The following is a 57671-nucleotide window of genomic DNA, read 5'->3' on the forward strand; positions in this document are numbered from 1 at the left end:
GGGCAGACGGCTCGTGGCGCGGGGGCGTGGCGAACCGGCTGCCCGACGAGGCTGCCGATGACAAGGGTGGGGGAGATGGTTCGTACAGTGGTGGTGCACGACGAGGAACTGCTGCGTTCGGCGCTGGTGCAACTGCTGAGATCCGACCACACGCTGGAGGTCTCGTCCCTGTGCCCCGACGCCGACGTGCCCGCCCGCGAGGAGTTGCCGGCGGACGTGTGCGTCGTGGACGGCGAGTACCTGCACGCGCCGGGTGACGTGGGCGGCGCGCGCCTGCGGGACCGGTACGGAGACCGGCTGGTCGTCCTGACGACCGCCAGGCGGCCGGGGGTGCTCCGTCGGGCGTTCGACGGGGGCGCGCTGGGGCTGGTCGACAAGAACGCACCGGCGCACCGGCTGCTCAAGGCGGTGCACACGGTCGCGAAGGGGGAGCGCTTCCTGGACGAGACCCTCACCGTGGCCCTGTTGAAGGGCGCGGAGATGCCCCTGACCACCCGGGAACTGAGCGTGCTGTCGCTGGCTTCCCAGGGGGCGCCGATCGCCGAGATCGCGGCGCGGCTGCACCTGTCCCGGGGAACGGTCCGCAACTACATGGCCACGGCGATCCGGAAGGTGGGCGCCCGCAACCGGGTGGACGCGATACGCATAGTGCAGAGCGGCGGCTGGACGTGAGGGAGCCGTACGGCCCGGTGACCGCTTCTCGCACGTCGGGCGGTGGTCACGGCGGTCCCGACGGCCCCGCGTGCCAGTGGCCCGTGAGGTCGCGGTAGAGAGGCGACCGGCCCAGCAGCTCGTCGTGCGTGCCGCACACCGCCTCCACGCCGTCCAGGACGAGCACCCGGTCGGCCCGGACCGCCGACGACAGACGGTGCGCCACCACCACCAGGGTTCCCGGCCGCCGTGCCAGGACCTCCTCCGCGTGGGCCTCGGACGCGGGGTCGAGGTGGCAGGTGGCCTCGTCGAGCAGCAGCAGGGGCGCGGGCGACAGATACGCGCGGGCCAGCGCGACGAGCTGTCGCTCCCCGTGGGTCAGTTCGGCGGGCCGCACCGGAGCGTCGAGCCCCCCGAGGCGCTCGACCAGCGGCCGCAGACCGAGCGCCCCGACGGCCGCGTCGAGATCCGCCCGGCACGCGTCCGGGCGCAGATACGCGAGGTTGTCGCCGACGGTGCCGGAGAAGACGTAGGCCTCCTGTGGGACCAGGACCCGCAGGGCGGCGAGTTCGGCCGCGGCGCGCCCGGTCACCGTACGCCCGGCCACCCGTACCTCACCGCCGCTCGGCGCGAGCGTCCCCGCGACCAGGCGGGTGAGCGTCGACTTGCCGATGCCGCTCGGTCCCACGACGGCTAGGTGCTCCCCCGGGGCGACGCTCAGGTCGAGGGAGTCGAGAACCGGCTCCGACCGGGCGCCGTAGGACAGGGTGACGGAGCGCAGTTCGAACGCGGCGACCGGCCGGCCGGACGCCCGGCCCTCGCCGCCGTCCGGCGGACGGGCTCCGGCGGGGTGGCCGGCGTCCCCTGCGGCCGGGCACGCGGGTGTCGGCCGACGGCGGTCCGTGGCCGACGGTGCCGGGGTCGGTGGTGCCGGGGCACGGGTCGTCGCAGCCGGGGCCGGGGCGGAGGCGGAGACTGACGCCGCTGGGACCGTAGTCGCGGTCGCCGGGGCCGGGTTCGCGGGTGCCGGGGCCGTCGGCGTGAGGACCGGGACCGCCGGGGCCGAGGCCGCGGGGGGCGCCGCCGGGGCCGGGCCGAGGATGCGGTCGAGGACGACGAGCAGCCGGGCTCCCGCCGCCCCCAGCGCGGTCATCAGCGTGTGCAGGGCCGGCAGCAGGGACTGGACGAGGTAGGTGAAGGCGCCCAGCAGCGCGCCCGCCGTGACCCCTCGCCCGCGCAGCCACGGCACGGCCACCAGCAGGGCCAGCACGGGCAGGTGGCCGGCGACACCGAGCGCCGCCGTGCGCACCGCCGCCCAGCCGGCCAGGAGCCGGGCGGCAGCGGCGGCGGCGACGACCAGTTCCGCGCCCCGCCGCTCCTCCTCGGGCCCGGTCCCGCAGGCCGTGAGGTCCCGCAGCGCCGCCCGGGACCGTGCCGCGTGGTGGCCCAGTGCCTCATCGGCCGCCAGGGCGCGCCGCTGCGCCGCCGCCATGGGCCGCAGCGTCGCCAGGAACAGCGCCAGACCGCCCGCCAGCGGCGGCAGGACGACCACGAGCAGGGCCGGGTGCAGGGACAGCAGGCCGAGCAGTGCTCCGGCCGCGGTGAAGACGAAGGACCGCAGGGTGAGGACGAGCCCGGCGAAGCTGTCCCGGGCGATCTCGACCTGGTTCGTCAGCCGGGAGACGGTCGCGCGGTCCGTCCCGCCGGGCCCGCCCGTGGCCGCCCGGGCCATGGACCGGTCGACCGCGTGCCGCACCAGGCCGTCGCGCAGCGGCTCGGTCAGTCCGGCGAGCTGTGCGAACACGCCCCGGACGACCGGAGCGCCGGAGAGTACGGCGACCGAGGCGACCGCGAGCCACAGCAGCCCCCGGCGGGTGTCCTCGGCGAGGAACGCGTCGACGGCGTGGGCGACCCCGTAGCCGACCAGGAACGCCTGCCCCGACTCGGCCAGCGACCAGAGCGCGAGCCGCGCCAGGACTCCTCGTCGGCGGCCCAGGAAGCGACGGGCCGACGGCGCGACGCGGCGCAGCGTCCCGGACCCGTCGGCCCGGGAGCCGTCGTCCTCGCGGCCCGGTGCGCCTGCGGGTCCGGCCGGCTTCACGGCCGTACCCCCTCGGGCTCGGGCCGGGCGGAGCGTTCGCCCGGCGCCGCGGCTTCGGGGCCGCCGGCTCCGAAGACCGCCCGGTAGCCGGGCTCGTCCCACAGTTCCCGGTGCGTCCCGACGGCCCGCACGCGCCCGTCCTCCAGCCAGAGCACCAGGTCCGCCCGGTCCGCGACCGACTGGCGGTGGGCGACCACCAGACGGGTGCCGGGCCGCACCGAGCGGCGCAGGGCCCGGTTCACCTCGTGCTCCGTGGCGGTGTCCAGACTGGAGGTCGCGTCGTCCATGACCAGCAGCCGTCCGGCGTGCGCGAACGCCCGTGCCAGCCCGAGACGCTGGTGCTCCCCGCCCGAGAGCGGCGCCGAGGGCAACGGGGTGTCGTACCCCTGCGGCAGCCGGCGTACGAACCCGTCGGCGCCCGCGGCACGCGCCGCCTGCCGTACCTGCTCGGGCGACGGCTGCCGCGCCCCGGCGGCGACCGCCTCGGCGACCGTGCCCTCGCCCAGCGCCGGGCGCTCGAAGGCGAAGGTGACCTCGGCGCGCAGTTCCTGGCGGGTCAGCCGGTCGAGACGGACACCGTCCAGCAGCACCTCCCCCTCGTCGGGGTCGGTCAGCCGGCCCGCCACGGCGGCCAGGACGGACTTCCCCGATCCGCTGCGGCCGACCACCGCGACCGTGCTGCCCCCCGGCAGCCGCACTCCGTCGGCGCGCAGCACCTCCCTGCCGTCGCGCACCACGCGCACCCCGCGCAGTTCGAGCTCGCCCGGGCCGTGCGGGGGCAGCCGGCGCGTCCCGTGGGGCAACGCGGTCAGTCCTTCCAGCTCCAGGGTGCGGCGCCGGGCCTCACGGCCCCGTACGACCGCGCCCAGCAGTGACGCGGTCCCGCCGACACCGGCCGCCAGCTGCGCGTACCGGACGGCGGCGAGCATGTCACCCACGCTCAGGTCGCCGGACGCCAGGCGCAGCCCGCCGACGGCGGTCGCGGCCAGGGTCAGCAGCGGGACCAGGACGCCGCTCCTGGCGAGGGCCCGTCCGTGCAGGGCCCACATGCGCCGCCCCTGCTCGGCGAGTTCGGTGAGCGGCGCCAGCACACGCGCGCGTTCCCGGGCGGTGGTCCCCGCGGCGACGATCGTCGCGCTGCCTTCGAGGGCCTCCAGCAGCCGGGAGGCGATCCGGGCCTGTGTGCGCTGGTAGGCGGCGACCGACGCGCCGGTGTCCTTGGCGAAGGTCCGCAGCACCATCGCGAGGGCGGGCAGTCCGGCCACCACGCACGCCGCCACCCACAGGTCGACGAAGGCCAGCGCCGCGAGTGCGCCCAGCGGGGTCACGAGCGAGGCCGCCAGCGACGCCCGGGCCGCGAACGCCCCTCCCGCGTCGGTGGCGTTCAGGGTCAGGCGGGTACCGACGTCGCCCGGCGTATGGGGGCCCGCGCGGTCGGGTACGGCGCGCAGCAGCCCGGTGAGGGCGCGGCGGCGGACGAAGGCCGTCCGGGCGGCGTTGCAGCGTCCGGTGAACAGCGAGGTCAGTGAGTCGAACAGCAGCTCGCCGAGGAGCAGTGCGGCGCTCAGGGCCAGCCACTGCCCGGCGTCGCCGTCCCGCAGCAGCAGATCCAGCGTCCGGCCGAGGACGACGGGCTGGGCCACCGCCGTGAGGGCCGCCGCGACCGAGCACGACAGCACCAGTACTTCGAGCGCGCGTCCCGGCTTCCCGCCGTCGGGCGCGTCCCGCGCCGCGGGCTCCCGCCGCCACCGGGAGCGTGTCGTCCCCACCAGCCAAGACCCTTTCGTCCGCCCCGCCGTGCCGGGCACCGGCCGCGTGCCCGGTGGACCGTACGGCCGGGATGTGCGTGCGCGCAGGCGTCGGCGCCCCGGGAGATCCCGGGGCGCCGGCACCGGGCGGCGTGGCTCACCACGGCGCCGCGGCGGTCAACTTTTGCGTCAGTTACAGGTCGTGACGCTCAGGCTGCTGTCGCCGCAGAGCAGCAGGCTCGCGCGGCTCCCGGTCTCGACGTCCCCCATGGCCTCTTCCTTCGGGGTCTCCATCGACTGCAGGTCGAAAAGGTTCATGACATCTTCCTTTCGTACGGCAACGGATGTGCTTCGGTCACGACCCCTGACGGGGCCGAGTCTGAGGGCCGCTGTTCGCGGACAGCGGCGGCAGGAAGGGCAGGGAGGCGGGCGCGTCGCCGAGTACGGAGGCGACGGCCAGCAGGCATCCGGCCGTTCCGGTGGAGAGGTCCATGGACAGGCGCATCATCTGCTCGCCGGGGAAGGCGAGCCGGTCGCGGTAGGACATGGCGTGCCAGGCCAGCGCGTCGAGCTGCCGTCCGACGGCCTCCGGTCCGGTGCCGGGCACCGTGGCCGTGGTGCGGCCGAGGTACAGCACCATGCCGGCCACGCCCCGGTAGAGCCCCGGCTGGGCGTAGAACATGGCCTGCGCCGCGGCGACGATCTCTTCCCTCGCCCGGGCGAACTCCTCGTCCTCCCGGTGCGCCAGATAGTCGTCGAGCACCATGCCGATGCCCACGCTGCCCGCGCCCAGGTAGGGCATGGTGCGCCAGCCCTCGTCCACCTGCAGCGCGCCGCCCGCGCCCCGGACGCAGCGGTCGAGGTCCTGACGCAGCGCGTCGCGGGCCCGGTCGAGCAGGGCGGGGTCCCCGGTGCGTTCGTGGAGGCGCAGGAAGAGCAGCGCGCGTCCTGCGGCACCGTACAGCAGCCCCGCGCGGGCGCGGCCGGAGCCCTCGCCCCCGGCCGGTGTGCCGTCGGCGGTGAGGTCGGCGCAGCGCAGGGCCGCCGCGTGCAGCGCGCTCTCCCCGGTGGTCGCGGCCAGCGAGGCGAGGGCCAGGCCCAGTCCCGCCGTGCCGCTGTGCAGGTCGGTGCCCAGGTGGTCGAGGGGCTGGTCGAGGAGCAGTTCGGCGAGGTCGAGGGCACGGTCGCGGTGGCCGAGGTGCTCCAGGGTCCACGCGATGCCGGCGAGGCCGTCGTGGAAACCGTGCGGCATGCCGGAGGGTGGTTGCTTGGTCCGCTCCAGGAGCCACTGCTCCCCGTCCTCGTCCCTTCCCGCGCCGCTCTCGGCCAGGGCGTACAGGACGCCCGCCGCGCCGTGGCCGAAGGCCAGTCCGCCGCCCGCCGTGGCGAACTGGGCGATGTCGCCGGGAAAGAGGCGGTCCGTGCGGGACGGCGTCGCGGCGGCGCGGATCGCCTCGGCCATCGAGTCGCGGCTGCGTGGCCAGTCGTGCGGCCGGACCGGCGCCACCGGACCGGCGGGCCGCTGTGCCGCGGGGGCGCCGTCGGGGCCGGCCGTGATCTCGTCGACCGCCGCGTCGAGGAAGGCCCGGTCCACGGGGAACCGCTCGGCTGTCACGTCGGCGAGGTGGGCCGCCTTGCGCCGGTCGAGCGCCAGCAGGCTGGTGAGCGGGAGGAACAGCGCGAGCCGCAGGCACGCCAGCGCGTACCGGTCCACCGCGACGCCCCGCCGGTCGGACGGCGCCACGAACCCGGGGTTCGCGACGGTCTGCCGGCCGGGTTCGTCGACGTGGTGCGCGGCCTCGAAGTCCAGCAGCGCGACGCTGTCGTCGTCGCGGATCATGATGTTGAACAGGTGCAGGTCGTTGAAGACCACGCCCCGGGCGTGGACGTCCGCGACGGCGCGTTCCACCCGTGCGTGGACGTCCAGGGCCCAGGCGGTGTACTCGGCCAGTCTCCGCTCGTCCGGGTCGGCCTCGATGAGCGGGTGACGGCGGGCGAAGAAGGTGTTGAGCGGCTTGCCGTCGATGTACTCCAGCACGAGGAAGTGGTGGTCCCCGAGGGTGAGGTGGTCGAGGACCTCGGGTGTGCAGTCGAGGCCCGACAGCAGTTCCAGGGCCCGGCGTTCGCGGTGCAGCCGGGCCACGGCGTCGGCGCCGTCGGCCGCCAGTCCGGCGTGCGGACGGGCCTCCTTGAGGACGACCTGCTCACCGGTGCGGGTGTCGCGGGCGAGGTAGACGCCGCCGCCGTTGGAGAAGTGCAGGGCCGACTCGATGGTGTAGGGCAGACCGGTCACGGTCACCGCGGCGCGGGCGTCGAGATGCGGACGCAGGAAGGCGGGCGGGCTCACCCAGTCCGGCGTCCGGAAGGCCGGGCCGCGCAGGTCGGGCACCAGCACACCGTCGGGGCCGGTCACGGCCGGTCGCAGCTCGCCGTTCGCGTCGTAGCAGTTGCGGCGGGTGAAACCGCCGTACCGGACGTGCACGGGGCCCTCGCCGATCCGCAGGTCGCTCAGGATGTGCGGCCCGGGCTCGCCGGCCAGCAGGCCGGACAGTTCACCCACCAGCCGCTCGAACCGCTCCTCGTCCGCCGGGTACACGGTGATGAACTTGCCGCTGCCAGCCCGGTCCGCGTACTTGGCGTTGCGCTGGTGCAGCAGGTAGCGGCTGGGCACGAACTTGAAGGCCGTGCCGTGGTCGACGCAGTACCGCCACACGCGGTCGAGCACCGACTCCGCGTTGTCGAGGCAGGCGGAGACGTGGATCTTCCACCCCTGGTCGGGCAGGTCGGCGTCGAGGGGACGCAGGGCGAGCCAGTCCCCGCTCTCGTTGCGCTGCCACCCCTCCGGTACGGGCCTGGAGGCCGCCGCGTACCGGGTGCGCCCGGCGCCGCCGCGGGCAGACGTGCGGTGGGGGGCGTCGTAGAAGTACGGATCCGCGTCGCAGTACACGGCGTAGCCCTTGTTCACGCCTACTCCCTCCCACCGGTCGCTGACAGACACGACGGTGTCACGCGGCCCACCGCCCCGCACAGTTGCCGCTGTCACCTCTCCGACGTGCGGAACGCACGGGTAACTTCAGGAGGGGGCGGCCGGGCGGGGGCGCTCGCGTCGGAGGGACGTCGCCTCGCCCGGGCGGGGCGTCCCGCCCGGGGGCGGTACTGAGAGGCGGCGTCTGGCCGGTGAGGGGGCGTCTCGCCGTCGGCGGCGTCGGCCGGTGAGGCGATCCGTTCGTGCCGGCCCCTCTGCCTGGGCGGACGGAGGGACGTCGGCCCGGCGGACGACGGGGCGAGTCCGGTGGGAGGGCCGCGCCGCTGTCGCGGCGGATCACTCGGGGGCCGGGACCACCCTCAGGTGGGCGGCGCCGAGGCGGGGGCGCGCGGGGCGGGGCGGGGTGCGGCGCGGCTCGCGCAGGACCAGGGTCAGCCTGGTGTAGCCCAGTTCCTCCAGCACCCTCGGGCTCTCGACCACGACCCGGCACTCGGTGGCGCCCCAGCGCGGATCGGGATGGTGCAACGGCCGCACCGCACCGTCGTGTTCGACGGCCTCGGCGCCGACGGCGCGCATCCAGTGCGGCAGGCCCTGGCGGTAGGCGGCCTCCATGATCGGGTCCTGGGCGATGTCGCGGCGGACGGCCTGCAGGGCGTGGTCGTGGCCGTACCGCTCCAGGGTGGCGGCGAAGTGCGCCAGCATGGGCAGGCACCAGCTCGACTCGTGCTCCCCGAGGACCTCGGACGCGTCCGGGTGGAAGAGGACGAACCTGAGGAAGTTGTCGCCCGGCATGGCCGTGGGGTGCGGTCCCACCCCCCGGAAGAGCGTCCGGAAGGCGCCGTTGGTCAGCACCACGTCCCAGCGGTGGTCGACGACGAGGGACGGGAAGGCGACGGCTTCCGTGAGTGCGGTGTAGTCCTGGAGATACGCCCGGGCGTCAGGGGTCGCGGGGGCGGGCCGCGGCGCCGGCCGCTTCCCTCCTGCCTGAAATGCCATCGGGAGGTCACCCCTCTTGCCTATGCGGCCTTCTCGCGGCGTCCCGATCCTGGTGCCCCGGTGCGAGTCGTGTCAACTATCGTGGCATTTCATGCCTGTTGACGGCTGAAATTGGCCACAGTTGTGGCGAGACCTGGATGTGAGTTCGAGCGGCAGGCTACTCTCCGGGAGTTCACGGCAACCGCTTGTGCAAAGCCTGTGAGGCCTGTGAGAGACGTAGGAGAGCTGTCGGTGACGGGTGGCTTCGAGGATCCGGGTGCCATGCCGACGGCCGTGCTGTCCGCCCTCGTCGCCCGTGTCACCGCCCTCGCGGACCGGCTCGGCGTACCGCAGGCCGAAGTCTTCGACGTCGGCCGCCTGTCCGCCGCCTCCGGCGTCCCCGAGTCCGTGGTGGGCGCCCTGCTGAGCGGACGCCCGGCGGGCGAACCCGACGTGCAGGCCCGGTTCGTGCAGCGCCTCGACCTACTGCGCCGCACCCGGCTGAAGCCCAACGGCCGCAAGTACACCCAGCAGGAGATCGCCGACGGAGCCGGCATGTCCCGGCAGCAGGCGGGCGCCCTCATCAACGGCGACCGGCGGCCCACCATGGAGCACTGCGACGCCATCCAGCGCTTCTTCCGGGTGCACGCCGGATTCCTCACCGCCGAGGACCCCGAGGCGCTCGCGGGCGCCCTGCAGCGCTCCGAGCAGGACCTGCTGCAGCAGCTCGCCGACCGGGAGCGGCAGGCGGCAGCCGCCGCCGACGACCCGCTGGAGCGGCTGCTGCAGGACCACGGTGTCCGCGGGATCGCCTGGCGGGCCGCGCAACTGCCCACCGACCAGCACCGCGACAAGGTCGCCGAGTGGCTGGACATGCTCCTGGAGAGCGTCAAACGGCCGGAGTCCTGAGCCCGGCGAAGACCCGGACGTACGCCGGAACACGCACCGCCCGCACCGCGAGCCGGCCGGTCGCCGGTGCTCGGAGAGGGGCCGCGGCAGGTCGCCGACGACCGGGTGCGGCCGGTGGACGCAGGCGACGCCACCCGCCGCTCCTGCACCGTGCGGCCCGGCACGGTCGGCCCGGACCCCGGTGCGTACGGCGTGGGGGGCCGGCCGCCAGGCGCGTGCGGGGCGCGACCCGTCCGGATTGTCAGTGGTGGACGGCAAGCTGGGAGTGTGCCGCCGCCGCGCGGGGGCGCGTGACCGCTGACGTCGTTGTGGGGAGAGCCGACCGATGACCACCGCCGTACTGACCGACCACGAGCGCACCGCCGTTCAGGCCTACCTGCGGCTCCTGCACACCGTGCGGGCCGGCTTCGACACCGCGCAGTCGCCGGCCGGCACCCCTCACCCGCCCGTCGTCCCGCCCTCCGTCCTGGCCGAGGCGGAACAGGCGCTGGAGGCCGCGGGGCTGGCCGGCAACGAGGAGGCGTTCTTCCGGCTGCTGCGCGACTGGTGTCCGCGCCCGTGACGCGGACACCGGCCCCACGGGACCGCCTGATCCGGGACCCGGGGGCCGGTCCGGCGAGCCCCGGGGCCGGCGACGCGGACGCCGGTCAGGCGTGCGGGACCGTGATCGCCGTGGCGACCAGGCCGTGTTGGGCGGTCCAGCGGCCGTCGAAGTGGGTGACGCGCCGGCCGCCCACGACGGGTCCGGGCACCAGGAGGGCCGCACGCAGGACGCCGCGGCGCGGGTCGACGGGGTCCACGGAGATCTCGATGTCGGCCTCCATGAAGTCCAGCCACTTCCCGGTGAGGGGGAACCACGCCTTGTAGACCGACTCCTTGGCGCTGAACAGCAGCCGCTCCCAGTGGATGCCGGGCCGCTCCCACGCCAGCCGGCGCAACCGCTGCGCCTCGCCGGGCAGGGACACGGCGGACAGCACGCCGTCCGGGAGCGGCCCGTCGGGTTCGGCGTCGATTCCCACAGAGGCCAGGTCGGCGGCGCGGACCAGGGCGGCGGCGCAGTAGCCGTCGCAGTGGGTCATGCTGCCGGCCACCCCGGCCGGCCACTGCGGCGCTCCGCGCTCGCCGTTCAGCACGGGCTGCGGGGGTACGCCGAGTTTCTCCATGGCCCGGCGGGCGCAGGACCGCACGACGGTGAACTCCCGGCGGCGCTTGGCGACCGCCCGCGCCACGAGCGCCTCCTCCTCCGGGTAGAGAGGCAGGTGTCCGGCGTCGTCGTCACCGTGGGCCTCCACGGTGACCACCGTGGCGGGCAGCAGCTCCTCGATCACCGGGTGGTCTCCTCTCGTGGCGGCGACGGCAGGATGCGGCGCAACTGTCCCGGCTGCCCGGACCGCTTGCGCCATTCGCGGGGATAGCCCACCGAGACCTCTTCGAAGCGGACGCCCTCGTGCCAGGTGGTCCGCGGGATGTGCAGGTGCCCGTAGACCATGGTGTCGACCCGGAACCTGCGGTGCCAGTCGGCGGTCAGGCGGGTGCCGCACCACATGGCGAACTCGGGGTACCACAGGACGTCGGTGGGGTGGCGGTCCAGCGGGTAGTGGTTGACGAGGATCGTCGGCAGGCCGGCGGGGAGCTCGGCGAGCCTGCGCTCGGTCTCGGCGACCCGCGCCCGGCACCATTCCTCGCGGCTCGGGTACGGGTCGGGGTGCAGCAGGAACTCGTCGTTGCACACCACACCCGTGCCGTGGGCGTACGCCAGCCCCTCTGTCGCGGTCGCGCATCCGGGGGGCAGGAACGAGTAGTCGTAGAGCAGGAACAGCGGTGCCACCACCACCGGGCCGCCGGCCCCCTCCCACACGGGGTACGGGTCCTCGGGCGTCGTCACGCCCAGCTCGCGGCACATGGCGACGAGGTGCTCGTAGCGGGCGACGCCACGCAGGGCGACGGAGTCCTTGGGGTGCGTCCACAGTTCGTGGTTCCCGGGGACCCAGACGACCCGGCGGAAGCGGTCCGCGAGGGTACTGAGCGCCCAGCGCACGTCGGCCACGGTCTCCGCCACGTCGCCGGCCACCAGGAGCCAGTCGTCGTCGGACTCGGGGCGCATCTTCTCCACCAGCTCGCGGTTCTCCGCGTAGCCGATGTGCAGGTCGCTGATGGCCCACAGCTGTCCCGGGCCACCTGCCGTCGACGTCATCCCCACCCCTTTTCCGGACGCGCGTTCCCGATCACGAGATCACATTCCGGGGCCGCTCACAAGGGCCGCCCGTCCCGCCGGGCCGGCACCCCGCGCCCGCACCCTGACGGCGGGGGCGCCTCCGCGTGACGCGCTTTGCGCTCGGGGCCGAGGGACCCCCTATGATCGCCCCAACACCACCGCCCCGGTTCTCCCTCCGCGCAGGGCGGCTCGGTGTCCCTCCAACCCCTCTGGCCGGGCACGGCCCGCTTAGCCCTGCCCGCGAACCGTGAAAGGCGGCCTGCATGGTCTCTCCCGTACGCGTCTGGCTCAACCGCACGTACGCGGAGAACGTCTTCTTCATGGATCAGCTGCGGAGGAACCCCGCCGACCGGGCCGTCGAGATCCACGCCACCCACGGCGACCCCGACTCCCCCGTGCTGGCCGCCGCCGACACGGCCGAGCTGGAGCCGGAGGGCCTGTCCCCCGCCGGTTACACCGAATACGCCCTGGACCAGTGCGCGCGGCGCGGCATCCACGTGTTCGTGCCCCGCCTGCACCAGGCGGCGGTCGTGGCCCACCGCGCCGAGTTCGAGGCGGCGGGCACCGCGGTGCTGGCGCCGCCGCCGGAGGCGGTGGCCGTCTTCGAGGACAAGGTGGTCGCCTACGAGGCGGTCCGGGCGATCGGCGTTCCGGTGCCGCCGTGGTGGCGGGTCCGTACGGCCGACGAACTCGTGTGTGCGGTCGAGGAGTTGGAGGCGCAGGGACACCGGCCGTGCTTCAAACCGGCGTCCGGCGCGGGCGGCGTGGGCTTCCGGACGGTCACCCGGGACCCCTTCTCCCTCGCCCAGCTCGACGGTTTCCCGAGCCCCTCCGTGCCGCTGCCCCTGGTCGTGGACGCGCTGCGGACGGCGGCGGAGCCCGTGGACTGGCTGGTGATGCCGCGTCTCGAGGAGCCCGAGGTCTCCGTGGACTGCCTCACCGGGCCCGACAACCGCGTGCGGCTGGCCGTGGGACGCACGAAGAACGGCCGCCGCCGGGGGTTCACGCTCCATGAGCAGTGGCTGGCCCCGGCCCGGCGGATCGCCGAGGCGTTCGGGCTGCACCACCTGTCCAACGTGCAGTTCCGGATGTACGGCGACCGGCCCGTCCTGATGGACGTCAACACCCGCCCGGCCGGTGGCCTGCACCAGTTGGCACTGTGCGGGATCAACGCGCCGTGGGCGGCGGTCCGGCTGGCCCTCGGCGACGACCCGGGCGACCTGACACCGCCGTTCCTGGCTCAGGACTACACGGTGGTGTCCGGACCGCGTCCGCTGCGACCGGTGTCCCCGCCCCGCCGGCGCGCGGACCTGCCGGGCCTGCCGGGCCTGCCGGTCCCGGCTTCCGGGAGGTGCCCCTCGGCCGCGGCCCCCGTCGTCGGCCCGGTGGGCGCCTCCGCACCGGGCCTGCCGGCCGCCGAGGCTCCGGCGTAGAGGCGCCGCGCACGGCGGACCCGTTCGGGCCCGCCGCGTGCCCGTGCCCGCCTCGGTCCGGAGGTGCGGGCCGCCGCCCGGCCGCGCGGACACACGCGGGAGGGGGCGGACGGCGGACACGCCGCGCCGACCGGGTCCGGTCGACGGACCCGCGGGACGTGCCCGGACGGCGGACACGCCGCGTCGACCGGGCCCGGTCGACGGACACCGCCGACGACGGCCCGGACCGGCCGTCCGCGCCCGGACAGGCCCCTCGGGGCCGCCCCTGCTTCAGGCCCTACCTGAGGTACGCCAGGCCCGGGTGGACGGCCGTGTAGCCGTCGACCAGGCGGCGGGCGACGTCGACCGAGTCGACGAGGGGGTGCAGGGCGAAGGCGCGCGCCGCCGTCGCGCGGGAGCCGCTCTCGGCCGCGGCCATGACGTCCCGCTCCACCGCCTTGACCGCGCAGACCAGGCCGGTGGCGTGACCGGGCAGCGGGTCGACGGCCACCGGGTGGGCGCCGTTCGCGTCGACCAGGCACGGGACCTCGATCACGGCGTCGGCGTCGAGGACCGGCAGCGTGCCGCGGTTGCGGACGTTGAGGATCAGGGTGGCGCGCTCGTCGCGGGCGACGGCCCGCATCAACGCGAGCGCCACCTTCTCGTAGCCGCCGGAGAGGTCGTCGGCCTCGCGCTCGCCCGCACCCGCCGCCTCCCGGTTCTCGGCCATGTAGGTGGCCTCGCGTTCGGCGCGGGTACGGTCCCAGGCGGCCAGCGCCGGGGTGTGGGGGCGGCGCATCTCCTCGTAGAAACCGGCCTGCTGGTCGCGCAGGAACGCGCCCCTGGTGCGGTCGGCCTCCTGGTAGGCGCGGACGGTCTCCCGGTTGAAGTAGTAGTAGTGCAGGTACTCGTTGGGGATCGCGCCGAGGGAGCGCAGCCACTCGGGGCCGAAGAGCCGGCCCTCCTCGAAGGAGCCGAGCAGCGCCGGGTCGGCGAGCAGCCGCGGGAGTTCGTCGCGGCCGGCGACGCGCAGGCCGCGGAGCCAGCCGAGGTGGTTGAGGCCGACGTAGTCGATCCAGGCCCGTTCCGGGTCGGCGCCCAGCACGCGGGCGACGCGCCGGCCGAGGCCGACCGGCGAGTCGCAGATGCCGATGACGCGGTCGCCGAGGTGGCGGGACATGGCCTCGGTGACCAGGCCGGCCGGGTTGGTGAAGTTGATGACCCAGGCGTCCGGCGCCAGCCGGGCCACGCGGCGTGCGATGCCGGCCGCGACCGGGACGGTCCGCAGCCCGTAGGCGATGCCGCCCGCACCGACCGTCTCCTGACCGAGGACACCTTCGGCGAGCGCCACCCGCTCGTCCGCGGCCCGGCCCGCGAGACCGCCGACGCGGATCGCGCAGAACACGAAGTCGGCGCCGCGCAGCGCCTCGTCCAGGTCGGTCGTGGCGGTCACCGCGGGCGCGTCGGGGACCCCGGCCGCCTGCTCGGCCAGGACCCGGGTCACCGCCGACAGCCGCGCCCCGTCCAGGTCGTGCAGCACGACGTGCGTCACGCGTCCCTCGGCGCGGTCCCCGAGGAGCGCGCCGTACACGAGCGGCACCCGGAACCCGCCGCCGCCCAGAATCGTCAGCCTCACATCCGTACCCTTCCGCCGCCCGGCCGGACTTCCGCCCGGCGCCGATCATGGCACGCCCGCTCCCCTCCCCGCCGCCGGCCGACGGACTTCGGGCACGCGAACCGGTTCCCCTCGGGCCGCGGGGCGGGGGCGTCCGGCCCGGCGGGCGGGATTCCCCCGCGCGTCGGGGCCCCGTCGCGTCGGCTCAGCGCAACTGAGCCCGGAACCCGGCCGGCGTCTGGTCCGTGTGCTGGTGGAAGAACTTGGAGAAGTTCGCCGCGTCCGGGAAGCCGACCGCCGCGCCGACGCGGCCGATCGGCATGTCGGTGTGGGCCAGGAGGCGCTTGGCCTCCAGGACGACCCGCTTGTCGATGAATCCCTTGGGCGTCTCGCCGGTCGCGGCGCGCACCGCGCGTACGAGGGTGCGACGGGAGTAACCGAGCGCGTCGGCATAGGCGCTGACGCTGTGGTTGGTGGCGAAGCCCCGCTCCACCGCGTTCCGGAACAGGGTGAAGGCGGTGTCGCCGGGCATCTCCCCCCGGCCCTGCCGCGCCGCCTGCGCGGAGCTGACCGCGAGATGCGCGAGGCGCAGCAGGAAGGCGGACAGCGTGTGGCGCAGGACGGCGGTGTGCAGGCTGAGGGGCAGGGTGGTGGCGTCCTCGTACTCGCGGCGGAGCTGGTCGAGCGCGGCCGTCAGCCCGGCGAGCGGCGCCTCGTCGGGGCGGAGCAGGGGCGGCAGGTCGTAGCGGTAGAGACCGGCGGCCTCCACGACGGCGCGGGGCAGGAAGCCGGGTTGCATGGCCAGCACCGTTCCGCGGTACTCGCTGTCGGGCGAGAAGCGGTGGACCTGTCCGGGCCGGATCCACAGCACCTCGCCGGCCGTCGCCTCGTACTCGGCGAAGTCGATCATGTGACGGACCGGTCCGCCGGTGAAGAGCATGACGACGTGGAAGTCGATGCGGTGCACGCGGTGCAGCGGCGCGTGCGCGTGCCAGGTGCGGCCGGCGCCCAGGGGACCGACCTGCACGCCGACGCCGAGGAGGCTGAGATCGACCGGGAAGGGGAACGTATCGATCCCGTCGCCGCTTCTGCCGGTGGCGCCGCCGGCACCGTCGTGGATGTTTTCGTCCGCCATGTCCTTCTCGTGCCGTCCCACCCGTGCGCCCGGGCGCCGGGGCGTGTCCCAGTTTCACCACAGGCTGGCACACCACGACCTTCACTCCTAAAAGTCAGACTTTTAAGTTCGAACACGTCAGCCCAGTTCTTCCGCTCCGACCGAGGATTTCCTGAAGATGAGCACGCACACAGTGGACGGCACGGACCGCTTCGAATGGACCGAACTCGACCGGCGTGCCGTCGACACCGCCCGTGTCCTCGCGGCCGACGCCGTCCAGAAGGTCGGCAACGGCCACCCGGGCACGGCGATGGCCCTGGCCCCGGTCGCGTACACGCTCTTTCAGAAGGTGATGCGGCACGACCCCGCCGACCCGGAGTGGACCGGCCGTGACCGTTTCGTCCTCTCCCCCGGCCACACCTCGCTGACCCTCTACACCCAGCTCTACCTCGCCGGGTACGAGCTGGAGCTGGACGACCTCAAGGCCTTCCGCACGCACGGCTCCAAGACGCCCGGCCACCCCGAGTACGGGCACACCGCGGGGGTGGAGACCACCACCGGACCGCTGGGCCAGGGCGTCGCCAACGCGGTGGGCATGGCGATGGCGGCCCGTTACGAACGGGGCCTGTTCGACCCGGAGGCCCCTGCGGGCGAGTCCCCCTTCGACCACACCGTCTGGGCGATCGTCTCCGACGGCGACCTCCAGGAGGGCGTCTCCGCCGAGGCCTCGTCCCTGGCCGGTCACCAGCGGCTCGGCAACCTGGTCCTGCTCTACGACGACAACCACATCTCCATCGAGGGCGACACCGCGACCGCGTTCTCCGAGGACGTGCTGAAGCGGTACGAGGCCTACGGCTGGCACGTGCAGCGCGTCGCGCCCGCCGAGAGCGGCGACGTCGACGTGCACGCGCTGCACGCGGCGCTGACGGCGGCGCAGGCCGAGACCGGGCGCCCCTCCCTCGTCGCCCTGCGCACGATCATCGCCTGGCCGGCCCCGAACGCGCGGAACACCGAGGCCTCCCACGGCTCCGCCCTCGGCGCGGACGAGGTCGCCGCCACCAAGCGCGTGCTCGGCTTCGACCCCGAAAGGTCCTTCGAGGTGGCCGACGACGTCCTCGCGCACGCCCGCGGGGCCCTGGACCGGGGCGCCGAGGCGCACGCCGCCTGGGACAAGCGGATCGACCAGTGGCGGGGCGCCCAGCCGCGGCGCGCCGAGCTGTTCGACCGCGTGGTCGCCGGCCGGCTGCCCGAGGGCTGGGAGGACACCCTGCCGGTGTTCGAGACGGGCGGGTCCGTCGCCACGCGCGCGGCGTCCGGCAAGGTGCTCCAGGCGCTCGGACCGGTACTGCCCGAGCTGTGGGGCGGCTCGGCCGACCTGGCCGGCTCGAACAACACCACCATCGACGGGACCAGCTCGTTCCTCCCCGAGGGCAACCCGCTGCCGGGGGCCGACCCGTACGGCCGCACCGTCCACTTCGGCATCCGCGAGTTCTCGATGGCGGCGGAGATGAACGGCATCGCGCTGCACGGCAACACCCGCGTCTACGGCGGCACCTTCCTGGTCTTCTCCGACTACATGCGCAACGCCGTGCGCATGTCCGCCCTGATGCAGCTCCCGGTGACCTACGTGTGGACGCACGACTCCGTCGGACTCGGCGAGGACGGCCCGACCCACCAGCCGGTCGAGCACCTCGCCTCGCTGCGCGCCGTCCCGGGCCTGAACGTGGTGCGTCCGGCCGACGCCAACGAGACCGCGACCGCCTGGGCCGAGATCCTCAGGCGCCACTCGACCCGCCCGGCCCCGCACGGTCTCGCCCTCACCCGTCAGGGCGTACCGACGTACGAGCCGAACCCGGACGCCGCGCGCGGCGGGTACGTCCTGAAGGACGCCTCCACCGGCGCTCCGGACGTCGTCCTGATCGCCACCGGCTCCGAGGTGCGGCTCGCCGTGGCCGCGCGGGAGGCGCTGGAGGCCGAGGGGACCGCCACCCGGGTGGTGTCGATGCCGTCCGTGGAGTGGTTCGACGAGCAGCCGCGCGCGTACCGCGAGAGCGTGCTGCCGCCGTCCGTGCGGGCCCGGGTGGCCGTGGAGGCCGGCATCGGCCTGACCTGGCACCGGTTCGTCGGGGACGCGGGACGGATCGTCTCCCTGGAGCACTTCGGCGCCTCCGCCGACGCCACGACCCTGTTCACCGGGTTCGGTTTCACCGCCGAACACGTCGTCGCCGCCGCCAGGGACTCCCTGGCCGCCGTCCGCGGCTGAACCGGCCGGATCCCACCGCGGAAGACCGCGGGCAGACCGCGCGCAGAACCGCAAGCACCGCGAGCACCGCAAGTACCGCAAGCACCGCAGAAAGAGAAGATGATCACTGTGACCGAAGCAACCGCCACCGGGGAGGCGCTGCGGCGCCTGTCCGACGCGGGCGTCTCCATCTGGCTGGACGACCTGTCGCGGCGGCGGATCGAGTCCGGCAGCCTCGCCGAGCTGATCGGGACGAGGAACGTCGTCGGCGTCACCACCAACCCCTCGATCTTCCAGGCCGCCATCGGCTCCGGCGCGGGCTACGAGGAGCAGCTCGCCGACCTCGCGGTCCGGGGCGTCACCGTCGACGAGGCGGTCCGCATGATGACCACCGCCGACGTCCGCGCCGCCGCCGACGTACTGCGCGGGGTGTACGACGCCACCGGCGGCCGGGACGGCCGGGTCTCCATCGAGGTCGACCCGCGTCTCGCCCACGACACCGCGGCCACGATCGCCGAGGCCCGCCAGCTGGCCTGGCTGGTCGACCGCCCCAACGTGATGATCAAGATCCCGGCGACGAAGGCCGGTCTCCCGGCGATCACCGAGGTCGTCGGCGCCGGCATCAGCGTCAACGTCACGCTGATCTTCTCCCTGGAGCGCTACCGCGAGGTCATGGACGCCTACCTCGCCGGCCTGGAGAAGGCGCGGGCGGCCGGGCTCGGTCTGGCGGACATCCACTCCGTCGCCTCCTTCTTCGTCTCCCGCGTCGACAGCGAGATCGACAAGCGCCTCTCCCTGCTGGGCACGGACGAGGCCCTCGCCCTGCGGGGGAAGGCGGCGCTGGCCAACGCGCGACTGGCCTACGAGGCGTACGAGAGCGTCTTCACGGGTGACCGCTTCACCGCCCTCGCCGGGGCCCGCGCCAACGCCCAGCGTCCCCTGTGGGCGTCCACCGGGGTGAAGGACCCGGCATTCCGGGACACCCTGTACGTGGAGGAGCTGGTCGCTCCCGGCACCGTGAACACGATGCCGGAGGCCACCCTGGACGCCGCCGCGGATCACGGCGACGTGCGGGGCGACACGGTCACCGGTTCCTACGCCCAGGCCCGGGCCGACCTCGGGGCCGTGGAGCGGCTCGGCATCTCGTACGACGAGGTGGTGCAGCAGCTGGAGCAGGAGGGCGTGGCCAAGTTCGAGACGGCCTGGCAGGACCTGCTCGATGCCGTGACGAAGTCCCTCGACAGCAAGGGAGTTGACGGGGAATGAGCGAGGACCTTCCCGCTACGACGGTCCACGAGACCAAGGCGACGAAGGAGGCCAAGGAGGCCGGGGCGGCGCAGGAGGCCGCGGGGCCGCTGCACGCCCAGAAGGCCGAGGAGGCCGAGGCCGCGAAAGCACCGAAGGCGGCGAAGGCGCCCGGGGCCGCCCGGACCGCCGGGAAGGCCGGGACGGCCCGCGCCGCCAAGAACGCGAAGAAGGAGAGCGCGGCCGGGAAGACCGTCGAGCCCGTGGCACCGCTCGACTGGAGCAACCCCCTGCGCGATCCCCAGGACCGCCGCCTCCCGCGTATCGCGGGGCCGTCGGGTCTGGTCATCTTCGGCGTCACCGGCGACCTGTCCCGCCGCAAGCTGATGCCGGCCGTGTACGACCTGGCCAACCGCGGTCTGCTGCCGCCGGGCTTCTCCCTGGTCGGCTTCGCCCGCCGGGACTGGGAGAACCAGGACTTCGCCCAGGTCGTGCACGACGCCGTCAAGGAGCACGCGCGCACGCCGTTCCGCGAGGAGGTCTGGCAGCAGCTCGCCGAGGGCATGCGCTTCATCCCGGGCGACTTCGACGACGACGACGCGTTCGGACAGCTGCGCAAGGCCGTGGCGGAACTGGACACCTCCCGCGGCACCAGCGGCAACTACGCCTTCTACCTCTCGGTGCCGCCGAAGTTCTTCCCGAAGGTCGTCCAGCAGCTCAAGAAGCACGGGCTGACCGACGCCCCGGACGGCTCCTGGCGCCGCGCGGTCATCGAGAAGCCGTTCGGGCACGACCTGGACAGCGCCTGCGACCTGAACGCGCTCGTGCACGAGGTCTTCGACCCGGAGCAGGTCTTCCGCATCGACCACTACCTGGGCAAGGAGACCGTCCAGAACATCCTGGCGCTGCGCTTCGCCAACCAGATGTACGAGCCGATCTGGAACCGGTCCTACGTCGACCACGTGCAGATCACCATGGCCGAGGACATCGGCATCGGCGGCCGGGCCGGCTACTACGACGGCATCGGCGCCGCCCGCGACGTCATCCAGAACCACCTCCTCCAGCTGCTGGCCCTCACGGCCATGGAGGAGCCCGCCTCCTTCGACGCCCCGTCGCTGCTCACCGAGAAGCTGAAGGTGCTGAAGGCGGTGCGGCTGCCGGACGACCTCGGCCGGCACACCGTGCGCGGGCAGTACGCGGGCGGCTGGCAGGGCGGCGCGCAGGTGCCCGGTTACCTGGAGGAGGAGGGCATCGACCCGGCCTCCACGACCGACACCTACGCCGCGGTCAAGCTGGCGATCGACAACCGCCGCTGGGCGGGCGTGCCGTTCTACCTGCGCACCGGCAAGCGGCTCGGCCGCCGGGTGACGGAGATCGCGGTGGTCTTCCAGCGGGCTCCGCACTCCCCCTTCGACTCCACCGCCACGGAGGAGCTGGGCGAGAACGCGATCGTCATCCGGGTCCAGCCCGACGAGGGCATGACGGTGCGGTTCGGCTCCAAGGTGCCGGGCACGTCGATGGAGATCCGGGACGTGTCCATGGACTTCGCGTACGGCGAGTCCTTCACGGAGTCCAGCCCGGCGGCGTACGAACGGCTGATCCTGGACGTCCTGCTGGGCGACGCCAACCTGTTCCCGCGGCACCAGGAGGTGGAGGAGTCCTGGCGGATCCTCGACCCGGTCGAGGAGTACTGGGCCACCCACGAGCGGCCCGCACAGTACGCGTCGGGCAGCTGGGGACCGCGGGAAGCCGACGAGATGCTCGCACGAGACGGACGGAGCTGGCGCAGGCCATGAGGATCGACCTGACCGACACCACGGCAAGCAAGATCAACAAGGCACTGGTGCAGGGCCGCCGGGCCATCGGGACACCGGCCGTCGGCATGGTGCTGACGATCGTGGTCGTCACGGACGAGGAGAACGCGTACGACGCGACCAGGGCCGCCGAGGAGGCCTCGCACGAGCACCCCTCGCGCACTCTGGTCGTCATCAAACGCCATCCCCGCAACCTGCGCGACCGCACCCGCTCGCACCTCGACGCCGAGGTCCGGGTGGGCTCCGAGGCCGGCACCGGCGAGACGGTCGTCCTGCGCATGTACGGCGAGGTGTCCGAACACGCCGACTCGGTGGTGCTGCCCCTGCTGCTGCCGGACGCGCCCGTCGTCGTGTGGTGGCCGGTGGAGGCGCCGGACAACCCCGTGAAGGACCCGCTCGGCGCGCTCGCCCAGCGCCGGATCACCGACCTGTACGCGGCCGAGCGGCCGATGGAGGTCCTGGAGAACCGGGTCCGCTCCTACGCGCCCGGCGACACCGACCTCGCCTGGACCCGGCTGACGCTGTGGCGCTCCATGCTGGCCGCGGCGCTGGACCAGGCCCGGGTTCCGGTGACCTCGGCGACCGTGGAGGCCGAGGCCGACAACCCGGCGGCCGAGCTGCTGGCCCGCTGGCTGGAGGCCAGGCTCGACGTCCGGGTCGACCGGGTGGTCACCGACGGTCCGGTCGTCACGGCCGTCCGCCTGGACACCGCGAACGGCGAGATCGTCATCGACCGCCCGGAGGGCCCGCTCGCCACGATGACCCTGCCCGACCAGCCCTCGCGGTCCCTCGCACTGAAGGTCCGCTCCACCTCCGAACTCATCGCCGAGGAGCTCAGGCGCCTCGACGCGGACGAGATGTACGCCATCGCCCTGCGCGGCGCGGCCGGCAAGGAGACCCCTGTTCATGTCTGACACCCCGAAGCTCGACCGGCGGCCGGAGTGGGCCGCCCTGGTGGACCACCGCAAGGACGCGCTGGCGCGGCCCGACCTGCGCGAGCTGTTCGCCCAGGATCCCGGGCGGGCCGAGCGGTACGTCGTGCGCGTCGGCGACCTGCGCATCGACTACTCCAAGAACCTGGTCACCGACGAGACCCTGGCCCTGCTGCGGGAACTGGCCGTCGCCACCGGCGTGTCCGACCTGCGCGACGCCATGTTCCGCGGTGAGCGGATCAACATCACCGAGGACCGGGCGGTGCTGCACACCGCGCTGCGCGCTCCCCGGGACGCGGTGATCGAGGTCGACGGCGAGAACGTCGTACCCAAGGTGCACGCCGTGCTCGACAGGATGGCGGACTTCGCCGGCCGGGTCCGCTCCGGGGAGTGGACCGGGTACACCGGCAAGCGCATCCGCAACGTCGTCAACATCGGCATCGGCGGCTCCGACCTCGGTCCGGCGATGGCGTACGAGGCGCTGCGGGCCTTCACCGACCGCTCGCTGACCTTCCGTTTCGTGTCGAACGTGGACGGCGCCGACCTGCACGAGGCGGTGCGGGACCTGGACCCGGCCGAGACGCTGTTCATCGTGGCGTCCAAGACGTTCACCACGATCGAGACGATCACGAACGCGACCTCGGCCCGCTCCTGGCTGCTGGAGGCGCTCGGTGACGAGAAGGCGGTCGCCCGGCACTTCGTCGCGCTGTCGACGAACGCCGAGAAGGTCGACGGCTTCGGCATCGACACGGCCAACATGTTCGAGTTCTGGGACTGGGTCGGCGGCCGGTACTCCTACGACTCGGCGATCGGGCTCTCCCTGATGATCGCCATCGGCCCGGACCGCTTCCGGGAGATGCTCGACGGCTTCCGTATCGTCGACGAGCACTTCCGCACCGCCGAGGCGCCGGCCAACGCCCCGCTGATCCTGGGCCTGCTGGGCGTCTGGTACGGCAACTTCCTGGGCGCCCAGTCGCACGCGGTACTGCCGTACAGCCACTACCTGTCCAAGTTCACCGCATACCTCCAGCAGCTCGACATGGAGTCCAACGGCAAGTCCGTCGACCGCGAGGGGCGGCCGGTCGAGTGGCAGACCGGACCGGTCGTGTGGGGCACGCCGGGCACCAACGGGCAGCACGCCTACTACCAGTTGATCCACCAGGGCACGAAGCTGATCCCGGCCGACCTCATCGGGTTCGCCCGGCCCGTCGCCGAGCTGAGCGACGAGCTGAAGGCACAGCACGACCTGCTGATGGCCAACCTGTTCGCCCAGGGGCAGGCGCTGGCCTTCGGCAAGACCGCCGAGGAGGTCCGGGCGGAGGGCGTGCCCGAGGAGCAGGTGCCGCACCGCACCTTCCGGGGCAACCACCCCACCACCACCGTCCTGGCCACCGAGCTGACCCCCTCCGTCCTCGGCCAGCTGATCGCGCTCTACGAGCACAAGGTGTTCGTCCAGGGCGCGGTGTGGAACATCGACTCCTTCGACCAGTGGGGCGTCGAACTGGGCAAGGTGCTCGCCAAGCGCGTCGAGCCCGCCCTCACCGAGGGCGCGGACGTGCCCGGTCTCGATCCGTCCACGGCCGCGCTGGTGGCCGCCTACCGTGAACTGAAGGAAGGGCACTGACATGCAGATCGGTCTCGTTGGTCTCGGCAAGATGGGCGGCAACATGCGCGAGCGCCTGCGCAACGCCGGCCACACCGTCGTCGGGTACGACACCAACCCCGAGCGGGCCGACGTGAGCAGCCTGGTCGACCTGGTCGAGCAGTTGGAGCGGCCGCGCGCGGTCTGGGTCATGGTCCCGGCCGGTGCCGCCACCCAGCACGTCATCGACCAGCTGGCGAACCTGCTCAGGCACGGCGACACCGTCATCGACGGCGGCAACTCCCGCTGGACGGACGACGAGAAGCACGCCGAGGAGCTGGCCAAGCGCGGCATCAACTTCGTCGACGCCGGTGTCTCGGGCGGCGTGTGGGGTCTGAAGAACGGCTACGCCCTGATGGTGGGCGGCGAGAAGGAGGTCGTCGACGACCTCAGGCCCATCTTCGACGCGCTCAAGCCCGAGGGCCCCTACGGCTACGTCCACGCGGGCAAGGTCGGCGCCGGGCACTTCTCCAAGATGGTCCACAACGGCATCGAGTACGCCATGATGCAGGCCTACGCCGAGGGCTGGGAACTGCTGGAGAAGGTCGACTCCGTGGACAACGTCCGCGAGGTCTTCCGGTCCTGGCAGGAGGGCACCGTCATCCGCTCCTGGCTCCTCGACCTGGCCGTCACCGCCCTCGACGAGGACCACCACCTGGACGAGCTGCGCGGCTACGCGGAGGACTCCGGCGAGGGGCGCTGGACCGTGGAGGCCGCGATCGACAACGCGGTGCCGCTGCCGGCGATCACGGCGTCGCTGTTCGCGCGGTTCGCGTCCCGGCAGGACGACTCCCCGCAGATGAAGATGATCGCCGCGCTGCGCAACCAGTTCGGCGGCCACGCCGTGGAGGCCGCCAAGAAGTAGGCGTCCCGCACAGCGCGTTGACGTGATCGGCCGGTTCGGGTCAGAGTCCCTCCCTGATGGAGACCAACGACCTGACACCGGCCGAAGCGCGCGTCTGGCGGGCGTTCGCCACGGGCACCCACGTGGACTTCCGCGCCGCGGACGACGAGAACCCGGCCGACGGTGACACCTGGGGCCCGGAACGGACCGTACGCGCGGTCGTCCTGAGGGCGCTGCTCCTGGACGGCCCCCGGCAGGAGGGCGAGGTGGCCGCGCTCAGTCTGGCGGGCGCGCGCGTCACCGGCCTGCTGGAACTCCAGTACGCGACGGTCGACCACCCCGTGCGGCTGCGGCACTGCCACTTCGGGCAGGCGCCGCGGCTGTACGCGGCACGGCTGCGCGAGGTGAACCTGAGCGAGTCGGTGCTGCCCGGACTGATCGCGCACGCGGTCCGCGTGGAGGGCGTGCTGCGCCTGACCCGCGCCCGGTTCGGCGGGATGGTGCGGCTCGGCGGCGCCGAGGTCACCGGGAGCCTGTACCTGGAGAGCACGGACATCCGGGCGCCGGACACCGAGGGGCCGGTGCTCCAGCTGAACCAGGCCGTTCTGGGGGCCGACCTGTGGGCGCCGGGGCTGCGAGCCCGGGGCGAGGTGCGGCTCACCGGCGCACGGGTGACCGGGACGGTCAACCTCACCGGCTCGGTGCTGGACCGGCCCGACGGCACCGCCCTGCAGGCCGAGACGCTCGCGGCCGAGGCCGACGTGCTGCTGCGGCACGCCGAGGTGCGGGGCCGGCTGGAGTTCCGCGGCGCGCGGATACCGGGCCGGCTGGACCTGTCGCAGGCGCGCCTGTCCCATCCCGCGGGGACCGCGCTGCGCGCGAGCAGCTGCGTGATCGGTGAACTGTGGCTGCGCCAGTGCCCGAGGGTGGAGGGCACCCTCAACCTGCGCCGCTCCCAGGTGGAGGTGCTGTTCGTCGAGCCGGAGGCGGTCCCGGGCCGGGTCCAGCTCAACGACCTCACCTACACGTCGCTCATCCCGCACGAGCCCGCCCGACGGCGGCTGCCGATGCTGGAACAGGGCGAGGGCTACCTGCCGTTCACCTATGAGCAGTTGACCGCCTCGTACCGCCGGATCGGCGACGACGACGCCGCCCGCCGGGTCCAGCTGGCCAAGGAGCGGCGGCACCGGCGCACGCTGCCCTGGTACGCCCGCCTGTGGGGCCACCTCCAGGACGTCACCGTCGGATACGGCTTCCGTCCGCTGCGGGCGGGCGGCTGGCTGCTCTCGCTGCTCGCGATCGGCTCGGTGGCGTACGGCCTGGACCATCCGCCGCCGCTCAAGCCGGCCGAGGCCCCCGGCTTCGACCCGGTCTTCTACACCCTCGACCTGCTGCTGCCGGTGATCTCCTTCGGGCAGGAGAACGCGTTCGCCCCCGAGGGCGCCCACCAGACGCTGTCCTACGTCCTGATCATCACGGGCTGGATCCTGGCCACGACGGTGATCACCGGCCTGACCCGCACCGTCAGCCGTCAGTGAACCCGCGCACCGCGTGCCGCTCGCCGTCGTGGCAGGCACCCGGCTCCGGTGCGTCTCCAGCTCGCCGGCGGCGGACCCGAAGGCGGCGGCGAGGTCGTCGGGACGGCCGGCGGCCCTGGACGCCCTGAAGCACAACCGCCTGATCGCCACCACCGGGCGAGCCAGGCACGCACCGGCGCGAACGGCGGGTCATGAGGTCTGAAGGCGCCTCGGCCGGGTAGGCCGGACGCACCTCGACGAACGACCAAGGAGGACGATGGGAATGGCGACGCTGCGGCAGGAGGTGGAGGCGGGCGCGGCCGGACTGGACGCCGCGGCGCTGGACCGGCTGGACGGGCATTTCGCCCGCCAGGTCGACGCGGGGCGGCTGCCCGGGTTCCTGGTGGCCGTCGCCCGGGGCGGGCGCGTGGCCCATCTGACCGTGCACGGCCGGCGGGACGTCGCGGCCGGACTGCCCGTGAGGGCCGACACCCTGTGGCGGATCTACTCCATGACCAAGCCGGTCACGTCCGTGGCCGTGCTGATGCTGGTGGAGGAGGGGCGGCTGTCGCTCGACGACCCGGTGGACCGGTACCTGCCCTCCTTCGCCGAGCCCCGGGTGTACGTGGAGGGGGCAGCGGACGAGGTCGTCACCCGGCCGGCGGACGGACCGGTCCTCGTCCGCCACCTGATGACCCACACCGCCGGGCTCACCTTCGGCTTCTACCACGCCCACCCCGTCGACGGTCTGTACCGCGCCGCGGGCCTGGAGTCGTCGGTGCGGCCGGGTGCGGGCCTGGCCGAGACGGTCGACCTGTACGCGAGCCTGCCCCTGCAGTTCGAGCCGGGCACGCGGTGGAACTACTCGGTGGCCAGCAACGTCCTGGGGCGGCTCGTGGAGGTCGTGTCCGGGCAGCCCCTCGACACGTTCTGCGCCGAGCGGGTCTTCGGACCGCTCGGCATGACGGACACCGGGTTCCACGTCACCGGCGAGCAGGCCGGCCGGCTGGCCGAGCTGTACGGGGAGACCGGCGACGGGGGCGTCCGACCGGTCCCGGGGCTGCCCCTGCGCGGCCGGCCGCGGTTCCTGTCGGGCAGCGGCGGCCTGGTCTCCTCCGCGTACGACTGGCACCGCTTCACCGAACTCCTGCGGCGCCGGGGAGAACTCGACGGCGTCCGCCTGCTCACCCCCGGGACGGTGGACCTCATGACCCGCAACCACCTGCCCGCCGGCGCCGACCTGCGCGCCTTCGGCAGCCGTCCGGCGCACGACGAGCCCGGCAACGACGGTGTCGGCTTCGGCCTCGGCGTCTCGGTGGTGATCGACCCGAGCCGTACCCAGGCACCCTCCGGGCCGGGCACGTACGGCTGGAGCGGCGTGGCGACGACCACCTTCTGGGTCGACCCGGGCCGTGACCTGACGGTGCAGTTCATGACCCAGGTGCGGCCCAGGTCCTCGCACACGGTCTTCCGGGACCTCAAGCGGCTCGTGCACGAGGCCGTGGCGGACTGATCCGGCCGCTTGCGCCCGGCCGGTTCAGGACAGGTGGGCCACCGCGTCCAGGTGCGGCAGGTGGTGGTCCATGCGCTCCCTCTTGGTGCGCAGATAGGTGATGTTGCTCTCGCAGGGCGGTATCAGCAGCGGCACCTGCTCGGCGACCCGGATGCCGTGCCGCACCAACGCCTCGCGCTTTTGCGGGTTGTTGGACATCAGGCGTACGGAGCGCACTTCGAGATCCGCGAGGACGCGGGCGGCGGCGCCGTAGTCGCGGGCGTCCACCGGCAGGCCGAGGGCGATGTTCGCCTCCACCGTGTCCAGGCCCTCCGCCTGCAGCGCCATCGCGCGCAGCTTGGCCAGCAGTCCGATGCCGCGCCCCTCGTGCCCGCGCAGATAGACGACGACACCGCTGCCGGCGGCGGCCACCGCCGCCAGCGCGGAGGCGAGCTGGTCGCCGCACTCGCAGTGCCGGGAGCCGAAGGCGTCACCCGTCAGGCATTCGGAGTGCAGCCGGGTGAGCACGCCCTCGGCGCCCGGATCGCCGTGGACCAGGGCCACGTGCTCGTCGCCCCGTTCGTGGTCGACATAGCCGTACGCCCGGAACTGCCCGTACACGGTGGGCAGCGGGGTCACCACGACCCGTTCCACGTCCGTACGCTGCGATGCTTTCTTGCCGAGTACACCAATTTTTTCTGTCATGATTCTCGCGTTCCTCAACAGATGGCTCAACAGTTTTCCGACCGAGACGAAAGGCCGTGCGGGAATGGACGTTTCACTGGTGCCTGCGGACACGACTCAGGACGTACGCAGGCGGGGCTCCGGAAATTCCCGGCAGGTGGCGGTGCTGCCGGTGGGGAGTTACGAACAGCACGGGCCCCACCTGCCGTTGGCGACCGACACGCTCGTCGCCTGCGCCATCGCCCGGGAGATCGCCGCCGCGTACCCGGTGCACCCGCTCCCCCCGGTGACGATCGCCTGCTCGCACGAGCACGCGGACTGGCCCGGGACCGTCAGCATCTCCTCGGTGACCCTTCACGCGGTGATACGGGACATAGCCGACTCGCTGCGCCGCTCGGGCGTCGACGCCCTGGTGGTGGTCAACGGCCACGGCGGCAACTACGTTCTGGGCAACGCCGTCCAGGAGGCGTCCGCACGCGGTGAGCGGATGGCGCTGTTCCCGGCCGCGGAGGACTGGGAGGCGGCGCGGGAGCGGGCGGGCGTGGCCACCTCGCTGCTCACCGACATGCACGCGGGGGAAATCGAGACCTCCATTCTTCTGCACACGCATCCCGAATGTGTCCGACCTGGTTACGAGGCCGCCGATTTCACAGCGGACGACCGGCGTCATCTGCTCTCCCTCGGAATGTCCGCCTATACCGATTCCGGTGTCATCGGGCGTCCTTCACTCGGTTCGGCGGAAAAGGGGAAGGAACTGCTCGCGAGCCTCGTGGATTCCTTCGGGGCGTACTTCTCGGTCCTGACCGCGGCGAAGGCACCCGGGCAGGCGGACGAGCGCGGGTAGTGGCCGGCGGGCGGGGGGTGCGGGTGATCCACGGTGGACGGGGAGTGCGGGTGATCCTCGGTGGACGGGTGGTGCGGGTAGTCCACGGCAGGCGGGCAGTTCGGGTGGTCGACGGCGGGCGGGTGGTGCGGGTCGTGCCCGCGCCGCGCGGGGTGCGGCTTCGGGCCCGGTACGACGGTGGGTCCGCCGGCGTCGTCAGCCGTCCCGCGGCCCGCGTCGCGCAGCCCCGCGTACCAGCGGACGACGAGCACGACGACGCCGGGCAGGCTCGCCACGAAGCTCAGCACCCCGTACACGACCGCGACGCCCAGCCCGGTGCCCGCCCCCAGCCCGGCCGCCCCGAACGCCCAGGCGGTGACGCCCTCCCGGGGGCCCCAGCCGCCGACGTTCAGGGGGAGGCCCATCGCGAGCAGCGCCAGCACGGCAAGCGGCGTCAGTACGGCGACGGAGGCGTCGCTGCCGGCCACCCGGGCGGCGAGCACGAACATCGCGAGGTGACCGGCCAGGACGACGAGGGACGACACGGCGATCCCGGGGAAGCCGCGCCGGGACAGCAGCGCCGCACGCGCCTCGCCGAGCGTCGCCCGCAGGACCCGCCCGCGGCGCGAGGGAGCCCGGTTCATGCGGAGTGCGAGGCCGACGGCGAGCGCACCGAGCAGGCCGGGCAGCACGAGCGGCGCGACCTGCCGGGCCCCGGCCTGTACCGGAGACGGCAGGACGAGCAGTACCGCGACCCCGACGCCGGTCAACGCGAGCTGCCCCGCCGCCCGTTCGAGGACGACGGCCCGCACGCACCGCCCCAGGTCGCCGGCGCGCCGCCCGTGCCGTACCGCGCGGTGCACGTCGCCGAGGACTCCTCCGGGGAGGGCCGCGTTCAGGAACAGCGCGCGGTAGTAGTCGGCCACGGCCGGCCCGAGGGGCAGCCGGATGCGCAGCCCCCGCGCCACGATGGCCCAGCGCCAGGCACTGAACACCGTGGTGACCAGCCCGATGCCGAGCGCCGCCAGCAGTGCGGGCGCGTCGATCCGGCGCAGCCCGTCCAGCAGGGGGCCGGTCCCCGTCCGCCACAGCAGTACGGCGAGGAGGGCGGCGCCGGCGAGGGTGCCCAGGCGGGCGCGGAGCCTGCGGCGGCGGCCGGGAGGTTCGCCGGGAGCTGCCGCGTCCCGCCGTACCGTCGCGGGCAGGGGCTCCGCCGCAGTCCGGAGCGTCGGTGCGCTCACGCGACTCCGCCCGCCGGGCGGCACAGCACCAGCAGGTCGGTGTGGTGCACGGTGACCCGCAGCGCCCCGGCGGCGCAGGCGGCGAGGCGCTCGTCCAGGTACCGGCCGGCCCGCTCCCCCAGCTCGGGGCGCTGTTCGACGGCCGCGCCGACCCAGCCCCGCAGCCACTGGGCGGTGAGCGCGGCCTCGCCGGGCCCCAGCCGCCAGTGGCTGGGGTGCGTCCGTACCGCGGCACCGTGCGCCGCGAAGGCGTCCGCCGCCACGCCGGCCGCGTCCGGACCGAGCAGGCCGGTGCGCCGCTGGTGGTCGTTGAACGCCTCGGTGATCTCGGCGTCCAGGGGACCGGCCGGGGTGAGTTCCACGTGCCCGGCGACGGAGAGGGTCAGCAGCGCGGGGCAGCCGACCGCGGCACAGGCGGCGGCGAGGGCGCCGACCTCCTCGGTGGTGAGGACGTCGAGCAGCGCGGACGCCGTCACCAGACCGGCACCGGCCAGCGCGTCCGGGGTGAGGCGGGCGAGGTCGCCGCGTCGCGTCTCGACCGTGACGCGGCTGCCGTCGGCGGCCGAGCGTGGGGTGCCGGCGGCGGCGAAGTGCAGGAGGTAGGGGTCGCGGTCGTGCAGCACCCAGTGCTGGGGGCCGTCCAGCAGCGGCGCGAGCCAGCGTCCCATCGAGCCGGTGCCGCAGCCCACGTCGTGCACGACCAGCCCGGCCGCCCGCCTCCGCTGGTTGGCCAGGCGGATGCGGAGCGGGTCCAGGAGTTCGTGCGCCCGTGCGGCGGCGTCGGCGGGCTCCCGCAGCCGCAGCCACTCGGGCGCGAAGCGGGGGGTGTCCTGGGGGTGCCCCGGCCTCTCGAGCGTCTCACGGCTCTCCTGTGACTCACGTGGCTCGCGCGGCTCACGTGGCTCGCGCGGCTCCCGGAGGCGGAGGGTGCCCGCCCCGTCCCGGCGGTCCGCGCGAGGACCGGCCCGTCCGTCCGCGCGCCCGCCGGCGGGTGGTTCTCCGCTCCGCCCGGCGGCCCAGGCGGCGGGCCATCCGGTGGCGCCGCGGGCCGGGCCCGCCCCGGGGATCACGCCGTCCCCGGAGCCGGGGTCGTCCTGCGGGCCGGGCTGGGCCGGGACCGGGCCTGCGGCCGGTGCCGTCGTCTTCCTCATGCCGCCCTCCGGGGCCCGTCCGGCAGCCGGTGCAGTACCCCGGCCAGGCTCTGGGCCGTGGCCGCCCAGCCGTTCAGGGCCGCGCGGCGGCCTCGCGCCGCGGCCTTCAGCCTGCGCCGCACGTCCGCCTCCCCGAACCAGCCGCGCAGTTCGGCGGCGAGGGCGGCGGGGTCCTCCGGCGGGACGAGGATGCCGGGCACCCCGCCGTCGGGCGCGCGCCCGACCGCCTCAGGGAGGCCGCCGACGTCCGTGGCCAGTACGGGGATGCCGCGCGCGAGGGCCTCCGTCACCGCCATGCCGTACGTCTCGGCGTACGAGGTCAGGACCATCAGGTCGGCGGTGGAGTAGGTGGCGTCCAGTTCCGCGCCGGACCGCGGTCCGGCGAGCACCAGCCGCTCCTCCAGGCCGTGCCGCGCGATCAGCGCCCGCAGCCGGCCCACGTACTCCGGGTCCTGTGTGAGCCCGCCCACGCACACGCAGCGCCACGGCAGGTCGGTGACCGCCGACAGCGCCTCCACCAGCCGGTGCTGGCCCTTGCGGGGCGTGACGGCGGCGACGCACAGCAGGTGGGAGACGCCGTCGGTGCCGGGCGCGAGCGGCGCGATGTCGGCGCCGGGGGCGGCGACGTGGACGCGGGCCGGGTCGAGGCCGTGGTGGGCGACGAGACGGCGCACCGCCCAGTCGCTGGTGGCGACGACGGCCGGGACGGCACGCAGCACCGCCCGTTCACGGGCGTCCAGCTCGGCGGCCACGGCGGGATCGAGGCCGGTCTCGTCGGCCAGGGGGAGGTGGACGAGGACGGCCATGCGCAGCCGCTCGGCCTCCGGGACGACGATCTCCGGGACTCCGCAGGCGACCAGCCCGTCGAGGAGGACGACCGCGCCGTCCGGCAACCGGCGCAGGGCGCGGGCGAGTTCCGCGCGGGCGGCGTCGTCCGGCCGGGGCCACTCGCCGGCCACGGGCAGACCCCGCACCCGCCAGCCGAAGCCGGGCAGGTCCAGCCGCACGCGCCGGTCGTAGGCGTTGCCGCCGCTCGGCGCGGCCGGGTCGTCGACCCCTCCCGGCATGACGAAGTGCACGGAGCGCAGGGACATGGGGACGATCCCCCCGTTCCTCGGGGACGGCGCCTGCTCGGACGTCCGCGTGGACGCCTGTGCGGGGACGTAGGCGAGCCGGGGGCGGGCGGCCGTCGTCTCGACGGACGGGCCGGTCACAGCGCACGCTCGTAACTCGCCCAGGCGACGTGCGACTCGTGCAGGGTCACGGTGAGGCCGGCCAGGCCCTTGGCCCCCTCGCCGAGGCCGCCCTTGCGGACGCGCTCGGCGAGCCGGTCCGCCACGACCTTGGCCAGGAACTCGGTGGAGGTGTTGACGCCGGCGAAGTCGGGTTCGTTGTCGAGGTTGCGGTAGTTCAGCTCGCTGACGACGGCACCCAGTTCCCGGGTGGCCAGCCCGATGTCGACGACGATGTTGTCCTCGTCCAGCTGCTCGCGCCGGAAAGTGGCGTCCACCAGGAACGTCGCTCCGTGCAGGCGCTGTGCGGGCCCGAAGACGTCGCCGCGGAAGCTGTGGGCGATCATGATGTGATCGCGGACGGTGATGCTGAACAACGGACGACCCTCCAGGTGTGGCACGTCTGGTCCCCCGCCGGTCGCTGCGCGGGTACCGTCCATTACGGCCCGGTGTCCTCCCTTGTTCAGCGGCCCCCGCCTCTTTATCTCGAGGTCAGGACCCGGTGGCCGCGCCGGCTCCCGTGGCGTTCAGTCGCCGTCGGTGTACCGCACCCGGTGGCACAGGGCGGGGACCTCGCCGGAGGCCAGCTTCGGCAGGACGCCGGGCAGTTCGGGGAAGGCCGACTCGCCGGTGACGAGCGCGTCGAGCGCCGGGTCGGCGAGCAGGTCCAGGGCGAGGGCCAGCCGGTCGGTGTACGTCCGGGTGGCACCGCGCGCCGGGGAGACGGTGCCGACCTGGCTGCTGCGCAACGTCAGGCGCCGGGAGTGGAAGGCCTCACCGAGCGGGAGGGCGACGCGCCGGTCGCCGTACCAGCTCAGTTCGAGGACCGTGCCCTCCGGGCGCAGCAGTTCCAGGGACCGGGCCAGGCCCGCCTCCGTCGCGCTGGCGTGGACGACGAGGTCGAGGCCGTCCAGGGCGTCGGCGGGGGCCGCGAAGCCGACGCCGAGCGCCTCGGCCACCTTCGCCCGGGCCGGGTCGGCGTCGACCAACTGGACGCGGACGCCGGGGAAACGGGCCAGCAGCGCGGCCACCGAGCATCCGACCATGCCGCCGCCGACCACGGCGATCCGGTCACCGACCAGGGGCGCCGCGTCCCACAGGGCGTTGACGGCGGTCTCCACGGTGCCCGCCAGCACCGCCCGCCCGGCGGGGACCTCCGGGGGCACCGGGGTGACGGCGGCGGCCGGGACGACGTACCGGGTCTGATGCGGGTACAGGCAGAAGACGGTACGGCCGACGAGGTCACGCGGCCCCTCCTCCACCTCTCCCACGTTGAGGTAGCCGTACTTCACCGGTCCCGGGAAGTCGCCCTCCTGGAACGGCGCGCGCATGGCGGCGTACTGGTTGCCGGGCACCCGGCCGCGGAAGACGAGCGTCTCGGTGCCGCGGCTGACGCCGCTGAAGAGCGTACGCACGAGCACCTCGTCCGTCCCGGGGCCGGGCAGCTCCACGTCGCGGATCACGCCCCGGCCGGGCGCGTCGAGCCAGAACGCACGTGCGGTGCGGGTCATCGGATGTCCTCCTGAACGATCGGGAAGCCGCCCACGTACCGAGGGATGCACAAGCCGCACAAGGTAGCGGCGTTGATCGGCTCTGTCACTCGGCCGGAGGGTGTTCGGTGGTCCTGGACAACACGTACGACGCGCGGCCCGTTCAGCAGGAGACGGCGGTGGGGGCGGGCGCGCAGGTCCTCGTCCTGTCGCTGCTCGGGAGCGCGTTCGGCATGGGCACGGCGGGCTGGCTGACCGGCCTCGCCTTCGCGTTCGCGACCTGGGCGGTGCTCTCCCGGGCCCTGCACCGCTCCCGGCTGCCGTCGTTCGGTCCGGCCAACCGGGTCACTCTCGGGCGGGCCGTCCTCGTCGGCGGGGTCACGGCCCTGGTGGCGGACTCGTTCCGCAGCGCACCGCCCGTCTCCCTCCTCGTCGGCCTGACGGCCGTGGCCCTGATCCTGGACGGCGTGGACGGCAGGGTCGCCCGCCGCACCGGCACCTCGTCACCGCTGGGCGCCCGCTTCGACATGGAGGTGGACGCGTTCCTCATCCTGGTGCTCAGTGTGTACGTCGCGATGGACCTGGGTCCGTGGGTCCTGCTGATCGGCGGCATGCGGTACGGGTTCGTCGCCGCGGCCCGGCTGTGGCCGTGGCTCACCGCTCCGCTGCCGCCCAGCACGGCCCGCAAGACGGTGGCCGCGCTGCAGGGCGTACTGCTCCTGCTGGCGGGCGCGGACCTGTTGCCGCGGACGGCGAACGCCGGGGTGGTGCTGCTGGCGCTCGGGCTGCTGGTGTGGTCGTTCGGACGGGACGTGCTGGGGCTGCGGCGAACGACGCGGCTGCGGGACGGCGCCCGCGCCGACGCGTTGCGGGAACTCGTGGCGCAGTGAGGCACCCCGGGTGTACGGCGCTCTCCGCGAGGGCCGGACACGACACCGGCCACTCAACGGCACCGAGGCAACGCCCCCACCACCGCCAGCAGCACCCCGGCTGTACGGCGCACCCCACCAGGGCCGGACACGACACCGGCCACTCAACGGCACCGAGGCAACGCCCCCACCACCGCCACCGGCGAGGGACCGCACACGTCCTCTGGCCGCTCAGTGGCGCCGGGGCAGCAACCCCGCCGCCGCCAGTGGAACGGCGGCCAGGACCAGCCACGGCACCGCGGCGGGCAGTCCGCTGTCCAGCAGCAGTCCGGTCGCGGAGCTGCCGGCCAGCACGATCAGCCCCGAGACCGAGGACAGCGCCCCCGTGTACAGCCCGAGCCGCCCGTCCTCGGCGAGGTCCGGCACCCAGGCACGGGCGACCGGCGCGACGAGCATCTGCCCGACGGTGAGCAGCACGACGAACCCGGCCGCGGGCAGCAGCCCGCCCGTCCCCGTCCACCCGGCGGGACGCGCGAGCGCGACGACGGCGAACCCGGCCGCGATCAGCGCCAGCCCGGCCACCATCGACCGGCGCGGGGCCAGCCGCTCCCCCGCCCACCGGGTCACCGGCAACTGAGCGGTCACCACCAGCAGTGAGGACAGGGCGAACAGCCAGGCCAGCGGCGCCTGCGAACCGGCGGCGCGCTCGACCTCGGCGGGCAGGGCCAGGTAGAGCTGGTTGTAGGCGAGCAGGTAGGCGCCGTAGGCGCAGCACAGGGCGAGGAAGCGCCGGTTGCGCAGCAGCAGCCGGGCCCCGCCCTTGACCCGGACCCGGGCCCGCCCCGGGATGCGCTGGGGCAGCAGCCGGGCGTGCCCGGCGAGGACGAGGACGAAGACCCCGGCGCCGGCCAGGCAGGCCGTGCGGAAGTCGACGGCGAGGAGCAGGGCGCCCAGCAGTGGCCCGACGAAGGCCCCCGCCTGCCCGGCGACGGTGAACAGCGCGAGCACCCGGGTCCGGTCCCCGCCGCCCGCCTCCTCCCTCAGGACGGCCTGCCGGGCGACCTCGGACTCGACGGCCGGCGAGAAGAGCGCGGCGGCGAACCCGATCAGCAGCACGGCCCCGATCACGGCCCAGGTCCGCTCGGCGAACCCGAGCCACGCGAACCCGGCGATCCGCAGCGCGCACCCGGCGAGGACGACCGGCCGGATGCCGTACCGGTCGGCCAGCGCCCCGCCGACCACGAACAGCCCCTGCTGGCTGAAGGTCCGCAGGCCCAGCACGAATCCGACCAGCCACCCCGCCATGCCGATGCCCTGCCCCAGGTGCTCGGAGAGGAAGGGCAGGACGGCGAAGAACCCGATGTTGAAGGCGAGCTGGGTGAGGATGAGCAGCCGGAGCAGTGGGGAGAGCGGGGCCGGACGCCGTGAGGCGCTCGCGGACCGGAGGGTGAGCGGCGAGGTCATCGTGCGGCCAGTTCCTTCCCCACGGCGGGCTGTTCGGTGACGGCCGGGGTGGTACGACCGGTTCGCCGCAGCCCCGTGAGCCCGCCCGCGGCGCTGACGGCCAGCGCGCCGAGCAGGGCGAGGACGGCGGCGGGGGCCAGGACGGCCCAGGGGGCGCGTTCGGCGTAGGGCTGGTTCTCGGCGAGGAGCAGGCCCCACTCGGGGGACGGCGGCTGGGCGCCCAGGCCGAGGAAGCCGAGCGAGGCGAGCGCGAGGGCGACCCCGGGCAGCCGCAGCAGGGCGTGGCGCAGGACGGACGGCAGTACGGCGGGCAGCAGTTCGCGGCGCAGCAGGTACCACCGCCCGGCGCCCAGCCCCCGGGTGGCCGTGACGTGCAGGGTGGCACGCTCCTGTCGCAGCAGCGCCGAGGTGTGCGCGGCGAGCGGCGCCCAGGCCACCGCGCCCACGGCGAGCGCGGGGGTGGCCGCCCCGCTGCCGGCGACGGCGGTGACGAGGAGGGCGGCGAGGACCGGCGGTACGGCGTTGACGGTGTCGACGAGCGGCCCGGACACCCGGGGCACGAGCCCGAGGAGGACGCCGAGCAGGAGGGCGGCGGCGGTGATGGCGGCGGCGAACAGCAGGGTGTCGAGCGCGCCGTGGCCGACTCGGGCGAGCAGGTCGCGGCCGAGGGCGTCCGTGCCGAAGGGGTGGTCGGCGGAGGGCGCTCGCAGCCGCTCCCCGGTGTCGAGGGCGAGCGGATCACGGGTCAGCCCGGCACCGATCACGGTGATCAGGACGGCGCCGAGGGACAGGGGCAGCAGGCCGCCGGCGGCCGGCGCGGGCCGGTGCAGGGAGGACAGGGCGCCGTCGCGCAGGGCCGGCCCGGTGAGGAGGCGGGCTGCGACGCGGGTGGCGCCGGTGGCGAGCCCGGCGAGGAGGACCAGGGCGAGGGTGCCGGCCTGGAGGACGGGGAGGTCCTGGGCGAGGGCGGCCTGGAGGGTGGTGCGGCCGAGCCCGGGGATGTCGAAGACCTGCTCGACGGCGACGGCCCCGCCGGTCAGCCCCACGACGAACAGTCCCAGGTTGGGCAGCAGCGCGGGCACGCACCGCCGCAGCGCCTGGCGTGCGATGCGCCGCCCGGTCAGCCCCCGGGCGGCGGCGGCCAGCGCCCACGGCTCGCCGAACGCGCCGGGCAGCAGATCGTCGAGCAGCCGTCCGAGCACGGCGCCGGCGGGCAGTCCGAGCGCGAGCGCGGGCAGGAGCGTCCACTGCGGCCCGTACCACCCCAGCGCGGGCAGCCAGCCCAGCTGCACCCCGACGACGGTGGCGAGCACGGAGGCGACGAGGAACTCGGGCAGCGAGGCGAGTACGGCGGAGACGGTGCCGCCGCGCCGCCGCCCGCCGAGCCTGCGCCGGGCCCCGAGCCGCAGGGTGCGCGCGCAGACCAGTCCGGCCGTGACGGCGGCGACGAGGAGCGCGACCGCCATGAGCAGCAGGGACGCGGCGAGCGCCTGAAGTACCTCGGGCAGGACGTCGGTTCCGGAGGTCCACGACTGCCCGGCGTCCCCGCGTGCCAGCCCCCCGAGCCACCGCCCGAGCACGTGCGCCGGCCCGCCGTCGAGGCCGAGCTGCGCACGGATGTCGGCGAGCACCTCGGGCGCGGGCTCCCGCTCGGCCGACCGCGCCTTGAGCACGGTGTGGGCGGGGTCGGTCCGGGTCAGCCACGGCAGCAGCCCGACGCCGCACACCAGTCCGGCCGCGAGGACGGCCCGCCACACCACGGTGGCCACGCGCTGCGGCACGGTTCAGCGCCGGGTGCCGGTGCCGACGAGGGTGCGCTCGTAGGGGTCGAGGGTCACGCCCTGTACGGAGCCGGCGACGCCGGTGATGATCCGCTGGTGCACGAGCGGCACGACGGCGTCGCTGCCGAGGACGCGGGCCTCGGCGGCCATGGCGGCGTCCTGCCGCTTCGCGGTGTCGCTGATCTTCTCCGCGTCGGCGACGGCGCGGTCGACGCCCTCGTCGCAGAGCTGGGCGATGTTGAAGCCGCCGTCGCAGGTGTAGTCGCCGGCGAGGACGGCGACGGGGTCGCCGGTGTCGAGGAGGGTGTTGCGGGCCAGGACGAAGGCGTCGAACTTCCCGGCCAGCGCGTCCTCCTCCAGGCGCGAGTACTCACGCACGGTGAGTTCCACCGTGAACCCGGCCTTCTCCAGCTGCTGCTTCACCACCTGGGCGACCTCGGGCAGCTCGGGCCGGTTGTCGTAGGTGGCGAGGCTGACGGTGGCGCCGCCGGGCCGGGCCGCCTGCGCCCGTCCGACCGGCGCGGTCCGCTTGCCCTCGGCCCAGGTCACGGCGGGCCCGTAGATTCCGGCACCGGGATCGGCGTACCCCTCGTAGACGTCCTTGGCGAACACGGAGGTGTCGATGGCGGCGCGGGCGGCGGCACGCAGCTTCGCGTCCTCGAAGGCCCCGGACGAGGCGTTGAGGAGCAGGCTGGTGGTCCGGGTGGTGGCCGTGTCGCGCCGGTTGTCCTCGTCGAGGGTGGCCGCCTGCGCGACGGGAACGGCCTCGGCGATGTCCAGCTCGCCGGTCCGCAGGGCGTTGGCCCGGGCGGTGCCGTCCGCGATGAAGCGGGCGTCGATCCCGGAGGCCTGCGCGCGTCCGCCCCAGTAGTCGTCGAACCGGTCGAGGGAGGCGGAGGTGGCGCCGTTGACCTTGGTCAGCTCGAAGGGGCCGGTGGCGTGCCCGACGGGGTCGACGCGCCCGCTCCTCTCGTAGGCCTTCGCGGAGAGGACGGCGAGGCTGGGGCTGGAGAGCCGCAGCGGCAGTACGGGGTCGGGCTCGGCGGTGGTGATCCGTACGACCCGTTCACCGTCGGCCTCGGCGGTCAGGGCGACGCCGGCCAGGGCGGCGGGCGCGGGCTCGGCGTCGGTGGCGTGGGCGAGGGAGTCGGCGACGGCGGCCGGGGTGACCTTGCTGCCGTCCTGGAAGGTGGCGTCGCGGAGGGTGAACTCCCACACCTTGTCCCCGTCCCGCCGCCATGACTCGGCGAGGGCGGGGGCGGCCGAGCCGTTGGCGTCGAGCGCGGTGAGGCCCTCGGTCACGGCGAGGCGGCTCAGGAGGGTGGCGTCGGCGCCGTAGGGAGAGAGGTTCTCGGTGGGCGGGAAGGCGAGGGCCACGCGGAGACGCGAGCCGTCGTCGTCGCCGGAGCCGGTGTCGTCGCCACCGCCGGAGGCGAAACAGCTCGATATGAGGGGGACGAGCAGGAGCGGGGCGAGCAGCCGGGAGCGGCGGTGGGAGCGCATGGTCCTCGGATCGATCGGGGCGAGCGTGTGGCGGGCGAGCGGGCGGGACGGCGGTGACGGCGAGGGGCAGCCTACCTGACAACCGTTTCCATTACCTCGGCGTCTCTCAGCCCATCGGCACGTCGAAATGCATGATCCCCTGTCCGCCGCCCGCGTCCTCCCGCTCGTCGTGCACGACCTTGGCGAACGACCGCCAGAACGGCTCGGCACCGGTGACGGCCGGGTCGGTGTGCAGGTACACGGCCCGGTACCCGCCGTCCGCGGCGGCGAAGGCGAGCAGCTCGTCGACGAGCCGGCGGGCGAGCCCGCGCCGCCGGTGCTCGGGCCGGACGTACACCCGGCGCAGCTGCGCGGTCACGCCGGAGGGGTAGCGCTCGGCGACGTGCCGCGGGTTCGGGGGGTGGACGGGGCCGCGCGAGTCGAGGGCGCCGGTCCCCACGACCTCGCCCTCCGCGTCGACGGCCACGAGGAGCGTGTGCCGCTCGGGGGTCAGGTAGGCCCCGGCCAGGTCGATGACGTCCCTGTGCCAGCGCGGGACGTACCCGGTGCCGAAATCGTGGTAGACGGTGTCGAGCATGACGGCCCGGGCCGCGTCCAGGTCGGCGGGGGTGGCTGTCCGGAGGGTGTAGTCACTGGTGCGCACTTGCACATCGTACGCAATAAGTTCCCGGCTCCGATCGGCACCCCCGAGGAGCGGCGGGAGGGCGCGTCCCCGGATGCCGTCGTCGATCAGCGGTGGCCCGGCGCCGCCCGGTCCATCCACTGCGCAAGTGGCGGCCGGTACCACGGCGGTGTCGAGGTCGCGGCGCGGGCGGGGCGTTGTCAGTGCCCACCGATAGATTCGGTCTCGTTCCGCCGAGGTGGCGTGAACGCCCCCTTCGTATGCATGGGAGATGGTGCGTTGTCCGTCTGGGAGAAGTCGAGCACGGCCCGGGTGGTGCCGCCCGCGCGGCCGCGGAAGCTGGCCAAGGTGCCGTTCGTCGAGCTGGCCGACGGGCGGTTGCAGGGTGTGGTGTCCAGTGGGTCGGACGTCGGGCGCGTCTACGTGTCCTCGGTCGCGGCCGGGTCGTACGCGTTCTCGTGCAGCACCAACAACAACCGTCCCTGCGGTGGGGCGCGCGGCATGTTCTGCAACCACATACGCGCGCTCGTCGGTGAGGCCGTGCTCCAGTACGGGGCCGAGCGCGTGGCCCGGTACCTGAAGGTCGAGGACGAGGGCGCTGCCGACGCGCACGCGCTCACCTCCGCCATGACGGCCTCGGGGCCCGGGTCCGCGGACAGCTCGGCGGCGGCCCAGGTGTTCAGCCGGTTCCTGCGGCACCTCGCCTATCTCGAACTTCCGGTCACCACCGGCCCGGTGCCGGAGATGCAGTGGTTCCCGACGACCAGGGCGGTGGCTGCCTGATGCGTGCCGATCTGCTGTTCGACGCCGTGGACGGGCTCGACGAAGCCCTGGCCGCCGTGGACGGTTTCGACGCCGCGCTCGTCGGCGGGCTGCTCCGTCCGCAGCCCGGGCAGGCCGAAGGGCTGGCCGGGCTCGCCGACGCCGTGGCCGGGACGCCGCTGGCCTCGCGGGTCGCCGAGGCCGCCGACAAGACGGCCGCCGGGGCCGGCGACGAGGGGCACCACGTCGCGCTCGCCGCGGCCCGCACCGCTCTGCTCGGGTCCGTGCACGACGCGCTGGTCGCCCGCGTGGAGGAGGCCGTCGACCGCCCCCGCGGCGAGGCCGCTCCCGCCCCGGCGGCCGGTGCGGAGCAGGCCGTCAACCTGCGCCTGGCCGCGCGCAGCTGGCTGTGCGACCTGGCGCGGACCGGCTGGCGGGGCATCGACCACGAGCTGGTCGGCGGGGCCGCGTCCGTCGTCTCCGCGATGCTGCCCGACCCGGCGCTGCGCCGACTCGCCACGCTGCTCGACGGGTTCGCCGCCGAACTGGCCGCCTCCTGTCCCGGGGCGACGCTGGAGCGGGTGCCGGTGCGCCGCTGGGCCGATCTCTGGTCGCGGGCCCTGCTGCTGACGCTGCCGGGGGCGGATTCCGCGCCGGCCGTGGCCGAGGTGACCGGGCGCCTGCTGCCGCTCGGCGTCGACGTCCAGGAGCACGCCACGGCCGTACAGGCGCAGGTGCACGCGGTGTTCGAGCCCTCCGACGGCGGCCCGGCCCGGCTGGTGCGTGCCTCGGTGTCCGCGCCGAAGCCCGACACGGTCGTCGGGGCCGGGCTGTGGCAGCTGCTGCGACCGCACATGTCGCTGCTGGCCGCCCTGGGTGAGGGCCGCTCGATGGACCTCGACGCGATGCCCGTCACCGCCGAAGGCGATCTGCTCTGGGACGACGCGTGCGCTCGTACGGGCGAGCCCGCCGATGCCTTCACCACCGCCCGGGTGGCCCTGCCCACCGCCGCCGCGTTCGCCGTGTCGCCCCTGGACCGGCATCCGGCCCGGATCGCGGTGCCCGTCCTGGTGGAGGGGTACGGCGTGGAGGACGGGGACGACGGGGTGTTCCTCCAGGTGGCCGGGTGCCGTCTCGGCGTCGACACCGACCGCCTGCCGGCCGCAGGTCCGCTCACCGCCGAGTTCGTGGCCTCGTCCGTCGCCTGCCTCGGGCTGCTGCGCTGGGATGCCGGGAAGTTCCTGCTCCAGCCGCTCGCCGTCGAGCGCACCGTGCGGAAGAAGGCCGTCGCCGTGCACGCGGGTTCCTGGGCCGGGGGTACGACGGACAAGGCGGGGGTCCGGGCCGAGAAGGCCGCCACCGACGCCGTCACCGTGCTGCGCGAGCGCGCCGGAAAGCTGCTGCGGAAATGACCCGCCACCCCACCGGGCAGGTTCCCGGTCCCGCATCCCGGCCCGGGCCCCCTGGGGCCGGTCCCGACGCCCCCGGTCCCGATGTCCACGACAACCGGCGGCAGGTGCTCTACTGGCGGTTGCTGGCCCGGCTCTTCGACCCCGAGGAGCAGGCCGCGCTGGAGTCGGCGAGTCTCGCCGTGGTCGAGGACATCGGCCTGCCGCCCGCGCTTCTCGACCCCGACGCGTCCGTCGGCTCCGTTGTGCAGCGACATCCTGAACTGGCGGACGAGTTCGACGGGTTGATGACGCCCGAGCCGGAGGAGGACGGTGCGCGCGACCGGGCCGCCGAGGTGCGGCGCGCGGCGCTCGCGTCGAAGGTGCTGCTGAACGTCTTCGCCTCCCGCCCCGGCGAGGTCACCGCCGGGCAACTGGCGCGCTGGCAGTCCGACGCCGAGTGGCTGGAGCGCGCCCTCGGCTGCCGGCCCGGCGAGCTGCGGGGCGGGCGGGGCGTCTCCCACCAGGCCGGTGGCGGAGTCGGCCCGACCGGCACCGGCTTCGGCGGACCCACGCCCGACCTCAGCCGTCTCATCCCCGCGATCGGGCCGGAGCTCGGCTCCATCGAGGCCGGCCTCGTCAAGCGCATGCGTCTGCGCGAGGTGCTGGCCGACCCCGCGCTGGCCGCCCGGCTGACGCCGAGCATGTCCCTGATCGAGCAGCTGCTGCGCGACAAGGACAATCTCTCCGGTGTCGCGCTCGCCCAGGCCAAGGCCCTCATCCGCCGGTACGTCGACGAGGTCACCGAAGTGCTGCGCACCCAGGTGGAGAAGTCCACGGTCGGTGAGCTCGACCGCTCCGTGCCGCCCAAGCGCGTCTTCCGCAACCTCGACATCGACCGCACCATCTGGAAGAACCTCACCAACTGGAGTCCGGAGGAGGAGCGGCTCTACGTCGACCGTCTCTACTACCGGCACACCAGCCGCAGGACGACGCCCCAGCGGCTCGTCGTGGTGGTCGACCAGTCGGGTTCCATGGTCGACTCGATGGTCAACTGCACCATCCTGGCGTCCATCTTCGCGGGGCTGCCCAAGGTGGACGTCCATCTGATCGCCTACGACACGCAGGCGCTGGACCTCACCCCTTGGGCGCACGACCCGTTCGAGACGCTGCTGCGCACCAAGCTCGGCGGCGGGACCGACGGCACGGTCGCCATGGCGCTCGCCCAGCCGAAGGTCGCCGAGCCGCGCAACACCGTCGTGGTGTGGATCTCCGACTTCTACGAGTGGCGCCGGCAGGAGCTGTTCGACAGCATGGCCGCCCTGCACCGCTCGGGGGTGAAGTTCATCCCGGTCGGCTCGGTGACCAGCTCCGGGCGCGGCAGTGTCGATCCGTGGTTCCGGGAGCGGTTCAAGGATCTCGGTACGCCGGTGATCTCCGGTCACATCAAGAAGCTCGTGCACGAACTCAAGACGTTCCTCACCTGATCACCGAGCGCACCTCTCGTCTCGTTGTGATCCCCTCGCCGTGATCATCGTATGGAAAGGCCTTCCCATGTCCGACCTGCTGCGCGCACCCGCCGAGATCAAGTACGCCGAGGAGCTCGACTGGCTGGAGTCGATCGACGACAACCCCAAGCCGTTCTCCTGGCGCCTGTCGCCGAAGATGGTCCGCCTGTTCATCCTCGGCTCCGAGCGCGCCGACGGCCTGGACCGCGAGGTCCCGCAGAAGTGGTTCGGGGACCGGAGCTTCGTCGAGCGGTCCATCGTGACCCTCGCCTCCGACCGGGGGCTGCTGCTCATCGGAGATCCGGGCACCGGCAAGAGCTGGCTGGCCGAGCTGCTGTCCGCGGCGATCAGCCGCAACTCCACGCTGGTGGTGCAGGGCACGGCCGGTACCACCGAGGACCACATCAAGTACTCGTGGAACGTCTCCATGGTCATCGCCAAGGGGCAGTCGCGGGCGTCGATGATCCCCTCGCCGATCATGACCGCGATGGAGGCCGGTTCGATCGGGCGCTTCGAGGAGCTGACCCGGTCCACGAGTGACGTCCAGGACGCGCTGATCTCGATCCTCTCCGAGAAGTACATCTCCGTTCCCGAACTGGAGAGCGGAAGCGGGGACGACAACATCGTCTTCGCCAAGCCCGGTTTCTCCGTCATCGCCACGGCCAACAGCCGCGACCGGGGGGTCAACGACCTGTCCTCCGCGCTCAAGCGGCGTTTCAACTTCGTCCGCATCCCGGTCATGACGAACAAGAAGAGCGAGGCGGAGATCGTCCGCTTCCGCACCGAGGAACTGCTGCGCCGGCACTCGATCGACCTGGACGTGCCGCCGACCCTGCTCGACGTGCTGCTGCGGAGCTTCGCCGACCTGCGCGCCTCCGCCGCCGCGGCCGGCAGCGACGACGAGAAGCTGGAGTCCGCCCTGTCGACCGCCGAGCAGATCGGTGTGCTGGAGGACGCCGTCCTGCACAGCAACTTCTTCGGTGAACGCGCCCTGACCGCCCGTACCCTCGCCTCCTCGCTCGTCGGATCGCTCACCCGTCGCGAGCCCGAGGACCTGGCCATCCTCAACAAGTACCTGCACGGCGTCGTCGAGCCCCGCAGCAAGGAGGAGGGCGGTTCCTGGCCCGAGTTCCTGGAGGGCGGCCGCGACGCGATCGCCACTCTGTCATGAGCGGGCCCCAGGAGAGCACGTCGTTCGCCGCGCTCCGCGGGCAGTTGCAGGAGGCCGCAGCCGTCTTCGCGGGCGGGCAGGACGCGCTGGAGGGCATCCTCCTCGGTCTGGTCGACGACGTGGACCGGGCGGTGCGCGAGCCGCTGGAGATCTTCCCGGTCTGCCACCACTCCCCCGCCTCGGCGACCGCCATGGCCCGCCGGCTGCGGGACAAGCAGCCGAAGGTCGTGTACCTGGAGCTGTGCGAGGACATGGCGCCGCTGCTGACCGAGCTGCGCAACTGCCGGCTGCCGGTGGCGGTGCAGGCGTTCGCCGGTGACGTCGACGGCTTCCCCGTCGAGTGGGCGCCGCTGTCGGTCGTCGCGCCGATCACCGAGGCGTCCGCCGAGTACCAGGCCATCGCGTACGCCCTCGACACGCCGGGGGTGGAGCTGGTCCTCGTCGACCGGTCGGCGGACCACGTCTTCCAGTGGGACAGCCGGGGCGAGGCGGTGGCCGGGGAGGCCGGAACGGAGGGCGCCGCGGCCTCCGAGGAGCCCGAGGCCGGTCTGCACGGCGAGGCCGTCGGGGTCGAGATCGGCGACCTGCGTCCGCGCTTCGCCGAGCTGGAGGAGCACCTGCTGCGCCACGGCAAGGTGCGGCACTGGTCGGAGTGGTGGCACCAGTACGTCGAGGTGCCGCTCGGCGACGGCGCGGCCGGCCACGACACCTACCGGCAGGTCATGTTCCTCATCGGCAGCCTGTTCCGGCGGCTCGCCCCGGGGGACGGCGCCAGGGTCCGGGTGGACGAGGACCGCGAGCGGTACATGTGGACGCGGATGCGCGAGCACCTGGGCGCGACCGGGACCGATCCGGCGGACGCGCTGTACGTGTGCGGCGCCTTCCACGCGGCCAGCCGGGTGGCGGAGTTCGGGGTGCACGGCAGCGACACGTTCGCCATCTCGCCGCGTTCCGCCACCATCTGGCAGTACGGGTTGATCCCGTCCAGTCACGCGTCGATCGAGGCGCAGTTCGGCCTCGCCGCGGGGTCGGTGTCGATCGCGGCGACCGAGTGGGCGAAGAGCCTGAAGCGGACCCGGGTGAAGCCCTACCGGCTCCAGGGCCAGGCGGGGACGAAGAAGTCCGGGAGAAAGCAGGCGGTGGCCGCCGCCCCGGTGCCGCGGTCCGCGGACGCCGAGGACAAGCTGTCCGGCTTCCTCGGCCGGCCGCCCGTGCTCGACGGCCTGGACGAGGCGGAACTGCTCGGCTGGTCCGTGGACATCGTCCGCGCCGCCCGGCGCAGCGGCTATCTCGCCTCCACCGCCGACGCCATCGCGGTCTTCGAGACGTCGATCCTGCTCGCCGGCATGCGGGACCGGGCCAAGCCCACGCCGTACGACTTCCAGGACGCGGCGGTCACCTGTATCGAGAAGGACGTGGTCCCCGGGCGGCGGGACGTGCGGCGCCTGGTCGAGATCATGATGGGCGGCGACCGGATCGGCCGGGTCGGGTACGAGGCGCTGCCGCCCCTCGCCCGCGACGTGCACGACCGGCTGGCGCCGCTGGGGCTGAAACTCCAGCAGCGAGGGGTGCAGCGGGCGCTGCTCGACATGGCCTCCCGGCCGGAACTCACGGCGTGCTCCGACGTGCTGTGGATGCTGCGTCGTCTGATGCCGCACGGCGCGGCACGGCCGATCATGGGTGAGCGGCGGCTCGGCGAGCGGTCGATCCAGGAGTCGTGGGACCTGGCGATCGGCACCCACCAGCGGGCTCTCATCGAGCTCGGCTACGAGGGCGTCAGCATCGAGCAGGTGCTGGAGCAACGTCTGCGGCGGGACGCGTACGGGCCGCGGGCGACGACGGCGACCGTGCTGGCCGCCGTCGAGGACGCGACGCTGTACCTGCGCAGCCGTCGTCTCGCCGACGAGCTCGGCACCCACGCGCTGAAGGTGCTCGCCACCGAGCGCAGCGTCGACGGCGCGCCGGAGGTGCTGCGCCGGGTGCGCGCGCTGCTGGCGTACTACCGGACCAGCGAGCCGGTGCTGCCGGCGTGGATCGAGTCGTTCGTCAAGGCCGGTTACGCCCACTACTGCACGTTGCTGCCGACGGCGTTCCGGGACGAGGACGCGACGGTGGGCCAGGTGGCGGCGATGCTCGGCTTCCTGTTCAGCATGGAGGGCCTCGCGCTGTCGCTGGGGTGCGACCGGGCCCAGCTGGAGCTGGCGGTGGCTCAGTCGCACCCCGAGGAGCCGTCGAAGACGGCGCTGCTGTGGGCGGCCCAGGTGCAGCTCGGCACGCTGTCGCGGGCGGAGCTGCGGGCGCGGTGCGCCCGGTTGCTGGACGATCCGCTGGTGGTGTCCGCCTATCCGCGCTACCTCAGCGGCTTCGTCCACGCGCTGGAGCCCGTGCCGGGCCTGGCGGACGTGGTCGTGGAGGCGGTGTCGAACGCGTTCGCGCGGCTGCCGGACGCGGTGCTGCTGCCGTGGCTGCCGCTTCTGATCACCACGTTGCGCTCGGGCGCCGCCGATCTCGCTCCCCTGCTGATCCGCGAGGCGGGGCGGATCTTCCCGGGCCGGCTGGCGGCACTGGACGCGTGGGTGCCGCCGTGGCGGGCGCCGGAGGTCCTGCCCGCGGGCCGCCGGCCGGGGTCCGGGGAACCCGGACCCCGGGGTGCCGCGCTGCTGCCGGCACATCCGGCGGCCTGCGACGCGGTGGCGGAGCTGCTGGGCTGCGACGGGGAGTGGGCACGCCCCGGACTTCCGGCCGGGCCGTCGGGTGCCGGGCTCCTGGCCGCTCATCCGGCGACGTGTGACGCGGTGGCCGGCCTGCTGGGCTGCGACGGGGTGTGGGCCACGGCGGACGCCCGTCCTTCCGGTGCCGCGTCGCCCGGCGCGGTGCTGACGGACCGTCACCCGGCTGCGGCGGCCGCCTGGGAGTCGCTGCTCGCGGGAGCCTGACGGCACGGGGCCGGCCCCGGGACGCCCGGGGCCGGCCCACCCCCCTCTCGTCACCGTCCCGTGCGGGCCGTGACACGGCCCGCACGGTGCGGTCTCCCCCCTCCATTCCGCGAGAGGGGGGGCGCCAAGTCGCCGCTACGGTGGCCCGGGCAGCCCCGCTCTGCACCACCGCGCCCAGGCGGCCTTCCTCTCGCCATCGCAGCCCGGGCAACCCGCCCTGCACCACCGCGGCTCAGCCGACCGCGTCCCGCACCACCACGACCCGGGCAGCCCCGTCCCGCACCGCGGCCCGGGCAACCCCGGCCTGCACCACCACGACCCGGGCAGCCCCGTCCCGCACCACCACGACCCGGGCAACCCCGGCCTGCATCACCGCGGCTCAGGCGGCCTTGTCCTCCCCCGCCCTCGCCCGCGCCTCGCGGATGATCTCCGCGTACCGACGTCCGCTGCCCTTGATCGTGCGGACCTGCGTCTCGTAGTCGACGTGGACCAGGCCGAAGCGCTTGTCGTAGCCGTACGCCCACTCGAAGTTGTCCAGCAGCGACCAGGCGAAGTACCCGGCCAGCGGGGCGCCCTTGCGCGCGGCCGAGGCGCAGGCGGTGAGGTGGGCCGCGAGGTAGTCCTGGCGCTCCGGGTCGTCGACCGTGCCGTCGGGGCGTACCACGTCGGGGAAGGACGAGCCGTTCTCCGTGACGTACAGTCTGCGGGCCCCGTACTCATCGGTCAGCCTCAGCAGCAGGTCCTCGATGCCGCCGGCGTCGATCTCCCAGTCCATGCCGGTGCGCGGGACGCCGTCGCGGTGGACGGTGCGGGCCCGGGGGGCGGGGCCGGTGGGGTCGTCGGCGACCGTCTGGGGGAAGTAGTAGTTCAGGCCCAGCCAGTCCAGGTCGGCGCCGATCAGTCTCATGTCGCCGGGCTGCTCGGGCAGTTCGACGCCGTAGACCTCCCGCATGTCCTCGGGGAAGCCCCGGCCGTGCACCGGGTCCAGCCACCAGCGGTTGGTGTGGCCGTCCATCCGGCGGGCGGCGGCCAGGTCCTCGTCGCGGTCGGAGGCGGCGTGGATGGTGGAGAGGTTGTTGACGATGCCGACCTGGGCGTCCGGGGCCGCCGCGCGGATCGCCGCCATCGCCAGACCGTGGCCCAGCAGGAGGTGGTAGGAGGCGCGGACCGCCGCCGTCAGGTCGGTCCAGCCCGGGGCCATCTTGCCCTCCAGGTGGCCGATCCACGCCGAGCACAGCGGTTCGTTGAGGGTGGCCCAGTGGCCGACGCGGTCGCCGAGGCGTTCGGCGACGACCGAGGCGTAGGAGGCGAAGTGGTCGGCCGTCGCGCGCTCGGGCCAGCCACCGCGGTCCTGGAGCACCTGCGGCAGGTCCCAGTGGTAGAGGGTCACGCTGGGGGTGATGCCGGCCCCGAGCAGGTCGTCGACGAGGCGGTCGTAGAAGGCCAGGCCCTTCTCGTTGACCGGGCCGTCGCCGCCCGGCAGTACACGCGGCCAGGCGATCGAGAGGCGGTAGGCGTTGGTGCCGAGTCGCCGCATCAGCCCGATGTCCTCGCTGCTGCGGTGGTAGTGGTCGCAGGCGACGTCGCCGTGATCGCCGTTGTCGATCTTTCCGGGGGTGTGCGAGAAGGTGTCCCAGATCGACGGCGAACGTCCGTCCTCCGCCACGGCTCCCTCGATCTGGTACGCCGATGTGGCCGTGCCCCACAGGAAGTCGTGCGGGAGTGCGGCGAAGTCGATGGTCACGTGGGTCCTCTCGGAGTGGGGGTCGGGGGTCACTTGACGGCGCCGGCCGTCAGGCCGGCCACGAGATAGCGCTGGAGGAGCAGGAAGCCCGCGACGACGGGGATGCTCACCACCAGCGAGGCGGCCATGATCTGGTTCCAGTAGACGTCGTTCTGCGTGGAGTAGCCCTGGAGGCCGACCGCGAGGGTGCGGGTGGCGTCGTTGGTCATCACCGAGGCGAACAGGACCTCGCCCCAGGCGGTCATGAACGCGTAGACGGCGACCGCGACGATGCCGGGGGTCGCCGCCGGCACCACGACCTTGAACAGGGCGCGCAGCGGACCGCAGCCGTCCACCAGGGCCGCCTCGTCCAGGTCGCGGGGCACCGAGTCGAAGTAGCCGATCAGCATCCAGATGGAGAAGGGGAGGGAGAAGGTCAGGTACGTCAGGATCAGGCCGCCGCGGGAGCCGAACAGGGCGATGCCCGTGGCGTTGCCGATGTTGACGTAGATCAGGAAGAGGGGGAGGAGGAAGAGGATGCCGGGGAACATCTGGGTGGACAGGACGGTCACCGAGAAGACGCGCTTGCCGCGGAACTCGTAGCGGCTGACCGCGTAGGCGGCGAAGACCGCGACCACGACCGAGCAGACCGTCGCGGCGCCGGCCACGATCAGCGAGTTGACGAAGTACCTCGCCAGCGGCACCGTCGACCAGATGTCGATGTACGGGCGGACCGTCAGGCCGGTGGGCAGCCAGTGGAACTCGCCCGAGACGTCCTCCAGCGGCTTCAGCGAGCTGGAGACCATGACGTAGACCGGCAGCAGGACGAAGCCGGTGAGCAGGGTGAGGAAGACGCGCCGGGTCCAGAGGAAGGAGCGCGGCGCGGCCATCGGGGACCGGGCGTGCGAGGGCCCGGACAGCAGGGGCCTAGACATGGGCGGGCCTCCGTCGCCGTGAGGTCAGGAACAGGTACACGCCCGTCACCAGCAGCAGGAAGAGCAGCAGCAGGACCGACATGGCGGAGCCGGCGCCGAAGTTCCAGGTGACGAACGACGACTGGTAGATGTGAAGGGAGATCAGGTCGGCGGCCTCGGGCGCGGCCTTGCCGAACAGGACGAACGGTGTGTTGAAGTCGTTGAAGGTCCACAGGAAGAGCACGAGGACCAGGACCTGGTTGACCGGGCGAAGTGACGGCAGGGTGATGCGTCGGATCTGCTGCCGGACACCGGCGCCGTCGAGGGCGGCGGCCTCGTACAGCTCCTTGGGGATGTTCTGCAGGCCGGCCATGACGATGAGGAAGGCGAACGGCCAGCCCTTCCAGACGGACACGACGAGCAGCGCGATGAAGCTGTTGTCGCCGATGAGCCAGAAGGAGGGCTTGTCGGTGAGGCCGAGCTGGTCGTGCAGGACGTGGTTCACCAGACCGTTGTCGTGCTGGAACATGAACGCCCAGGTGATGACGGCGGCGTAGACGGGCAGGGCGTACGGCACCAGGAAGACCGCGCGCAGCAGGCCCCGGCCGCGGAAGGTGTCCTGCATGCAGATCGCCGCCGCCGTGCCGATCAGCCAGCACAGGCCGACGGAGAGGACCGTGAAGGCGCAGGTGACGAGGAAGGAGTGGAGCAGGGCCTCGCCGACGGGGGCGTCGAAGTCCACCGACAGGCTGTAGTTGTCGAGGGCGGCCCACGGGGCGGTGGTCCAGTCGCGGAGGTAGAACTGGGTGAGTTCCCGGAAGCTCATCACGATGCCGATGACCATCGGCACCAGGTGGACGAGGAGTTCGAGGAGCAGGGCCGGCAGGAGCAGCAGGTAGGGCAGGCCGATGCGGCGGATCCGCCCGGGACGGCGGCGGGGTCCGCGCGCCCTCCCGGGGAAGCTCTTGCCGACCGTCCGCCCGCCGGGCTCCGCCGAGGCGGTCGTGGTGGTCATGGCGAGGTCCGTGTCCGTGTCGGAGTCGGTGGGGGTCGGGGCGCTCACTTCGTCGGCATCTGCTGCTGGGCCTTGGCGAGCTTCTCCTTCACGGACTCCGTGGTCACCGCCCGCCCGGCCGCGGCGTCGGCGAACAATTCCTTCACGGCCGTGCCGACCGCCGTCTCGAACTGCGACTCGTCGGGCACCTGGGGCAGTGCGGCGGCGCTGGTGGCGAGGGTCTCGCGCAGGACGGCGGTGGCCTGTCCGTTGAACGCCGGGTCGGTCTGGGCGGCCTTGACCGGCGGGATGGAGCCGTACGCCTTGTTGAGGATCCTCTGTTCGGCGTCGCTGGTCATGAAGTTCACGAACGTGGTGGCACCGTCGATGTTGTCGGTGTTCTTGAAGACGGCCATGTTGATGCCGGCGACCATGGAGTTGGTGTTCTTGCCGGCTCCGGGTGTGCCGGACGGGACGGGCGCGGGGGCGACGCCCCACTCGTCCTCCTCCATGCCCATGGTCTTGAAGGTGGCGGAGGCCGTCTGCCACAGCACCATCGCGGTCTTGCCCTTGGCGAAGTCGCTGAGGGACTGGTTCTGGGCGTACTCGGCGTTGCCGGGGGCGATGACCTTGTCCTCGGCCATCAGGTCGACGTACTGCTCGACGGCCGCGACGGCACCGTCGGAGGTGAAGTCGGGCTTGCCGTCCGCGGTGAAGAAGTCGGCGCCGTGCTGCTTGGCGAACACGAAGACCTGGTGGATGTTGTTCGACAGGTTGGAGCCCTCGGCGCCCAGGCCCCACTTGCCGTCCTTGGAGATCTTCTTTCCGGTCTCGACCAGCTCGTCCCAGGTGGCCGGCGGCTTGGTGACGCCCGCGTCGGCGAACATCTGCTTGTTGTAGTAGAGGGCGTACGCCATCGAGTAGAGCGGTACCGCGGCCGGGTCCTGGCCCTCGACGCCGGTCGAACCGAGGGCGGATGCGACGAAGCGGTCCCTGCCGCCGATCTTGTCGAGGTTCTCCGCGTCCCAGGGGAGCAGCGCCCCGGTGGCCTGGAGGGAGGCGGTCCAGGTGTTGCCGATGTTCAGGACGTCGGGGCCCTGGCCGGAGGTGGTGGCGGTCAGGATCCGGTTGAGCAGGTCGGACCAGGGAACGACCTCCAGTTCCACCTTGATGCCGGTCTCCTTCTCGAACTTGTCGAGTTCGGGCTGGAGGACCTTCTTGTCGACCTCGATGCTGGCGCCCTGGTTGGAGGCCCAGTAGGTCAGTGTCTTGGGGGAGTCGTTGGATCCGCCGCCCGTGGAGGAACCTCCTCCGCAGGCCGAGGCGGCGAGAGCGAGAGACATGGTGACGGCGCCTACGGCCGCGGCTCGGATGCTGCGCATGGCTCCTGGGTCCCTTCCGGGAGTCGGTCGAGAAGTCCGAGGACGGCCCCGGTTCTCCTCCCGGCGCCCCTCATGGCTTAATTTAGGACGTGAGTTAAACCCCGAGAGAAAGACTCGTCAAGGTGTCGCGCGCCCCCGAACGGCTCGTGGGGACGCCGGAGGAAGGGGCCGGATGGCCAGGTACAGCGGGCGAACAGTGCGTGACCTGCGCCGGGAGAGCCGAGCCGCCGTTCTGCAACGTTTGTATTTCGATGGGCCGATGAGCCGGCTCGCGCTCGGCCCGGCGGCCGGACTGAGTTCGGGTTCCGTCAGCAATGTCGTCACCGAGCTGATCACCGACGGGCTGCTGGAGGAGGCGGGCACCCTCGGCGCGGACGGCGGCCGGCCGCGCACGCTCGTCCGCGTCGCGGCGGAGCGGGGGCGCCTGATCGGCGTCGACGTCGGCGAGACCAGGGTGCGGGTCGAGCTGTTCGACCTGTCGATGTCCGAACTCTCGCGAGCCGAACGCCCGCTGCCGGGCCACGGCGCACGCTCCTACGACGTCGGCGTCGTCGCCGGGCTCATCCTGGACGGGGTCGAGGAGGTGCTCGGCGCGGCCGGCCCCGGGCGGACGCCCGGCGAACTCCTGGGCGTGGGCATCGGCGTGCCCGGCATCGTCGAGCGCACCGCCGACGGCGTTCTCGTGCACGGCCAGACCATCGGCTGGGACGCGGTTCCGCTGGAACGCCTGCTGCGCGACTCGGGGCGGCTGCCCGCCCACGTACCGCTCTTCGTCGACAACGGCGCCAAGACGCTGGGACAGGCCGAGATGTGGTTCGGCGGCGGACGCGGGGCGCGCAACGCCGTGGTCGTGCTCTTCGGCTCCGGCGTCGGCGCCTGCGTCGTCACCGACGAGGTGGAACAGGGGCGTGCCGTGGAGTGGGGGCATCTGACGGTACGGGTGCGGGGGCGCCGGTGCCGGTGCGGGGCGCGGGGGTGTCTGGAGGCGTACGCCGGTGCCCAGGCACTGCTCGCGCGCTGGCGCGAGGCGGGCGGGCAGCCGCCTCCCGGCGCCGACGAGGAGACCGCGCTCACCGCCATGCTGTCCGCCCCCCGCCCCGAGGACGGCGGCGAACCGGACCCGGTGGCGGCCGAGGTGCTCGACCGGACGGCCGAGTACCTGGGAGCGGGACTGGCCGACCTGATCAACCTCTTCCAGCCCGAGCGCGTCCTCGTCGGCGGCTGGGCCGGGCTCCAGCTCGGCGCGCCCTTCCTGACGGCGGTGCGGGCCCACGCGCTCGCCCACGCCCTGCGGCACCCCGCCGGCCGGGTCGGCATCTCCCTCGGCCGCCTCGGCCCGGACGCGGTGACCGTGGGCGCCGCCGTCCTGCCCCTCGCGGCGTTCTTCGCCCGCGGCGGCCGGCACGCACCGGCCGCCGCACCCGCACCGGTGCCGGCCTGGCGGGCGGCGCTCGGGGGGAGGCTGGCCGGGACGGGGGCACAGGGGGGCGGGAGGGGCGAGGCATGACGGGGCGGACGCGGTCACGGTGCCGCACGCCGGACGGGAGACAACGCGAGATGCCGGCCGGAATCTCTCCCGACCGGCATCTCGTCTCTGCCTGATCTTGTAACTTGACTTGTGGGACGTTCACGAGATCCCTTGACCAGGCGTAACAGAGCTAATTGATGTTGAGGTTCCCGCAGGCCGCATGATCATTCCCCGAGTGTATGCGCATGCAATTATCGCTGCGATGTACTTACGCCCCGTGGTGGCGACGGGGTCGGACAAGGCCGGGCTTATGCATCGTGGACGATCTGGAGCGCAAGAGTCTTGCCGTATGCAAGGCAGCTGCGGGTGACCGACGGGTGCGGCAGTGGAGATCACACCTTAGGGCTGGAGCCCTTCGATACCGCCCACGTGGCGGCGGAGCCGCCGGCTGAGCGTACGGTTGCCGAACTGGGGCACTGCGAGCCCGATAGCGAGGAGGAGGCGCACCCTCGCGCCCGTTGCCATCGGCGTCGACGCCTTCTCCGGAGACCAGGTGGACCTCTGCCGTCAGCTGGTCGCCAGAGGCTTAACCCCGGCTGCAGCTTTCAGGCACCGCTGAGCCGATACTGACTTCGGCTCGTCAGGGTGAATCTTCGAGAAGTCCCTGAAGGGCCTGGAGCGGTGGCTGTATCCCGTGGTGTGTGAGGTATGCGGATGGGGGCGGGCTGACCGCTGCGGGACGTCGGCGCCGGGAGACTGTAAGGATGCAGGCGGCTGAGCTGTTCGAGCAGAAGATCAAGCCGCCGGAGGTCGCACGGCGCCTGCGGGTGAGCCTGAAGTCGGCCTACCGGTGGCACCGGCTGTGGCGGGACGGCGGTCGTGAGGCCCTGGTCTCGCGCGGCCCGAGCGGGTCGCGATGCCGTTTGTCGCCGCGCTGCCTGGAGAAGCTCGCTGGGTATCTGGAGCAGGGGCCGGCCGCGCACGGCTGGGTGGAGGACCAGGTGTGGACCGCGGCGAGGGTGACCACGCTGATCGGCCGGAAGTTCCACGTCTCCTACAGCGTCTCGGGGGCCACACGGCTGATGCACCGGCTCGGCTTCAGCCCGCAGGTCCCCGCCCGGCGGGTCGCCGAACGCGACGAGCAGGCCGTGACCGTGTGGAAGGAGGCGACCTGGGCCGAGGTAAAAGAGCCCGGGCGGCCTGCGGGGGCTACATCTGCTTCGAGGACGAAGCCGGCTTCACCCGCAGGCCGCCCAGGGGACGCACCTGGGGCCGGCGCGGACACACTCCGGTCGTGACCGTCAGCGGGCGACGCTAGGGACGCCTGTCCGTGGCCGGACTGATCGCGATGCGGCCCGGCCCCCGCACCCGGCTGTGCCACCGCCTGCGCACCCACCCCGCAGGCAAAAGCAAGCGCCGCAGCATGGGCGAGCGGGACTTCATCGCGCTGATCGACGGCGTCCACCAGCTCGTCAAGGCGCCCATCGTGCTGGTCTGGGACCGGCTGAACACCCACGTCTCCCACGCCATGCGCGAGCTGATCGCCGAGCGGAGGTGGCTGACGGTGTTCCTGCTGCCCGCGTACTCGCCCGACCTCAACCCCGTCGAGTGGGTATGGGCACACGTCAAACGCAGCCTGGCCAACCTCGCCGTCGTCGCGCTCGACCGACTTGAAGCCCTCGTCCGCAATCGGCTCAAGCGCCTTCAGTACCGGCCAGACACCCTCGACGGCTTCATAGCTGGCACCGGCCTGGCCCTCGACGACCCAGCCTCACCCTGACAAGCCGAAGTCAGTAACTGACGTAGGCGATGCGCCGAGAAACAGGTACCCAGCACGGGACGTTGATGGCCCCCTGCCCCCGGATTCCTCATGCTGTTTGTCGAGCCGTTCGGCCGCATCCCCTGGTCGCTGACCGTGGACCTTGACCCGGCCTTCTTCCAGGTACGGCTCCAACAGATCAACGACTTCAACGTCCAGCAATGGATGCGAGTGCATGGACCACATCATCCACTGCTCTGTCGAGGCAACCACCCGATCTGAGTAGAACTATGCGGCAGTGGCTTCTGCCCAATGCTCCCTCACCCGGCGACGTATGCGACAGCGTCGTGGCTATGGATGCTTTCCAGATTGCGGACCCTCACCGAGTGACGAAGACCCCGCTCGCGGCAGACGTGGCTGACTTCACGGGCAATGTCTTCGACGAACACAGGGTGGTCGTACGCCTGCATCGTCAGCGCACGTTCATCCGGACGCTTCACCAAGGGCACGACGGGAGCGGACGCACACCGTTCCAAGAGTCGAACGGCCTGCTGCACCCCAAAGGGATAGGGAGTGTCCCCGTGCCCTGTCACGGACAGCGTGACGCGGCTGCGCTGGTTGTGGGCGCCGTAGTCAGAGATCGCTTTCGAGCACGGGCACAGACTGGTGACCTCGGTGGTAACCGACGTGATCACCGTCGTGTCTCCGTCGTCCCAGCGGCCGTCGAACCGGACATCGTGAACCTGGTACGACTCGGCGCCAGTCGCTGGCGCGACCACGGTCGTGCTCAACGGGACGGCTACCGACACCGCGAGCGCCGGTGCATCCAGGAGGTCCGCACCGACTTTCAGCACGTGCGGCAGCTTTCGCGGATCGAACCGGCGAAGGTGCTCGTGGGCGAGAGCCACCATGCGGCTCATGTGGGTGCCACGGCGGTCATGCTGGAGCCGTACGGTCACTTCGATCTCGGCGATGCCCTCCTGGCGAAGGTGGCCGTCTTCGAAGTACAGCGGGTAGCGCAGGCCGCTGATGCCGACCTCGTCGATCTCGATGCCGCGGGTGTCGGTCTCGTTTTGGATATCGTGCATCGCTCACTCGCCCCGATAGGTGCAGCCGGACGTGCACGTCTCGCGGACGGTGAGCGCGGAGAGGTCGGGCAGGGTCGGCTTCAGCCGCTCCCAGATCCAGCGGGCGAGGACCTCGCTCGTCGGGTTCTCCAGGCCCTCAATGTCGTTGAGGTAGTAATGATCGAGCTGCGCTTCGAGGGGCTTGAAGGCCTTCTTGAGGTCGCCGAAGTCCATGACCCAGCCCGACTCGGGGTCGACGGGAGCCTCGACATGGACGATGACCTT

The 57671-nt window shown here is 73.4% G+C and carries 46 protein-coding genes and 2 pseudogenes (1 of these 48 running past the window's edge); 22 read left to right on the plus strand and 26 right to left on the minus strand.

Going from position 1 to position 57671, the window contains the following annotated elements; translation table 11 throughout:
- The first annotated feature begins 66 nt into the window (after nucleotides 1-66).
- The gene (locus ACVV2G_RS25755) at nucleotides 67-672 is read left to right on the plus strand and encodes a response regulator transcription factor (RefSeq protein ID WP_453845200.1); all 606 of its coding nucleotides are present in this window, start codon (nucleotides 67-69) and stop codon (nucleotides 670-672) included.
- Between the two features lie 46 nt (nucleotides 673-718).
- On the opposite strand, the gene ACVV2G_RS25760 is transcribed toward ACVV2G_RS25755, so the two are convergent.
- The 5 genes from ACVV2G_RS25760 to ACVV2G_RS25780 form a co-directional block, all read right to left on the minus strand.
- On the minus strand, nucleotides 719-2752 hold the full coding sequence (locus tag ACVV2G_RS25760) for an ATP-binding cassette domain-containing protein (protein WP_453845149.1): 2034 nt from the start codon (nucleotides 2750-2752) through the stop codon (nucleotides 719-721).
- The gene (locus tag ACVV2G_RS25765; protein ID WP_453845150.1) at nucleotides 2749-4521 is read right to left on the minus strand and encodes an ABC transporter ATP-binding protein; all 1773 of its coding nucleotides are present in this window, start codon (nucleotides 4519-4521) and stop codon (nucleotides 2749-2751) included. Before ACVV2G_RS25765 ends, ACVV2G_RS25760 begins: the two co-directional genes overlap by 4 nt.
- A gap of 168 nt (nucleotides 4522-4689) precedes the next feature.
- Nucleotides 4690-4818 carry a mycelium formation morphogenetic lantipeptide SapB gene (ramS, locus tag ACVV2G_RS25770; RefSeq protein WP_006130296.1) on the minus strand — a complete coding sequence of 43 codons (129 nt, stop codon included), beginning with the start codon at nucleotides 4816-4818 and terminating at the stop codon, nucleotides 4690-4692.
- 37 nt (nucleotides 4819-4855) lie between these two features.
- A complete protein-coding gene (gene lanKC, locus ACVV2G_RS25775) occupies nucleotides 4856-7465 on the minus strand; it encodes a class III lanthionine synthetase LanKC (RefSeq protein WP_453845151.1) in 2610 nt (869 codons plus the stop codon).
- A 357-nt stretch (nucleotides 7466-7822) separates the two neighbouring features.
- A complete protein-coding gene (locus ACVV2G_RS25780) occupies nucleotides 7823-8482 on the minus strand; it encodes an MmyB family transcriptional regulator (RefSeq protein WP_453845152.1) in 660 nt (219 codons plus the stop codon).
- Nucleotides 8483-8713: 231 nt separating this feature from the next.
- Here ACVV2G_RS25780 and ACVV2G_RS25785 point away from each other — a divergent pair, with 231 nt between their 5' ends.
- Nucleotides 8714-9370: a helix-turn-helix domain-containing protein gene (locus ACVV2G_RS25785; protein ID WP_453845153.1), complete on the plus strand. Its 657-nt coding sequence runs from the start codon at nucleotides 8714-8716 to the stop codon at nucleotides 9368-9370.
- 325 nt (nucleotides 9371-9695) lie between these two features.
- Nucleotides 9696-9932, plus strand: a complete 237-nt coding sequence (locus tag ACVV2G_RS25790) for a hypothetical protein (RefSeq protein ID WP_453845154.1) — start codon at nucleotides 9696-9698, stop codon at nucleotides 9930-9932.
- 85 nt (nucleotides 9933-10017) lie between these two features.
- Here the strand turns inward: ACVV2G_RS25790 and ACVV2G_RS25795 are convergent, their stop codons facing one another.
- Complete coding sequence (locus ACVV2G_RS25795; RefSeq protein ID WP_453845155.1) at nucleotides 10018-10698, minus strand: 4'-phosphopantetheinyl transferase family protein; 681 nt, start codon at nucleotides 10696-10698, stop codon at nucleotides 10018-10020.
- Entirely contained in the window at nucleotides 10695-11564 is an 870-nt protein-coding gene (locus ACVV2G_RS25800) for a metallophosphoesterase family protein (protein WP_453845156.1), read from the minus strand. The genes ACVV2G_RS25795 and ACVV2G_RS25800 overlap by 4 nt, the downstream gene beginning before the upstream one ends.
- Before the next feature lie 284 nt (nucleotides 11565-11848).
- On the opposite strand from ACVV2G_RS25800, the gene ACVV2G_RS25805 reads away from it, so the two are divergent.
- Nucleotides 11849-13018 (plus strand): ATP-grasp domain-containing protein, encoded by a 1170-nt coding sequence (locus tag ACVV2G_RS25805; RefSeq protein WP_453845157.1) that lies wholly within the window; start codon nucleotides 11849-11851, stop codon nucleotides 13016-13018.
- A 277-nt stretch (nucleotides 13019-13295) separates the two neighbouring features.
- Here the strand turns inward: ACVV2G_RS25805 and ACVV2G_RS25810 are convergent, their stop codons facing one another.
- Entirely contained in the window at nucleotides 13296-14633 is a 1338-nt protein-coding gene (locus tag ACVV2G_RS25810) for a 6-phospho-beta-glucosidase (protein ID WP_453845158.1), read from the minus strand.
- Nucleotides 14634-14817: 184 nt separating this feature from the next.
- Nucleotides 14818-15747 (minus strand): helix-turn-helix domain-containing protein, encoded by a 930-nt coding sequence (locus ACVV2G_RS25815; protein WP_453845159.1) that lies wholly within the window; start codon nucleotides 15745-15747, stop codon nucleotides 14818-14820.
- A 157-nt stretch (nucleotides 15748-15904) separates the two neighbouring features.
- Here ACVV2G_RS25815 and tkt point away from each other — a divergent pair, with 157 nt between their 5' ends.
- From tkt to ACVV2G_RS25855, 8 genes are all read left to right on the plus strand, one after another.
- Nucleotides 15905-17989, plus strand: a complete 2085-nt coding sequence (tkt, locus tag ACVV2G_RS25820) for a transketolase (protein ID WP_453845160.1) — start codon at nucleotides 15905-15907, stop codon at nucleotides 17987-17989.
- A 99-nt stretch (nucleotides 17990-18088) separates the two neighbouring features.
- Nucleotides 18089-19234: a transaldolase gene (tal, locus tag ACVV2G_RS25825; protein ID WP_453845161.1), complete on the plus strand. Its 1146-nt coding sequence runs from the start codon at nucleotides 18089-18091 to the stop codon at nucleotides 19232-19234.
- Nucleotides 19231-21009 (plus strand): glucose-6-phosphate dehydrogenase, encoded by a 1779-nt coding sequence (gene zwf, locus ACVV2G_RS25830; RefSeq protein WP_453845162.1) that lies wholly within the window; start codon nucleotides 19231-19233, stop codon nucleotides 21007-21009. Before tal ends, zwf begins: the two co-directional genes overlap by 4 nt.
- Nucleotides 21006-21941, plus strand: a complete 936-nt coding sequence (gene opcA / locus ACVV2G_RS25835; RefSeq protein WP_453845163.1) for a glucose-6-phosphate dehydrogenase assembly protein OpcA — start codon at nucleotides 21006-21008, stop codon at nucleotides 21939-21941. The genes zwf and opcA overlap by 4 nt, the downstream gene beginning before the upstream one ends.
- Nucleotides 21934-23583: a glucose-6-phosphate isomerase gene (gene pgi / locus ACVV2G_RS25840; RefSeq protein ID WP_453845164.1), complete on the plus strand. Its 1650-nt coding sequence runs from the start codon at nucleotides 21934-21936 to the stop codon at nucleotides 23581-23583. Before opcA ends, pgi begins: the two co-directional genes overlap by 8 nt.
- A 1-nt stretch (nucleotide 23584) precedes the next feature.
- On the plus strand, nucleotides 23585-24466 hold the full coding sequence (gene gnd, locus ACVV2G_RS25845) for a phosphogluconate dehydrogenase (NAD(+)-dependent, decarboxylating) (RefSeq protein ID WP_453845165.1): 882 nt from the start codon (nucleotides 23585-23587) through the stop codon (nucleotides 24464-24466).
- A gap of 56 nt (nucleotides 24467-24522) precedes the next feature.
- Entirely contained in the window at nucleotides 24523-25983 is a 1461-nt protein-coding gene (locus ACVV2G_RS25850) for a membrane-associated oxidoreductase (RefSeq protein ID WP_453845166.1), read from the plus strand.
- A 262-nt stretch (nucleotides 25984-26245) separates the two neighbouring features.
- A complete protein-coding gene (locus ACVV2G_RS25855; RefSeq protein ID WP_453845201.1) occupies nucleotides 26246-27475 on the plus strand; it encodes a serine hydrolase domain-containing protein in 1230 nt (409 codons plus the stop codon).
- A 24-nt stretch (nucleotides 27476-27499) separates the two neighbouring features.
- Here the strand turns inward: ACVV2G_RS25855 and ribA are convergent, their stop codons facing one another.
- Entirely contained in the window at nucleotides 27500-28159 is a 660-nt protein-coding gene (gene ribA, locus ACVV2G_RS25860; RefSeq protein WP_453845167.1) for a GTP cyclohydrolase II, read from the minus strand.
- A 64-nt stretch (nucleotides 28160-28223) separates the two neighbouring features.
- On the opposite strand from ribA, the gene ACVV2G_RS25865 reads away from it, so the two are divergent.
- Nucleotides 28224-28982, plus strand: coding sequence for a creatininase family protein (locus ACVV2G_RS25865; RefSeq protein ID WP_453845168.1), 759 nt, complete (start codon nucleotides 28224-28226; stop codon nucleotides 28980-28982).
- 317 nt (nucleotides 28983-29299) lie between these two features.
- On the opposite strand, the pseudogene ACVV2G_RS25870 reads toward ACVV2G_RS25865, so the two are convergent.
- The 5 genes and pseudogenes from ACVV2G_RS25870 to ACVV2G_RS25890 all read right to left on the minus strand — a co-directional run.
- Nucleotides 29300-30226, minus strand: a pseudogene (locus ACVV2G_RS25870) (lysylphosphatidylglycerol synthase transmembrane domain-containing protein); the annotation flags it as partial.
- Nucleotides 30199-31353, minus strand: a complete 1155-nt coding sequence (locus tag ACVV2G_RS25875; protein WP_453845169.1) for a class I SAM-dependent methyltransferase — start codon at nucleotides 31351-31353, stop codon at nucleotides 30199-30201. The gene ACVV2G_RS25875 and the pseudogene ACVV2G_RS25870, both read right to left, overlap by 28 nt.
- Nucleotides 31350-32567, minus strand: coding sequence for a glycosyltransferase family 4 protein (locus tag ACVV2G_RS25880; RefSeq protein ID WP_453845170.1), 1218 nt, complete (start codon nucleotides 32565-32567; stop codon nucleotides 31350-31352). Before ACVV2G_RS25880 ends, ACVV2G_RS25875 begins: the two co-directional genes overlap by 4 nt.
- Nucleotides 32564-32962 (minus strand): 6-pyruvoyl trahydropterin synthase family protein, encoded by a 399-nt coding sequence (locus ACVV2G_RS25885; protein ID WP_453845171.1) that lies wholly within the window; start codon nucleotides 32960-32962, stop codon nucleotides 32564-32566. The genes ACVV2G_RS25880 and ACVV2G_RS25885 overlap by 4 nt, the downstream gene beginning before the upstream one ends.
- Nucleotides 32963-33112: 150 nt before the next feature.
- Complete coding sequence (locus ACVV2G_RS25890) at nucleotides 33113-34096, minus strand: zinc-dependent alcohol dehydrogenase (protein ID WP_453845172.1); 984 nt, start codon at nucleotides 34094-34096, stop codon at nucleotides 33113-33115.
- A 107-nt stretch (nucleotides 34097-34203) separates the two neighbouring features.
- Between ACVV2G_RS25890 and ACVV2G_RS25895 the strand changes: the two genes are divergently transcribed.
- Nucleotides 34204-34965, plus strand: coding sequence for a CDP-alcohol phosphatidyltransferase family protein (locus tag ACVV2G_RS25895; protein WP_453845173.1), 762 nt, complete (start codon nucleotides 34204-34206; stop codon nucleotides 34963-34965).
- A 210-nt stretch (nucleotides 34966-35175) separates the two neighbouring features.
- On the opposite strand, the gene ACVV2G_RS25900 is transcribed toward ACVV2G_RS25895, so the two are convergent.
- From ACVV2G_RS25900 to ACVV2G_RS25915, 4 genes are all read right to left on the minus strand, one after another.
- Nucleotides 35176-36408, minus strand: coding sequence for an MDR family MFS transporter (locus ACVV2G_RS25900; protein WP_453845174.1), 1233 nt, complete (start codon nucleotides 36406-36408; stop codon nucleotides 35176-35178).
- On the minus strand, nucleotides 36405-38177 hold the full coding sequence (locus tag ACVV2G_RS25905; protein WP_453845175.1) for an ABC transporter permease subunit: 1773 nt from the start codon (nucleotides 38175-38177) through the stop codon (nucleotides 36405-36407). The genes ACVV2G_RS25900 and ACVV2G_RS25905 overlap by 4 nt, the downstream gene beginning before the upstream one ends.
- Before the next feature lie 15 nt (nucleotides 38178-38192).
- Nucleotides 38193-39692, minus strand: coding sequence for an ABC transporter substrate-binding protein (locus tag ACVV2G_RS25910; protein ID WP_453845176.1), 1500 nt, complete (start codon nucleotides 39690-39692; stop codon nucleotides 38193-38195).
- 106 nt (nucleotides 39693-39798) lie between these two features.
- A complete protein-coding gene (locus tag ACVV2G_RS25915; RefSeq protein WP_453845177.1) occupies nucleotides 39799-40335 on the minus strand; it encodes a GNAT family N-acetyltransferase in 537 nt (178 codons plus the stop codon).
- 258 nt (nucleotides 40336-40593) lie between these two features.
- Here ACVV2G_RS25915 and ACVV2G_RS25920 point away from each other — a divergent pair, with 258 nt between their 5' ends.
- From ACVV2G_RS25920 to ACVV2G_RS25940, 5 genes are all read left to right on the plus strand, one after another.
- Nucleotides 40594-41097 carry a hypothetical protein gene (locus ACVV2G_RS25920; protein ID WP_453845178.1) on the plus strand — a complete coding sequence of 168 codons (504 nt, stop codon included), beginning with the start codon at nucleotides 40594-40596 and terminating at the stop codon, nucleotides 41095-41097.
- Complete coding sequence (locus ACVV2G_RS25925) at nucleotides 41064-42488, plus strand: hypothetical protein (protein ID WP_453845179.1); 1425 nt, start codon at nucleotides 41064-41066, stop codon at nucleotides 42486-42488. The genes ACVV2G_RS25920 and ACVV2G_RS25925 overlap by 34 nt, the downstream gene beginning before the upstream one ends.
- Nucleotides 42485-43951 (plus strand): VWA domain-containing protein, encoded by a 1467-nt coding sequence (locus ACVV2G_RS25930; RefSeq protein WP_453845180.1) that lies wholly within the window; start codon nucleotides 42485-42487, stop codon nucleotides 43949-43951. Before ACVV2G_RS25925 ends, ACVV2G_RS25930 begins: the two co-directional genes overlap by 4 nt.
- 67 nt (nucleotides 43952-44018) lie before the next feature.
- Nucleotides 44019-45143 (plus strand): ATP-binding protein, encoded by a 1125-nt coding sequence (locus ACVV2G_RS25935; RefSeq protein WP_453845181.1) that lies wholly within the window; start codon nucleotides 44019-44021, stop codon nucleotides 45141-45143.
- Nucleotides 45140-48079 carry a DUF5682 family protein gene (locus ACVV2G_RS25940; RefSeq protein WP_453845182.1) on the plus strand — a complete coding sequence of 980 codons (2940 nt, stop codon included), beginning with the start codon at nucleotides 45140-45142 and terminating at the stop codon, nucleotides 48077-48079. The genes ACVV2G_RS25935 and ACVV2G_RS25940 overlap by 4 nt, the downstream gene beginning before the upstream one ends.
- A gap of 232 nt (nucleotides 48080-48311) precedes the next feature.
- Here the strand turns inward: ACVV2G_RS25940 and ACVV2G_RS25945 are convergent, their stop codons facing one another.
- The 5 genes from ACVV2G_RS25945 to ACVV2G_RS25965 are packed head-to-tail and all read right to left on the minus strand — an operon-like array spanning nucleotide 48312 to nucleotide 53092.
- Nucleotides 48312-48449, minus strand: a complete 138-nt coding sequence (locus ACVV2G_RS25945) for a hypothetical protein (protein ID WP_453845183.1) — start codon at nucleotides 48447-48449, stop codon at nucleotides 48312-48314.
- A 9-nt stretch (nucleotides 48450-48458) separates the two neighbouring features.
- Nucleotides 48459-49823, minus strand: coding sequence for a GH1 family beta-glucosidase (locus tag ACVV2G_RS25950; protein WP_453845184.1), 1365 nt, complete (start codon nucleotides 49821-49823; stop codon nucleotides 48459-48461).
- A gap of 29 nt (nucleotides 49824-49852) precedes the next feature.
- Nucleotides 49853-50692, minus strand: coding sequence for a carbohydrate ABC transporter permease (locus ACVV2G_RS25955; RefSeq protein WP_453845202.1), 840 nt, complete (start codon nucleotides 50690-50692; stop codon nucleotides 49853-49855).
- A gap of 37 nt (nucleotides 50693-50729) precedes the next feature.
- Nucleotides 50730-51731, minus strand: coding sequence for a carbohydrate ABC transporter permease (locus tag ACVV2G_RS25960; protein WP_453845203.1), 1002 nt, complete (start codon nucleotides 51729-51731; stop codon nucleotides 50730-50732).
- A gap of 44 nt (nucleotides 51732-51775) precedes the next feature.
- Nucleotides 51776-53092, minus strand: a complete 1317-nt coding sequence (locus ACVV2G_RS25965; RefSeq protein ID WP_453845185.1) for an ABC transporter substrate-binding protein — start codon at nucleotides 53090-53092, stop codon at nucleotides 51776-51778.
- A 172-nt stretch (nucleotides 53093-53264) separates the two neighbouring features.
- Between ACVV2G_RS25965 and ACVV2G_RS25970 the strand changes: the two genes are divergently transcribed.
- From ACVV2G_RS25970 to ACVV2G_RS25980, 3 genes and pseudogenes are all read left to right on the plus strand, one after another.
- Nucleotides 53265-54599 (plus strand): ROK family protein, encoded by a 1335-nt coding sequence (locus ACVV2G_RS25970; protein WP_453845186.1) that lies wholly within the window; start codon nucleotides 53265-53267, stop codon nucleotides 54597-54599.
- 662 nt (nucleotides 54600-55261) lie between these two features.
- Nucleotides 55262-56340, plus strand: a pseudogene (locus tag ACVV2G_RS25975) (IS630 family transposase).
- Between the two features lie 90 nt (nucleotides 56341-56430).
- A complete protein-coding gene (locus ACVV2G_RS25980) occupies nucleotides 56431-56601 on the plus strand; it encodes a hypothetical protein (RefSeq protein ID WP_359568388.1) in 171 nt (56 codons plus the stop codon).
- 38 nt (nucleotides 56602-56639) lie between these two features.
- On the opposite strand, the gene ACVV2G_RS25985 is transcribed toward ACVV2G_RS25980, so the two are convergent.
- Together ACVV2G_RS25985 and queD are read right to left on the minus strand one after the other, a co-directional pair.
- Nucleotides 56640-57407 (minus strand): GTP cyclohydrolase I FolE2, encoded by a 768-nt coding sequence (locus ACVV2G_RS25985; protein ID WP_359568387.1) that lies wholly within the window; start codon nucleotides 57405-57407, stop codon nucleotides 56640-56642.
- A gap of 3 nt (nucleotides 57408-57410) precedes the next feature.
- Nucleotides 57411-57671: the 3' portion of a 6-carboxytetrahydropterin synthase QueD gene (gene queD / locus ACVV2G_RS25990; protein WP_030951629.1), read on the minus strand. Its footprint extends 96 nt past the window's final position; only the last 261 of its 357 coding nucleotides appear in the window; its start codon lies beyond the right edge, outside the window; the stop codon is at nucleotides 57411-57413.

The sequence above is a fragment of the Streptomyces sp. JK94 genome (assembly GCF_053613315.1).

Excerpts from the sequence above, each read along its gene's own strand:
- ramS (WP_006130296.1), bottom strand. The coding sequence starts at position 4,818 with ATGAACCTTTTCGACCTGCAGTCGATGGAGACCCCGAAGGAAGAGGCC.
- ACVV2G_RS25780 (WP_453845152.1), bottom strand. The coding sequence starts at position 8,482 with ATGGCATTTCAGGCAGGAGGGAAGCGGCCGGCGCCGCGGCCCGCCCCC.
- ACVV2G_RS25790 (WP_453845154.1), top strand. The coding sequence starts at position 9,696 with ATGACCACCGCCGTACTGACCGACCACGAGCGCACCGCCGTTCAGGCC.
- ACVV2G_RS25800 (WP_453845156.1), bottom strand. The coding sequence starts at position 11,564 with ATGACGTCGACGGCAGGTGGCCCGGGACAGCTGTGGGCCATCAGCGAC.
- ACVV2G_RS25805 (WP_453845157.1), top strand. The coding sequence starts at position 11,849 with ATGGTCTCTCCCGTACGCGTCTGGCTCAACCGCACGTACGCGGAGAAC.
- ACVV2G_RS25815 (WP_453845159.1), bottom strand. The coding sequence starts at position 15,747 with ATGGCGGACGAAAACATCCACGACGGTGCCGGCGGCGCCACCGGCAGA.
- tkt (WP_453845160.1), top strand. The coding sequence starts at position 15,905 with ATGAGCACGCACACAGTGGACGGCACGGACCGCTTCGAATGGACCGAA.
- tal (WP_453845161.1), top strand. The coding sequence starts at position 18,089 with ATGATCACTGTGACCGAAGCAACCGCCACCGGGGAGGCGCTGCGGCGC.
- zwf (WP_453845162.1), top strand. The coding sequence starts at position 19,231 with ATGAGCGAGGACCTTCCCGCTACGACGGTCCACGAGACCAAGGCGACG.
- opcA (WP_453845163.1), top strand. The coding sequence starts at position 21,006 with ATGAGGATCGACCTGACCGACACCACGGCAAGCAAGATCAACAAGGCA.
- pgi (WP_453845164.1), top strand. The coding sequence starts at position 21,934 with ATGTCTGACACCCCGAAGCTCGACCGGCGGCCGGAGTGGGCCGCCCTG.
- gnd (WP_453845165.1), top strand. The coding sequence starts at position 23,585 with ATGCAGATCGGTCTCGTTGGTCTCGGCAAGATGGGCGGCAACATGCGC.
- ACVV2G_RS25850 (WP_453845166.1), top strand. The coding sequence starts at position 24,523 with ATGGAGACCAACGACCTGACACCGGCCGAAGCGCGCGTCTGGCGGGCG.
- ACVV2G_RS25855 (WP_453845201.1), top strand. The coding sequence starts at position 26,246 with ATGGCGACGCTGCGGCAGGAGGTGGAGGCGGGCGCGGCCGGACTGGAC.
- ribA (WP_453845167.1), bottom strand. The coding sequence starts at position 28,159 with ATGACAGAAAAAATTGGTGTACTCGGCAAGAAAGCATCGCAGCGTACG.
- ACVV2G_RS25865 (WP_453845168.1), top strand. The coding sequence starts at position 28,224 with ATGGACGTTTCACTGGTGCCTGCGGACACGACTCAGGACGTACGCAGG.
- ACVV2G_RS25875 (WP_453845169.1), bottom strand. The coding sequence starts at position 31,353 with ATGAGGAAGACGACGGCACCGGCCGCAGGCCCGGTCCCGGCCCAGCCC.
- ACVV2G_RS25890 (WP_453845172.1), bottom strand. The coding sequence starts at position 34,096 with ATGACCCGCACCGCACGTGCGTTCTGGCTCGACGCGCCCGGCCGGGGC.
- ACVV2G_RS25900 (WP_453845174.1), bottom strand. The coding sequence starts at position 36,408 with ATGACCTCGCCGCTCACCCTCCGGTCCGCGAGCGCCTCACGGCGTCCG.
- ACVV2G_RS25910 (WP_453845176.1), bottom strand. The coding sequence starts at position 39,692 with ATGCGCTCCCACCGCCGCTCCCGGCTGCTCGCCCCGCTCCTGCTCGTC.
- ACVV2G_RS25930 (WP_453845180.1), top strand. The coding sequence starts at position 42,485 with ATGACCCGCCACCCCACCGGGCAGGTTCCCGGTCCCGCATCCCGGCCC.
- ACVV2G_RS25935 (WP_453845181.1), top strand. The coding sequence starts at position 44,019 with ATGTCCGACCTGCTGCGCGCACCCGCCGAGATCAAGTACGCCGAGGAG.
- ACVV2G_RS25940 (WP_453845182.1), top strand. The coding sequence starts at position 45,140 with ATGAGCGGGCCCCAGGAGAGCACGTCGTTCGCCGCGCTCCGCGGGCAG.
- ACVV2G_RS25945 (WP_453845183.1), bottom strand. The coding sequence starts at position 48,449 with ATGCAGGCCGGGGTTGCCCGGGTCGTGGTGGTGCGGGACGGGGCTGCC.
- ACVV2G_RS25955 (WP_453845202.1), bottom strand. The coding sequence starts at position 50,692 with ATGGCCGCGCCGCGCTCCTTCCTCTGGACCCGGCGCGTCTTCCTCACC.
- ACVV2G_RS25960 (WP_453845203.1), bottom strand. The coding sequence starts at position 51,731 with ATGACCACCACGACCGCCTCGGCGGAGCCCGGCGGGCGGACGGTCGGC.
- ACVV2G_RS25965 (WP_453845185.1), bottom strand. The coding sequence starts at position 53,092 with ATGCGCAGCATCCGAGCCGCGGCCGTAGGCGCCGTCACCATGTCTCTC.
- ACVV2G_RS25970 (WP_453845186.1), top strand. The coding sequence starts at position 53,265 with ATGGCCAGGTACAGCGGGCGAACAGTGCGTGACCTGCGCCGGGAGAGC.
- ACVV2G_RS25980 (WP_359568388.1), top strand. The coding sequence starts at position 56,431 with ATGCTGTTTGTCGAGCCGTTCGGCCGCATCCCCTGGTCGCTGACCGTG.
- ACVV2G_RS25985 (WP_359568387.1), bottom strand. The coding sequence starts at position 57,407 with ATGCACGATATCCAAAACGAGACCGACACCCGCGGCATCGAGATCGAC.